The sequence below is a fragment of the Lactobacillus sp. wkB10 genome (assembly GCF_000760615.1).
Lineage (GTDB): Bacteria > Bacillota > Bacilli > Lactobacillales > Lactobacillaceae > Lactobacillus > Lactobacillus huangpiensis.
The window spans coordinates 173015-225559 of record NZ_JRJB01000002.1; the positions used below are offsets into that span (position 1 = coordinate 173015).

The 52545-nt window shown below is 35.7% G+C and carries 49 protein-coding genes and 1 pseudogene (1 of these 50 running past the window's edge); 20 read left to right on the plus strand and 30 right to left on the minus strand.

Annotated elements, in window-relative coordinates:
- Window positions 1-894, minus strand: partial view of an FAD-binding protein gene (locus LACWKB10_RS02130; protein WP_034978176.1) — the 5' portion only. The gene continues 909 nt to the left of window position 1, outside the view; only the first 894 of its 1803 coding nucleotides appear in the window; its start codon is at window positions 892-894; the stop codon falls past the left edge of the window.
- A gap of 202 nt (window positions 895-1096) precedes the next feature.
- Here LACWKB10_RS02130 and LACWKB10_RS02135 point away from each other — a divergent pair, with 202 nt between their 5' ends.
- The 5 genes from LACWKB10_RS02135 (at window position 1097) to lepA (ending at window position 5534) form a co-directional block, all read left to right on the plus strand.
- Entirely contained in the window at window positions 1097-1510 is a 414-nt protein-coding gene (locus tag LACWKB10_RS02135; protein WP_034978179.1) for a cupin domain-containing protein, read from the plus strand.
- Window positions 1511-1512: 2 nt separating this feature from the next.
- A complete protein-coding gene (locus LACWKB10_RS02140) occupies window positions 1513-1830 on the plus strand; it encodes a carboxymuconolactone decarboxylase family protein (RefSeq protein WP_034978182.1) in 318 nt (105 codons plus the stop codon).
- A gap of 144 nt (window positions 1831-1974) precedes the next feature.
- Entirely contained in the window at window positions 1975-2943 is a 969-nt protein-coding gene (locus LACWKB10_RS02145) for an asparaginase (RefSeq protein WP_034978185.1), read from the plus strand.
- A 112-nt stretch (window positions 2944-3055) separates the two neighbouring features.
- On the plus strand, window positions 3056-3733 hold the full coding sequence (locus LACWKB10_RS02150) for a TetR/AcrR family transcriptional regulator (protein WP_034978187.1): 678 nt from the start codon (window positions 3056-3058) through the stop codon (window positions 3731-3733).
- The gene (gene lepA / locus LACWKB10_RS02155; RefSeq protein ID WP_034978188.1) at window positions 3720-5534 is read left to right on the plus strand and encodes a translation elongation factor 4; all 1815 of its coding nucleotides are present in this window, start codon (window positions 3720-3722) and stop codon (window positions 5532-5534) included. The genes LACWKB10_RS02150 and lepA overlap by 14 nt, the downstream gene beginning before the upstream one ends.
- A 187-nt stretch (window positions 5535-5721) precedes the next feature.
- Here lepA and LACWKB10_RS02160 read toward each other — a convergent pair whose 3' ends face one another.
- Complete coding sequence (locus tag LACWKB10_RS02160; protein ID WP_034978190.1) at window positions 5722-6414, minus strand: 2,3-diphosphoglycerate-dependent phosphoglycerate mutase; 693 nt, start codon at window positions 6412-6414, stop codon at window positions 5722-5724.
- Window positions 6415-6572: 158 nt separating this feature from the next.
- On the opposite strand from LACWKB10_RS02160, the gene LACWKB10_RS02165 reads away from it, so the two are divergent.
- From LACWKB10_RS02165 to LACWKB10_RS10370, 4 genes are all read left to right on the plus strand, one after another.
- Window positions 6573-7370 carry a DUF6612 family protein gene (locus LACWKB10_RS02165; protein ID WP_034978193.1) on the plus strand — a complete coding sequence of 266 codons (798 nt, stop codon included), beginning with the start codon at window positions 6573-6575 and terminating at the stop codon, window positions 7368-7370.
- A gap of 301 nt (window positions 7371-7671) precedes the next feature.
- Window positions 7672-8442 carry a hypothetical protein gene (locus LACWKB10_RS02170; protein ID WP_034978196.1) on the plus strand — a complete coding sequence of 257 codons (771 nt, stop codon included), beginning with the start codon at window positions 7672-7674 and terminating at the stop codon, window positions 8440-8442.
- 149 nt (window positions 8443-8591) lie between these two features.
- Window positions 8592-9563 (plus strand): Gfo/Idh/MocA family protein, encoded by a 972-nt coding sequence (locus tag LACWKB10_RS02175; protein WP_034978199.1) that lies wholly within the window; start codon window positions 8592-8594, stop codon window positions 9561-9563.
- Window positions 9564-9745: 182 nt separating this feature from the next.
- Window positions 9746-10105, plus strand: a complete 360-nt coding sequence (locus LACWKB10_RS10370) for a DUF4573 domain-containing protein (protein ID WP_369792470.1) — start codon at window positions 9746-9748, stop codon at window positions 10103-10105.
- Here the strand turns inward: LACWKB10_RS10370 and LACWKB10_RS10375 are convergent.
- From LACWKB10_RS10375 to LACWKB10_RS02220, 9 genes and pseudogenes are all read right to left on the minus strand, one after another.
- Window positions 10084-10557: pseudogene (locus LACWKB10_RS10375) on the minus strand (SLAP domain-containing protein); the annotation flags it as partial. The gene LACWKB10_RS10370 and the pseudogene LACWKB10_RS10375 overlap by 22 nt on opposite strands.
- Window positions 10558-10939: 382 nt before the next feature.
- On the minus strand, window positions 10940-12769 hold the full coding sequence (locus LACWKB10_RS02185; RefSeq protein ID WP_034978202.1) for a cation:proton antiporter family protein: 1830 nt from the start codon (window positions 12767-12769) through the stop codon (window positions 10940-10942).
- A 161-nt stretch (window positions 12770-12930) separates the two neighbouring features.
- The gene (locus tag LACWKB10_RS02190; RefSeq protein WP_034978205.1) at window positions 12931-14097 is read right to left on the minus strand and encodes an SLAP domain-containing protein; all 1167 of its coding nucleotides are present in this window, start codon (window positions 14095-14097) and stop codon (window positions 12931-12933) included.
- A gap of 44 nt (window positions 14098-14141) precedes the next feature.
- Window positions 14142-15359 carry a glucosaminidase domain-containing protein gene (locus LACWKB10_RS02195; RefSeq protein ID WP_034978208.1) on the minus strand — a complete coding sequence of 406 codons (1218 nt, stop codon included), beginning with the start codon at window positions 15357-15359 and terminating at the stop codon, window positions 14142-14144.
- Between the two features lie 122 nt (window positions 15360-15481).
- Window positions 15482-15973, minus strand: a complete 492-nt coding sequence (locus LACWKB10_RS02200) for a sigma-70 family RNA polymerase sigma factor (protein WP_034978212.1) — start codon at window positions 15971-15973, stop codon at window positions 15482-15484.
- 232 nt (window positions 15974-16205) lie between these two features.
- Window positions 16206-17048 (minus strand): hypothetical protein, encoded by an 843-nt coding sequence (locus LACWKB10_RS02205; protein WP_034978214.1) that lies wholly within the window; start codon window positions 17046-17048, stop codon window positions 16206-16208.
- 149 nt (window positions 17049-17197) lie between these two features.
- Window positions 17198-18994, minus strand: coding sequence for an SLAP domain-containing protein (locus LACWKB10_RS02210; protein ID WP_034978216.1), 1797 nt, complete (start codon window positions 18992-18994; stop codon window positions 17198-17200).
- Between the two features lie 538 nt (window positions 18995-19532).
- The gene (locus LACWKB10_RS02215; protein WP_235191484.1) at window positions 19533-19823 is read right to left on the minus strand and encodes a DUF2922 domain-containing protein; all 291 of its coding nucleotides are present in this window, start codon (window positions 19821-19823) and stop codon (window positions 19533-19535) included.
- Entirely contained in the window at window positions 19816-20034 is a 219-nt protein-coding gene (locus tag LACWKB10_RS02220; protein WP_034978218.1) for a hypothetical protein, read from the minus strand. Before LACWKB10_RS02220 ends, LACWKB10_RS02215 begins: the two co-directional genes overlap by 8 nt.
- Before the next feature lie 205 nt (window positions 20035-20239).
- Between LACWKB10_RS02220 and LACWKB10_RS02225 the strand changes: the two genes are divergently transcribed.
- The 3 genes from LACWKB10_RS02225 (at window position 20240) to LACWKB10_RS02235 (ending at window position 23942) form a co-directional block, all read left to right on the plus strand.
- On the plus strand, window positions 20240-21103 hold the full coding sequence (locus LACWKB10_RS02225; protein WP_034978219.1) for a hypothetical protein: 864 nt from the start codon (window positions 20240-20242) through the stop codon (window positions 21101-21103).
- Window positions 21104-21343: 240 nt separating this feature from the next.
- A complete protein-coding gene (locus LACWKB10_RS02230) occupies window positions 21344-21790 on the plus strand; it encodes a hypothetical protein (protein WP_034978221.1) in 447 nt (148 codons plus the stop codon).
- 121 nt (window positions 21791-21911) lie between these two features.
- Window positions 21912-23942, plus strand: a complete 2031-nt coding sequence (locus LACWKB10_RS02235; protein ID WP_034978223.1) for a KUP/HAK/KT family potassium transporter — start codon at window positions 21912-21914, stop codon at window positions 23940-23942.
- Between the two features lie 275 nt (window positions 23943-24217).
- Here the strand turns inward: LACWKB10_RS02235 and LACWKB10_RS02240 are convergent, their stop codons facing one another.
- From LACWKB10_RS02240 to LACWKB10_RS02270, 7 genes are all read right to left on the minus strand, one after another.
- On the minus strand, window positions 24218-25492 hold the full coding sequence (locus tag LACWKB10_RS02240; protein WP_034978225.1) for a CPBP family intramembrane glutamic endopeptidase: 1275 nt from the start codon (window positions 25490-25492) through the stop codon (window positions 24218-24220).
- A 260-nt stretch (window positions 25493-25752) separates the two neighbouring features.
- Entirely contained in the window at window positions 25753-27702 is a 1950-nt protein-coding gene (locus LACWKB10_RS02245; RefSeq protein ID WP_034978227.1) for a M13 family metallopeptidase, read from the minus strand.
- 95 nt (window positions 27703-27797) lie between these two features.
- Complete coding sequence (locus LACWKB10_RS02250) at window positions 27798-29018, minus strand: MFS transporter (RefSeq protein WP_034978230.1); 1221 nt, start codon at window positions 29016-29018, stop codon at window positions 27798-27800.
- Window positions 29019-29204: 186 nt separating this feature from the next.
- Window positions 29205-30461, minus strand: a complete 1257-nt coding sequence (locus tag LACWKB10_RS02255; protein WP_034978233.1) for a carboxylate--amine ligase — start codon at window positions 30459-30461, stop codon at window positions 29205-29207.
- A gap of 19 nt (window positions 30462-30480) precedes the next feature.
- Window positions 30481-32430: an asparagine synthase (glutamine-hydrolyzing) gene (asnB, locus tag LACWKB10_RS02260; protein WP_034978235.1), complete on the minus strand. Its 1950-nt coding sequence runs from the start codon at window positions 32428-32430 to the stop codon at window positions 30481-30483.
- A gap of 109 nt (window positions 32431-32539) precedes the next feature.
- Window positions 32540-33937, minus strand: coding sequence for a metallophosphoesterase (locus tag LACWKB10_RS02265; protein WP_034978238.1), 1398 nt, complete (start codon window positions 33935-33937; stop codon window positions 32540-32542).
- Window positions 33938-33989: 52 nt separating this feature from the next.
- Entirely contained in the window at window positions 33990-34475 is a 486-nt protein-coding gene (locus LACWKB10_RS02270) for a hypothetical protein (RefSeq protein ID WP_034978240.1), read from the minus strand.
- 199 nt (window positions 34476-34674) lie between these two features.
- Between LACWKB10_RS02270 and LACWKB10_RS02275 the strand changes: the two genes are divergently transcribed.
- The gene (locus LACWKB10_RS02275) at window positions 34675-35241 is read left to right on the plus strand and encodes a DNA-3-methyladenine glycosylase I (RefSeq protein ID WP_034978243.1); all 567 of its coding nucleotides are present in this window, start codon (window positions 34675-34677) and stop codon (window positions 35239-35241) included.
- Between the two features lie 65 nt (window positions 35242-35306).
- On the opposite strand, the gene phnE (LACWKB10_RS02280) is transcribed toward LACWKB10_RS02275, so the two are convergent.
- The 6 genes from phnE (LACWKB10_RS02280) to LACWKB10_RS02305 all read right to left on the minus strand — a co-directional run bounded on the left by phnE (LACWKB10_RS02280) (window position 35307) and on the right by LACWKB10_RS02305 (window position 40909).
- Window positions 35307-36119 (minus strand): phosphonate ABC transporter, permease protein PhnE, encoded by an 813-nt coding sequence (gene phnE, locus LACWKB10_RS02280; protein WP_034978244.1) that lies wholly within the window; start codon window positions 36117-36119, stop codon window positions 35307-35309.
- A complete protein-coding gene (gene phnE, locus LACWKB10_RS02285) occupies window positions 36119-36922 on the minus strand; it encodes a phosphonate ABC transporter, permease protein PhnE (RefSeq protein WP_034978247.1) in 804 nt (267 codons plus the stop codon). Before phnE (LACWKB10_RS02285) ends, phnE (LACWKB10_RS02280) begins: the two co-directional genes overlap by 1 nt.
- Window positions 36915-37688 carry a phosphonate ABC transporter ATP-binding protein gene (gene phnC / locus LACWKB10_RS02290; protein WP_034978249.1) on the minus strand — a complete coding sequence of 258 codons (774 nt, stop codon included), beginning with the start codon at window positions 37686-37688 and terminating at the stop codon, window positions 36915-36917. Before phnC ends, phnE (LACWKB10_RS02285) begins: the two co-directional genes overlap by 8 nt.
- A 21-nt stretch (window positions 37689-37709) precedes the next feature.
- Window positions 37710-38636: a phosphate/phosphite/phosphonate ABC transporter substrate-binding protein gene (locus LACWKB10_RS02295; protein ID WP_034978251.1), complete on the minus strand. Its 927-nt coding sequence runs from the start codon at window positions 38634-38636 to the stop codon at window positions 37710-37712.
- A 331-nt stretch (window positions 38637-38967) separates the two neighbouring features.
- Window positions 38968-39900, minus strand: coding sequence for a phosphate/phosphite/phosphonate ABC transporter substrate-binding protein (locus LACWKB10_RS02300; RefSeq protein ID WP_034978253.1), 933 nt, complete (start codon window positions 39898-39900; stop codon window positions 38968-38970).
- A gap of 517 nt (window positions 39901-40417) precedes the next feature.
- The gene (locus LACWKB10_RS02305; RefSeq protein WP_034978255.1) at window positions 40418-40909 is read right to left on the minus strand and encodes a universal stress protein; all 492 of its coding nucleotides are present in this window, start codon (window positions 40907-40909) and stop codon (window positions 40418-40420) included.
- A 141-nt stretch (window positions 40910-41050) separates the two neighbouring features.
- Between LACWKB10_RS02305 and LACWKB10_RS02310 the strand changes: the two genes are divergently transcribed.
- Together LACWKB10_RS02310 and LACWKB10_RS02315 are read left to right on the plus strand one after the other, a co-directional pair.
- A complete protein-coding gene (locus LACWKB10_RS02310; RefSeq protein WP_034978257.1) occupies window positions 41051-41851 on the plus strand; it encodes a tyrosine-protein phosphatase in 801 nt (266 codons plus the stop codon).
- Between the two features lie 23 nt (window positions 41852-41874).
- Window positions 41875-42351 (plus strand): nucleoside 2-deoxyribosyltransferase, encoded by a 477-nt coding sequence (locus LACWKB10_RS02315; protein ID WP_034978259.1) that lies wholly within the window; start codon window positions 41875-41877, stop codon window positions 42349-42351.
- Between the two features lie 374 nt (window positions 42352-42725).
- Here the strand turns inward: LACWKB10_RS02315 and LACWKB10_RS09955 are convergent, their stop codons facing one another.
- Together LACWKB10_RS09955 and LACWKB10_RS02320 are read right to left on the minus strand one after the other, a co-directional pair.
- On the minus strand, window positions 42726-42818 hold the full coding sequence (locus LACWKB10_RS09955) for a putative holin-like toxin (RefSeq protein WP_081945322.1): 93 nt from the start codon (window positions 42816-42818) through the stop codon (window positions 42726-42728).
- Window positions 42819-43229: 411 nt separating this feature from the next.
- A complete protein-coding gene (locus LACWKB10_RS02320; RefSeq protein ID WP_034978261.1) occupies window positions 43230-43895 on the minus strand; it encodes a type 1 glutamine amidotransferase in 666 nt (221 codons plus the stop codon).
- A 172-nt stretch (window positions 43896-44067) separates the two neighbouring features.
- Here LACWKB10_RS02320 and LACWKB10_RS02325 point away from each other — a divergent pair, with 172 nt between their 5' ends.
- Window positions 44068-44406, plus strand: a complete 339-nt coding sequence (locus LACWKB10_RS02325; protein ID WP_034978264.1) for a hypothetical protein — start codon at window positions 44068-44070, stop codon at window positions 44404-44406.
- A gap of 46 nt (window positions 44407-44452) precedes the next feature.
- Here LACWKB10_RS02325 and LACWKB10_RS02330 read toward each other — a convergent pair whose 3' ends face one another.
- The gene (locus LACWKB10_RS02330; RefSeq protein ID WP_034978268.1) at window positions 44453-44815 is read right to left on the minus strand and encodes a hypothetical protein; all 363 of its coding nucleotides are present in this window, start codon (window positions 44813-44815) and stop codon (window positions 44453-44455) included.
- A 1158-nt stretch (window positions 44816-45973) separates the two neighbouring features.
- Here LACWKB10_RS02330 and LACWKB10_RS02335 point away from each other — a divergent pair.
- Both LACWKB10_RS02335 and LACWKB10_RS02340 read left to right on the plus strand, forming a co-directional pair.
- Window positions 45974-48007, plus strand: coding sequence for a hypothetical protein (locus tag LACWKB10_RS02335; protein ID WP_034978271.1), 2034 nt, complete (start codon window positions 45974-45976; stop codon window positions 48005-48007).
- A gap of 10 nt (window positions 48008-48017) precedes the next feature.
- Window positions 48018-48671, plus strand: coding sequence for a putative bacteriocin export ABC transporter (locus LACWKB10_RS02340; RefSeq protein ID WP_034978274.1), 654 nt, complete (start codon window positions 48018-48020; stop codon window positions 48669-48671).
- 251 nt (window positions 48672-48922) lie between these two features.
- Here LACWKB10_RS02340 and LACWKB10_RS02345 read toward each other — a convergent pair whose 3' ends face one another.
- A complete protein-coding gene (locus LACWKB10_RS02345; RefSeq protein WP_034978277.1) occupies window positions 48923-49177 on the minus strand; it encodes a hypothetical protein in 255 nt (84 codons plus the stop codon).
- Between the two features lie 27 nt (window positions 49178-49204).
- Window positions 49205-49468 (minus strand): hypothetical protein, encoded by a 264-nt coding sequence (locus tag LACWKB10_RS02350; protein ID WP_034978280.1) that lies wholly within the window; start codon window positions 49466-49468, stop codon window positions 49205-49207.
- A gap of 202 nt (window positions 49469-49670) precedes the next feature.
- On the opposite strand from LACWKB10_RS02350, the gene LACWKB10_RS02355 reads away from it, so the two are divergent.
- Together LACWKB10_RS02355 and LACWKB10_RS02360 are read left to right on the plus strand one after the other, a co-directional pair.
- The gene (locus LACWKB10_RS02355) at window positions 49671-50498 is read left to right on the plus strand and encodes a helix-turn-helix domain-containing protein (RefSeq protein WP_034978282.1); all 828 of its coding nucleotides are present in this window, start codon (window positions 49671-49673) and stop codon (window positions 50496-50498) included.
- A 127-nt stretch (window positions 50499-50625) separates the two neighbouring features.
- Complete coding sequence (locus LACWKB10_RS02360; protein WP_034978285.1) at window positions 50626-50937, plus strand: MazG-like family protein; 312 nt, start codon at window positions 50626-50628, stop codon at window positions 50935-50937.
- Window positions 50938-51308: 371 nt separating this feature from the next.
- Here the strand turns inward: LACWKB10_RS02360 and LACWKB10_RS02365 are convergent, their stop codons facing one another.
- Window positions 51309-52418: an SLAP domain-containing protein gene (locus LACWKB10_RS02365; RefSeq protein ID WP_034978288.1), complete on the minus strand. Its 1110-nt coding sequence runs from the start codon at window positions 52416-52418 to the stop codon at window positions 51309-51311.
- Between the last annotated feature and the right edge of the window lie 127 nt (window positions 52419-52545).

The window sequence follows — 52545 nt, forward strand, 5'->3', positions numbered from 1 at the left end:
ACCGTCATCACCTATAACAAAAACACTACCAGTAGAAACAGCTTCATTTTGAGCTCCCAGCATTAAACGGCCACGTTGGCCTTTCGGCACTGCAAAAGCCATGCCATGAAGCAAACCCAAAGACTCAAAGTTGTGCAAATGCCAAAAGTCAGCACCAACTTCTTGAGCCATTCGCAAGCCATCACCTTTGTTATAAAGGGTACCTAACGGTGCGAGTCTTTTTGCCCCGATAAAGTCTTCAATCATTCTTTGGTTATTTTCAAAGCCACCAGTCGTCATGACAACACCATTTTTAGCTTGCACCTTTAATAGTTTGCCGTCGCGTTTAATGACCATACCATAGATCTTTTTGCTTTCCGGATCCTGAATTAGCTCTACAGCAGGTGTGCCATATAAAACATCAATTTGGTCTTGCCGCTTAATTACCTGCTCCTTCAAAATTTGCCATAAAGAAGCGTCAAACCAATGTTTAGTGACAGTGGTAAAGTCATAAGACTCTGAACCCTCAAACTCAGGAAATTCTCTGAAAGCATAACTTTTATCCGGCGCATATTCTTTAGCACTGTTAGGTTTGACTCCTAAATATTGGGAAACATATTGCGGTGTATTAACCATCCCCTCAACGTAGGTATCGATCATGTCTTCATCAAGTTCCATTGGTGCAGTTAGTTTCTGATAATACTTTTTCAATTCATTAAAGTCATTTCCAGTACCAATTAATTGAGCTGAATAACGAGTATTACCGCCTTCATGACCCTCTGGAGCCGAATCAACCAGCAATACTTTAGCATCATGGTCAGCTGCAAACCGCGCTGCAGTAGCGCCAGCACCGCCAAAGCCTAAGACAACAACATCATAATTTGCATCCCATTCAAAGTTTTTATGATAAATCATATTAATCTCCTCATTAATTAAATCGTTTTCATTTAACAAGTTAATTTTATCACGTTATTTTTTAACAAAATAACAAATTCACAAAACAATAACTAATTATTAATAAATGTAATTTAACTCATAATTACTGTTAAAATAACTTGACTTAAAGTACACATTAAGTACTAAAGTAATCGTATAAATCAGGTAAAGGAGAATCAATATGGACGATCACAAAGATGATGTGCAAAATGGTATTTTTGCTTTGGGTGAAAAGAATACTGCTTATCAAAAATATTTTATTGGCCAGAGTTACCTGCAAAGCTTGGTCAATGATCCTAAGATTAACGTAAGCGTCTCAAACGTTAGTTTTGAACCGGGTTGTCGCAACAACTGGCACCAACATATGGGCGGCTTTCAAATTTTATTAGCTACAGCTGGCGAAGGCTGGTATCAAGAAGAAGGAAAGAGTGCACGTAAATTACATCCGGGAGATGTAGTAGTTGTTCACGACGGTGTTAAGCACTGGCATGGTGCTACCAAAAAAAGTTGGTTTGCGCATATTGCAATCACTGCGGGAACACCAAAATGGCTGGAGCCAGTCACAGATGAAGAATATGAAAAATTGGAGGATTAAAAATGAAAAAGCAAACAGCCGGTAGAGATAATTTAGGTGATTTTGCACCTAAGTTTGCGGAATTGAATGATGATGTTTTGTTTGGTGAAGTCTGGTCAAGAGAGGACAAGTTGTCTGCACGTGACCGTAGTTTAATTACTTGTGCCGCATTAATGGCACAAGGAGCTTTTCCTCAACTTAAATCACATATGATTATTGGAAAAAAGAACGGCATTACGAAAGACGAAATGGTCGAACTGATTACTCATTTGGCATTTTATTGCGGCTGGCCGAAGGCTTGGTCTGCTTTTGATTTGGCAAAAGAAATTTTCACTGATTAAAATCTTAATTTAAAGCAGCTGGCCCTTTTGCTTGGCTGCTTTTTTATGTCTAAAATCTATGGTCTTTAACGGTTTCTGCATCCCTAATTTTATGCTAACCTGTAGAAGTATTAATTAAAGAAATCACAGGAGCAAAAACCTATTATGAGTAAAAAAATTCTGATCTTACATACTGGTGGCACCATTTCAATGTCAGAAGATGAAAATGGAAAAATTAAGCCTAACAGTCAAAATCCCTTGGCTGACCTCTCTTTAAACATTAATGACGATGTCCAGATAGTTACTGAAGAAATTTTCAACTTGCCTTCTCCTCATATGACACCAGAGCACATGTTGCAACTTTCTTTGCGTATCCGCCAAGCAGAAGCCGAAGGTTTTTTCGGGGCAGTCGTGACTCACGGCACAGACACCCTGGAAGAAACAGCTTTATTTTTAGATTTAACCATTTCCAGTAAAATGCCTGTGGTAGTAACCGGAGCTATGCGCTCTTCTAATGAAATTGGCAGCGACGGACTGTACAATTTCAGAACCGCAATCATGGTAGCCAGTTCTGATGTTTCTATTGGCAAAGGTGTTGTAGTTGTGATGAATGATGAAATTCATCCAGCCCGTTATGTTACGAAGACCCATACTACAAATGTTGCTACTTTTCGCACAGCCACATTTGGTCCTATAGGAGTTGTATCCGAAGGTCACGTTAATTACGTGCAAACCATCAATCCCCAGCAACACTTACCAATTGACCACATTATTTCAAATGTTTATTTAGTAAAGGCCTATGCAGGAATGGGACCAGAGATCTTTCAAGCTCTAAACAAGCCATCAACAAACGGGTTAGTAATTGAAGCTTTAGGTGCCGGTAACATGCCACCCCAAACATTACCTGAATTGCAAAAACTGCTTGATAATGGAATTCCCCTGGTATTGGTTTCCCGTTGTTTTAACGGTATTGCTGAACCAGTTTATGATTATCAAGGTGGCGGTGTCGGATTAGCCAAAATGGGCATTATCTTCTGCCGCGGCCTCAATGGACAAAAAGCCAGAATTAAGCTCTTAGTTGGTTTAAGTGCTGGTCTGAAAAATGAGCAATTAAAGAAATACATTAATAATTAAATCAGCAATGAAAACCATCTTCATATAAAGATGGTTTTTTCTTGCAAAAATTAGTAATTATTTGTAAAATGACCATTGGTCATTATTGAATGAAAGGAGTATATCTGCCATTATGTATGTCTTGACTCCCAAAGAAAAAGAAGCAAAAAAACAGCTAATTGCAGCTGCTGCCAGCAAGCTATTTCAAAAAAATGATTTTAACCAAATATCTATGGCGCAAATTGCCCATGAATCTGGCGTTGCCAAAGGCACACTATTTAATTATTTTAAAACTAAAGAAAATATCTTTATGTACTTATTGCTTTCTGGTTACCAAGATTACCTCACGGAAGTTCTTCAGCGTTTTCAAAAAACTGAAAATATCACTTCTTGGGCTGATTTTTCCTCTTTTATACTAGAGCAAAACCACTTGTTAATTAGTCAGAGGACAGATTTATTACGTCTTAACGCGTTACGTGGTCCAATTTTAGAAACTGCCGCTGACAGAGAACAGACATTGGCTGGTCGCGAAAAACTCTATGAAATAAACAGGAAACTGGGACAAGCAATAGCCGAGAAAATTTCACTGCTTAGCGTTAAGCAAGCCAGTCACCTTTTCATCATTCAAAGTGCAATTATTAGCGGACTAATGAATATGATGAACCTGGATGAGTTTCACCATGATCAATTACCCGTTGATTTTAAAGTTTTTCAAATCGACCTCGAACAAGAAGCAAATCAATTAATGCTCTTTTATTTACAAGGCTTAGAGCAAAAACTGGAAGGAGCAAAACAAAATGAAACTTGCTAATATTAGAAATTTTGCCATAATTGCTCATATTGATCATGGTAAATCAACATTAGCTGACAGAATTATGGAACAAACTGATACTGTCAGCAAAAGGCAGTTAAGTGACCAACTTTTGGACAGCATGGAAGTTGAACAGGCTCATGGTGTAACAGTCAAATCAAGATCAGTGCGTAACTTTTATCAAGCGGATAACGGTCAGGAATACGAATACAATTTAATCGATACCCCAGGGCACGTTGATTTTTCTTACGAAGTTTCTAAAAGTCTGGCTGCCAGTGATGGCGCTATTTTACTAGTCGATGCAACTCAGGGTGTACAAGCACAAACCGTAGCCAATTTGCGTTTAGCTTTAAAACATAATCTGACTATCATTCCGGTGATTAACAAAATTGACAATGCAGCGGCAGACGTAGAGGCAACGGAGGCACAAATACGTGCGCTGCGTCCCGAATTTGCTGATGTGGATATTTTAAAAATTTCTGCTAAAACAGGAGAAAATGTTCATCAAGTATTAGAAGCAATTTACCAAAAAATACCGGCTCCTCAGGGAAAACCCGATGCAGCACTTAAGGCACTGATTTTTGACTCACAGTATGATTCCTACCAGGGAATTATCGCGGATGTCAGACTAATTGATGGTCAATTAAAGAACCAGCAAAAATTGCAACTAATGCAGGGCGGCAACACATTTAATGCGCAAGCAATAGGGATTTTCACACCAAACATGCAGCCAGTAAAAGAATTAAATGCGGGAGAAGTCGGCTATATTGTGACTGGAATTAAAGATGTCGCCAGTGTCCAGGTTGGCGATACCTTAACCACTGCAGAAAATCCTACTAAAAATGCCATTCCCCATTTTAAACCAGCGCAATCAATGGTTTACGCCGGTTTTTATCCTAAAGGAGATACCAGTTATGAAGCTTTAAAACAAGCTATTAGTAAGCTAGCTCTCAATGATTCCGCTTTTCATTATGCGCCGGAACAGTCTGAAGCTCTTGATGCTGGCTTTCGCTGCGGTTTCTTAGGCATTTTTCACTTGCAAATAATCCAGGAACGACTGCGGGATGAATATCACGTGGAAGTATTAACCACTGCACCGAATGCAACCTATCACGTTTATCTCAAGCAGCCTCAGCCTAAGCAGGAATACCTCACTATCACCAATCCGGCTAAATTTCCTGACTTTTCTGAAATTGATTACGTCACTGAATCTTATGTCAAAGCAGTCATTACTACGCCCAATGAATATTTAGGAGCAGTCATGAAATTATGTGACCAGCATTTTGGGGAAATGGTTGACTTGGACAATCAACAAGATTTAGTCACATTAACATACAAACTACCTGTTTCCGAAATTGCCTATGACTTTTTCAACAGCTTAAAATCAATTACTCATGGGTTTGCGACGCTTGATACCGAATTTCTGGATTACGAACTGGTTGATGTAGTCAAAATTCAAATTCAGATCAACTATGCCGCTGTTGATGCTCTCGATATTATTGTGCCACGCCAAAAAGCCGATTTGATCGCCCATAAGTTGGTCAAAAAATTAAAATATACGGTTCCACGTCGTCTATACCCGATGCCGGTGCAAGCAATGGTGGAAAACAAATCAATTGCGAGAGTTGACGTGCCGCCTTTACGCAAAAATGCAGCTGTGAACGGTGAAAAAAGAAGCATCTCGAAAAAACAACAACTTTTACGCAGACAAAGTTTAAATAAAAGACAAGCTGTTAAAAGCGATATTAAGTTGCCCCAAAGCGTCTTCGATGCAATTTTAAACATTAATGAACCAGATTAAAAATTCTAGGCAAATAAAAGGGTGAGAAGATTATATCCCTCTAGTTTCCTTTAGATTAAAGTTTAATCAAAAATATACTGAGTTATAGTGACAGCACTTAACATTTTTGTAACAAGTAACAACTTCGTTGCAGGTACTAAAAAATTCCTAACCTTCGCGGTTAGGAATTTTGTTTTTTAACTTAAAATTAGTCGTCTAATTTTTCTTTGTTAGTGACATTCAACTTGTCATCAAAGGTGTAAACTACTGGTTCACCGGTCTTCATTTCCAAGTTCATAATATCAGCATCAGAAATGTTTTCGATGTACTTAGTCAAGGCACGAAGTGAATTACCGTGAGCTGCAATAATAACGTTCTTGCCAGCTAACAAGTCTGGAGCAATGTGGTCTTCCCAGAAAGGCATAACTCTTTCCAAACAAACCTTTAAGTTTTCAGTCCGAGGAATGATGTGTGGATCAAGATCGGCATAACGACGATCATGAACTTGGCTGTATTTAGAGTCATCCTCAATCTTTGGTGGCAAAACATCATATGAACGACGCCAAATGTGAACTTGCTCATCACCATATTTGTCAGCAGTAGCTTTCTTGTTTAAGCCTTGCAAGCCACCGTAATGACGTTCGTTTAATCTCCAGCTCTTAGTTTCCGGAACCCAAAGTTGGCCACTTTCTTCCAAAGCATAGTGTAGAGTCTTAATGGCACGAGTTAAAACAGATGTATAAGCTTGATCGAACTGCAGACCATGTTCCTTAATTAACTTACCTGCGTTCTTTGCTTCTTCAACGCCTTTTTCTGATAAATCTACATCAATCCAGCCAGTAAATTTATTTTCAAGGTTCCATTCACTTTGTCCGTGACGGATCAAAACTAATTTTGACATGAAATATCTCCTTTGCAAATTAAATGTTTCACTTACTATTTTACACATTTACATTTTGTTTTCATAGGGTTTAGGACTAAAAATCATTTTTAAAATCCAAGTTTTACGATACAATAGATATAATGATGATTATAAGAAAAGAGAATACCTAACTCGCTATGAAATTCAAAAAATTATTAATGGGCTTGAGCTTAGTTGCAGCGCTTGCTGCAGGCGGATGCTCCAAGCAGAAAAAGCAAAGCGAACCCATTCTAACTAAAAGCCAAGTAATCAAATGTTCACAGAAATCATTTAAGAGTGGACAAGCCAAGCAGGTCGTAACCTTAGGAACCGATACTTCCAAGCAAATTGTTACTACAACTGCTGTTTTTGGTGGCAACCCTACTGTATTTCAACTTAACTACCAAACTCAAGCCAAAGGTAAAACACAATCTTCGCAAGAGTGGGTTGATAATTCCAATCACGTTTATATTAACGGCTCAAGTGACTGGTATAAAGCGGATTTTAACAAATTAACCGGGCACTCTTACGCTGATTTACTCGATTCTATAGTTAATAATTCAATGTTAATGGATCCACCTAAGGCTCTTACTAACGCTTATAAAATGACTAGAAAAGGTCACACTTATACTTTAAAAGCGAACATCACAGACCAGAAAACGATGAAAGAAGCATTAGATCCGATATTTACCACCAATACTCAAAGCCCTAAGCAAAAAACCATCTATCATAAATTAGTCAAAATGGGCAAAATTAAAGGTATGACTGCAAAACTTGTGGTTAAAAATAAAAAGATGTATAGCTTTCAATATCTAGTTAAAATTAGAGTAAATAAATTAATGCAATTCAGCGCTGGACAAAGTTATGGCAACATGGGCAGCAAAGACTTCTTAAAGATACCTACCAATGCCCTTAATGCTAAACCACTGCCTAAAACAAACAAAAAGAAAAAATAATTTTTAAATCACAACCTCGAAACTAAAACTTTCGGGGTTTTTATTATACAAAACACTTAATATAGTTGGTAACTCAGAAGTAAGACTGTGATTTACAAATTTAAGGTCATATCACAATCAAAAGTTGAATGTTTTTAAAATCAATCTATTTTTGTGAGATAGTTTTTAATATCAAAAGTAAGCATTCAACTGCTTGCACATTTAGTGATTCTGATTTATTTTTATTTAAACTTAAATTAAAATACTATACAGTCACTTTTTAATATAAAATAAAGGTATTATAAAAAAGGAGACATTAATAATGAAATTGAAGAAATTTTTCACGGCCATGTTATTGTCTACTGCTTTAGTTGGCGGTGGTCTAACTCATGCAAAAACAGTCGATGCAGCATTATCAAAAAAACAGGCTATCGCAATTGTTGAAAAGAAACAGAGTAAACAAAGTAGTGGCCAATTTACTTTTAATACAAAGATTAAAAGTGGTAAGCAAAAAATAAATTTCGCTTCTCAAGGCGCATTTACTACCAAACCTGAACTAGTTCAAACCATTACAAAAGTAAAATTAGGCAATCACACCGAAAAAGTAGAGCAATGGATTGATATGGATAAAAAACGTGTCTACACCAAAGCAGATGGTAAATGGCAATATACACCGATTGAAGACACTGAGACTGCCAAAGCTGATATAAAAAAATATAGTGGCGATCTGAAGAAATTTACTAAAAGCATCAATACCGATTTGAATAAAAATGCCAAACTTAGTCATAAAGGTGGAGTTTATACCCTCAAAAGTAATGTCAATATTACTAAGGCAAGTAAATTTCTGAACAAAATTTTTAAAGACTATAAGGTAGATTTCAAGTCGTTCAAAAAGCACGTTAAACTCAGCAAGTGTAATGTTACTTTTAAAATCAAAGATAAAAAAGTAACAAGTACTGCTACTTCTTTTAAAATGAACTACGACCAAAAAACCCCAGCTTCATTCAACTTTAGAATCTTTGATTTTGGTAATTTCGACTCTTTGAAGTTACCGGATGAAGTCAAGAACGCCACTCCAGCATCTGCAAACTAATTTGAGCAATAAAGTAAAGGTCTTTATATGAAAACAACTATTTTAGTAAATATTTAACTATCTTAATTATGGTGCTTTTAGGTTACTTAATGAGATAAAATGACTATAGAGTTGTTTAAATATTTTCATTAGTAATCGGAGGTCCAAAAATGAAATTAGGAATTATTGGTAGTGGTAAAATTGTTCACGATTTTTTAACAACTGCTGCTAAAATTAAAGGCCTTGAACTTGCAGCAATATCCACTACTAAACGTAGTCAGCCTATTGCCAAAAGCTTAGCTAAACAATACAACATTAAAGAGGTATTTGCTGATAACGGGCAGTTGTGTCATGATGAAAATGTTGACACAGTTTATGTAGCCGTACCTAATTCTTTACATTATGAAATCGTAAAAGAAGCGCTTCTTGCTGGCAAAAATGTTATTTGTGAAAAACCATATGTAGAAACTGTTGCTCAAGCTGAAGAACTTAAAGAAATAGCTGACAAAAAGGATTTAATCATTGTTGAGGCTATCACAAATATTCACTTGCCAAATTTCAAAGCGATTAAACAACAATTAGCTGAAATTGCACCTATTCACATTATTTCTTTAAACTATACGCAGTATTCCAGTCGCTATGATGATTTTTTGCAAGGCAAAATTGCGCCTGTATTCGATCCTGCTAAAGATGGCGGAACCCTAACGGATTTGAACATTTACAATATTCACTTAGCTGTTGGTTTGTTTGGTGAGCCGGAAAAAGTGCAATATTATCCAGTAATACAAAAACAAGTTGATACTTCGGGCATACTTAATTTAGCTTATCCTGATAAACAAGCAGTTTTAATTGCCGCAAAAGACAGTTATACTACTCCAAGATCGTTTATCGAAGGTGAAAAAGGAACTATCTATTTTGATGGTTCAACTGGTGTTATTAAAAGTTTCACGGTTGAACACAGAAACGGTGATGACAGTGAGTTCAACTTTAACGAGTTTGACCACCGAATGGCAAGTGAGTTTACGGATTTTGTGAAAATTATTGATACCCACGATACACAGAAAGCTAATGATTTATACGAGCATAGCATAGCTGTCATGGATGTATTAGCCAAAGCAAAGCAGTCTGTTTCTAATAATTAATATTATTGACTAAAAAACGCAATCAATTCTCCAGTTGAGAAAGTTGCGTTTTTTTGTATCAAAAAAGAGGTCAGAGAATTTTTTAAAAAAACCTGTAAAAACAAGTTTGTCAAAAAAACATCAAAGACCTCTTTATCTGTGATATTAAATTTACTCAATAATTTAATATAAAAAGCAAATTAATGATTATTCTTTACTTTGAAGGGGTTGAGCTAGTTGAACCATTAGAACCTGTTGAGCCAGTAGAACCGTTTGAGCTAGTCGAACCATTAGAACCAGCTGAACCGTTTGAGCTAGTCGAACCATTAGAACCAGTGGAACCGTTTGAGCTAGTTGAACCATTAGAACCATTAGAACCAGTGGAACCGTTTGAGCTAGTTGAACCATTAGAACCAGCTGAACTGCCATTTGAGCCATTTGACCCAGTAGAACTATTTGAGCCGTTAGAACCAGTTGAACTAGTTGATGGGGTTGAAGCTGGTGTTGAGGTCTTCTTCTTAGCTAAAGCACTTGCCTTAATGTATCCTGCTGAAGTTGAGTAGTACTTCTTGCCCTTAATGGTAACAGCTGCTCCAAATACAGTTACTTTTTGGCCCTTACGAACTTTACCATTCTTCAAAGCTTTGCCACTTCTGGTAACCAAAACAGTATTCTTAGCTACTTTAGCAGCCTTACCAGTAACATTTACAGCCTTGACATATTGGTTCTTGCCAACTTTGTAGTAAACCTTGCCCTTAACAGTCTTTTTGCCAAGAACAGTTACTTTTTGACCAACCTTAAGTGTCTTCTTAGTCTTAACTAATTTCTTGCCCTTTAGCTTGTAAACAGCAGAATTAGCACCGACTTTCTTGGTCTTAGCAGCCTTCTTAGCTGCACTAACTTCAGTTGGGGCACTACTTAGAGCGTTGGTTGGTAACTGATTAACACCAACAGCTAATAATGATGCACCAGCTACTGAAACTATCATTTTTTTATAAAAACTATTTTTACTCATTTTTTTGAGCCTTCCTTTTTCATTGACAAATTCGACGCCCCTAGCTAAACAGACTTAAGAACGCTATAACTCTTACTGAGTTACATAGGATTCATTTTAGCACTATAAACACCTAAAAAAAAGACTACAGTTTTAATAAATTATTATTTTTTGTCATACGCGCTCGCAAAAACTATTCTAATTTTTGCTATTTTTACAGCAAACATTTTGTATACTGCAATTAAACGGTCTGCTTTTTAATAATATTAAATTATCTCCTATACTTTTACAATTTATCAAAATGTGACATGCAAAAAGGACTAACTTCTATCGTAAGAAAGTTAGTCCTTGGTTAAATTCTAATAAAGTGTCATATCGGCAAATTACTTTTTTATTAACAAAATTACTTATTGCCTACAACCCTGCGAATCCGGTCAGCAACCTGATATTTAGAAGTAAATATCAATTCGTCTCCCATTTCAATAACTGTATGCCCATGTGGAACCAGCCATTCTTGTCCACGACGAATGCGGCTGACTGTAATATCACTTGCTATATCCCAATCCATCAATTGACGACCTGAATACTGCCTATTGCGGACAACAACAGAATAGACAGCATTTTTGGTATCGCTCATCACATTATAAACAGCAGGCGATTCTATCAGTGCTCGCAGCAGTGATGAAGTAACATTGCTTAAATCAAAAACTTCCATGCCACTGCTGCGCAATTGCTCAACCTTGGCAATGTCAGCACGTTTTTGACAAATAATAATCCGTTTGAAATTGCCCTTAGCTTTTGCCAATTTCCCCAGTCGTAAGTTGGTTTCGTCAGATCTCATAGCCGCAACAAAAATATTCCCAGCAAAAGCGTCAGATTGTCTCAAATTTTCTTCATCCAGCTTAGGTAATAATTTTAAATCTGGAACACGGCTCTTATAAATATTATAGTGTTCACTACTGGTAGTATACATTTGAACCGAATACCAATTATCATGCAAATCAAGCATGACTGGAACTGTTAAAGCATTTGTTCCTATAATTATGACTTTTTCCTTGATACGATCCTCTGATTTTAGCTTAAATATTGCATTAAAAAGTATCGGACAAAAAATGCAAACTATTACAGCGGCCAGAATAAAAACATCAGATTGCAAACGTGTAATAACATTTAATTTTCTGGCTACCGCTAAAGTTGGTAAAACAATGGTGATCGTAGTTGCGGTCAAAAAACCACCTGCAAAACCATTTCTTAAACCAAACTTTCTGGTATAAACTAACGCAACAGGCAATTTTGCAAGAAATAAAAACAGAACTAATATTGGTAACAGAATTAAAGAGTTAGGATGTGCCAAAAGCGATCTTAAATTGAGTTTAACTCCCGTCATAATAAAGAAAATAGGAATAAAGAAGCCGTAGCCAATTGAAGTTAGCTTATCAGCAGTTTCCTGACTAGGCTCCAGCAATTTCATGACAATGCCGGCTAAAAATGCCCCCAAAATGTTTTCAACTCCGACCCTTTCAGCAACTGTTACTAAAGCAAAAATTAGGAAAAAGGCTAAACGAACATCTAACTGCGTAGTTGACTTGGTTACTTTAACAAACCACAGATAAGGCTGCTTAAAGTGCCACAACAGTAAAATAGCTACGCCAAAAAGCAAAATAATGAGCCACAATTGTCTGGTATTACCACCATTAATCGCAGCATAAACCGTCAGCAGCATTAATGGAATTACTTCTCCCAAAACTGCAGTTAATAAAATCGTCTGACCTATCGGTCTATTTAAAATGTCTTTTTCTTTTAAGGTCGCAATTACTACTCCCAGTGCAATGGTCATGAAAATAATGGTTGCAAGCATCGTATCGCCAAATAAACCAAACAATTTTAAAACTAATGCAAGGCAGACAGATAAAAGGGCTACACCTAAAAATGCTTCTAAAGCAATTTTAAACGGAGATATCTGATCTGGCTTTTGTTCTTGTTTATGCTTTGGTTTCAGCAAATCAAAGTTGATTTCCATCCCTGATAAAAACAATAGCAAAATGACGCCCAAATTTGATAAAAACGAAAGGTCATGCGTTGGCTGTACAATATTAAAACCACTTGCACCAAGAATAATACCAATGATAATTTCTGCAACGGCCGTAGGAACAGCATTTACCTTTAATCGTGCCATTAAAATAGGAACAATTAAGGCAAACAAAACAACTAGGAATAAAGACAACTGTGCCACCAGGATTACCTCCTCATTTATTCTTAGTCGATTATACAAAATATTGACGAGCAGAGAAAATAAAAAGGGTAGCAAGTATTCATAGCTTTCAAAAATCAATTAATTAAAATTTTTCTGCACATAAAACAGGTCACGACAATTATCATGACCTGTTTCTTTAATTAAAAATTGGCTGCTTTAACAAAGCGATTAGTGTCAATTGGATAGTACTTATTACCATTAATATTAACACGACCGCCATATGTCTTAACGGATTTGCCCTTCAAAAGCTTGCTAGTGCCGATACGAATTCCAGTAGTATCGTAAATATAGGCATTATGGGTTAATACACGCTTGGAACCAATGATGTTGCTGGCTACAACGTATTCATTTTTACCAATTTGCAAATATTTTTTACCATTTATTACCTTTTCTTGTGCAACGGTTACGACCGTCCCGGCGATTTTTAATGCCGCATTAGTACGTTTACCTTGAGCATCATATGTATAAGCATCATGCATCAAAGTTTTCTTACCAGTAGGCGCTTGGGAAACAGGATCAGAATCTGTTGCAGGAGTATTGGTCGAATCTGCTGCATTTGATGAATCGTCGGTAACTGTGCTGTCATCGGGAACAGGAGTAGTTACGGTTTCTGCTGCCTGCAAATCGTAATAGTACTTCAAAAGTGAGTAAAAGTCATTCATCGAATAACCCCATTTTTTGAAGTAGCCGTCAGGATCGGTATGGTTAGTACCTCCTAAAAAGCGCGATACTGCATGATGGGACCAGATCGTTCCTTTACCAGTATTAGAGGCATTAGAGGGTTCAATGTTATACCGGTGCAACAACTTTGCCGCATAAATGGCATCATTATTGACACTTTTGGCAAATTTATTTCTGGTAGTTTCTTGACAAAGTTCAATTTGAATAAAACGGTTGTTGGCTATTGCTCCAGCACCCCAGACACCATATCCTGGAGTCATCATCTGGATAACCTGCTTGTGATCAACAAAAGCGTGGACATAAGAGTACATATTTTTCCATTCACGGTTAAAGTAAATAGCTTCATTATATGCGGATGCCCCGGGAGTTGCAGTTTCATGAATTACAATGCCTTCCGGTTTTCCTTTTCTGTACTTAATCTTATTGCCTTTGGCGTAAAATTTGTTATACTTAATGTTCTGTGTCTGGAGCATTTTATATAAAAAAGTAACGTCAACATAGCTGTTTTGTTTAGCAATCGAGTTAATTGAGGCAGCCTCTACCGCCTGAGATTGACTGACGTTAAAAATAGGTGCAACTAAACCTACTCCGATAGCAACAGTAGTTATTAGTTTCTTTATCTTCATCTAAATTTTCATTCCTTATTTCGTTTTTGAGAAATTATCTTTGTCTAAAAATTGCCTTTCTTAATATACTGGTGAATACCTACCCGATAATATTTAAGTCCGTATATTGAAATTGCTCCACCGTAGGTTGCAATGGATTGACCCTTCTTTATCACTTTTTTATTATCACGATTGCCATAATCGTTGTAAACAAAAGCATTTTTCTTGAGAAGTCTCATAGTGCCGTCAATATTGCCACTGGCAATGTACTGATTTTCACCAATGCGATAGTACTTTTTACCGTTAATAGTTTTAGTGCCATAGGTAGCAATCACCTTGCCAGTATTGCCTACTTTAATTGCCTTGACCTTTTTTACTCGTTTGCCTTTGGAATTATAAACATAAGCGTTATGCATCAAAGTCTTGTTAACTTTTTTCTCACCCTTTGGAGCTTGAGAAGCTGGTGGAAGAGCACTGCCCATATTTAAAATAGTATCGTTAACCCAGCCTTTACCGGCAATGTACAAGCGCTTTTTGCCGTTATAAAAAGTAATGGTCTTAGTTACAGTAACTGCATCACCTTTTGCAACTGAATCGGTTTTGGCAGATACTGAGTGGTCAGTTGGCCAAGCGTAAGTGGCACCGGCTTTTTTAACAACATAAGATTTACTGGTGTTCGAAATCTTAGGATCGTATTGCGTTAAGTTTGAAGTTGTTATCCTAGTGTTTAAAATAGTATTGTAATTATTAGCAGTAGCGTATGTACCAGTTAGGGCCTTAGTGGCATCTGCATAAGAAGCAGCATTTTCAAGCCATGCTCCCTTGTAGCGTTCTGGCTGCCAGGTAACACCTAAACGAAGTTTTTGACCATTATCATCAAAAGAGTCCTGATAGGAATCGTATTTTCTAAACTTAGCTGTAACGTAGTAGCTCTTGCCATTTTTATCTTCTTCTCGTGTTTTAGAAGAATAGGTTGCTCCTTGCCAGCTGTCATCAGCCTTCATTCCGAATAAATTATTGGCATTAACGGCCAAACCTGATTTGCCCCAGTTAGATTCCACAATTGCCTGTGCAATCATAACTGAAGGGTATAACCCATATTTTTTAGAAACTTTTTGTGCCTGCTTAACAGCAGTATTTAAAAATGTTGTTTCATCTGCATTAGTTGCAGATACTGTCTCAGCTTTTGCTGGAGAAGTGGCAATTAAGTTGTTGGTAACCGGTATCAAGAGCGATGCACCAAGCACCGCTGCTGAAAAACCAGTGATTAGTTTTTTCTTCATAAATAAAATTTCCTCCTTAACCGACATCTTTATTGTATCGAGCAATTAAAGTATTAACAATAGAATCCGCTTATTTGTAGTCAAAAAGTAATATTGTCAATTTTAATATTACAAATAGTAATTTATTTGTCTAAGACTTCCCGTAAATGATACAAAAGATCTCGTTTCAATCTTTGAAGCTGTACTCGATTAATACCAGTCTTTTCAGCTAAAGCACTGATTGTCTGTCCACTCAGCAAATGATCTATGAACAAAATACGTTCTACCTTTGTCATTTGCGCTAACTCTTTTTCAAGTGCCAAATGATTATTCCAGTTATCCAGCAACCCTACCTGTTCAGCAGAGTCAAAACTAATTTCTTTCTCAGTTATTCGCTTTTGCTTACGCAATAAGTCCAAAGTATGCCAGATAATTTTGCGAAAACTAAGCCGATCAACTTCAGTTCTTGTTCTGCCTGCTAACCTCGTTAACATTTCTGCGTAAATTATTATACCTTCCTGCAAAAAGTCTTCGTAATTAGTATAGTCCATTCTGACGTGGGCGTACTTCAATGCGCCTCTGACTAATTTCTGATTCTCCCATGCTGTTATAAATGCTTCTCTACTAATCTTCATTTGTGACATTCCTCTGTTTCAAATATGTCACAAGCGCTTGTGCTCTTATAGATTAGCAATTTTGCTTAAAATTTAAAAAACATAATATTAAGCTTTTAGCCTTTAGATTAATAAACATTTAACTTTTGCTTTAAGTTTCCTTAGGCTTGTCTCATATATCATAATTACAATAAATTTACGGGTGAAAAAAGAGCAAAAAAATACACGAACTTCATAAAGAACGTGCATTTTCTTAAAAAAGAGTATCTGGTCGTTTACTGTTTAAATAAGCGGATTTGTGGGCATCAGAAATTAACGGTAACTCATAATAATCAGCTAACAAATTGCCATATCGAGCATGCTTTTTATCTAATAATTCAGTTATTACTTTTTTTAACGATATTTCTTCCAGAGATTGGTGTGGATGAAAGTAAGAAGACTGATCAATAAGAGAATCTCCGACAGAACTTTTGACCCGCCAGCCTAAATTGCTTTTTAAATGTACCGTACCCAGAAGGTAAAGTGCGTGATTAAAAAATAAACTATCACTTACTTTGCGGGGAATGTGGCGGCTGCAGTTATCATACGTGAAGATATAGCTAAAGCGATTAGTTGTTAAAGATTCAAAAGCAGTTACATTATTTCGCAGTGACGAAAAGCTTGCCATATTATGCAAAGCAATCCAGTCAATATTACCTGTATTATAACTGCGCAGGGAAAAATAAGCTAAGCGACCTGTGGCAATCACGTTGTGTCCGACTAGATTTATCTTACGTGCAAATTCTCTTTGAAATTCAAGGCCTGCCAATAGACAATTCTGAGCAAAAGATGTTAGGTGTGCTTGAGTACTACGACAACTTAAAATAATTCCTTGATCACAGTCAAAAATTACACTTTTGTACTTACCTAAAAGTGGTTGCTTCTGAAATTGATATAAAGCAATAGTTGCAGGATTTACACAATAAAGTTCATCTTCAATCAAGTATTTATCTATTTCTCGATCTATCCCAATTCTTTGACGCAAAAGCTTTTGCGACCAAAAACGATATTTATGTCCGCCAGGCAGGTTCCAGATATCATTTTCTTTTTTGGACAATTCATTCCTCTCCTTTAATTAAAGTAGACGAATACTATTATACTGGAAATGTTATCGCTTGCATAGATCAATCTAAGGTAAACATATTTAAAAGCAAAAAAACAAGAGCGATATAATCGCTCCTGTTTCTAAATTAGCTATAAGACTAATTAGTTAGCAAAGTTTGCAACCTTAACGTATTGCTTAGCAGGTCCACCAACTCTGTAGTAAGCCTTACCATTCTTGAATGTGTAAGGTGAACCATAAGTAGTAACCTTTGAACCAGCCTTCAATACTTTTCTGTTTGCACGCTTCTTGCTGGTCTTGTATACATAAGCGTTGTGGCTTAATGTACGTGAAGTACCATCAATGTTGTCAGCCATTACGTATTGGTTGTCACCGATTTGGTAAACCAAGCTACCATCAGCAAGCTTAGTAGCTGCACCGATTACTTCAACAGTGGAGTAAGCACGTAATGTGCTAGTACCAACACGCTTGTGATCCTTGTCATAGATGTATGAATTATGCATAACAGTCTTCTTAACCTTGTCTGCAGGCTTGAATGAACCGTCAACATATTTACTTTCTACGTAAAGGTCTGAGTCAGCACTGTTAATACGAGCATATGTCTTGTCACCAACCTTGATTGGTTCACCAAAGATAGCAATTTGATCACCGTTCTTAACAGTAGTCTTAGAATCAGTTACAGTGTTACCATCAATCTTGTAAACTGTAACATCACCATCAGATTGAACAGTCTTGTAAGTAGCACCCTTAACACCAACAGTTAAGTAGAAGGTAACCTTAGTAGTCTTACCATCTGCATTAGTTGCACTTACAGTAACTGGGTATTTACCAGCAACCTTAGTGTTAACTTTGCTTGCATCAACTGTAGGAATCATAACAGTTTTATCATTCTTACTTACTTGAGTCTTAAAGGCATTTTGGATAGCTTTTGTATCAACTACACCATTAACTGGAACATAGTTGAAGTTAACATCACCAATAGAATCAATGGTAGCTGTACCTTTGTATGCCTTATCTAAATCAGTTTCACCGTTGAACAACATTTGAGGGAATGAATCATCACCATCAGTTGCTGTTGGGTTAACACGTACATTAAATGTAGCTGTTTTACCATTAGTTGCATATAAGTGTGCAGTAAATGTAAATGGAGCAGCTGGCTTGTCAAAACTGCCATCAGCCTTTACAGTAACACCAGCAGCCTTAAGTCCGTCTCTAATATCTTGCTCAAGATTTAAGAAACTAGCTTTAGCGGCTTGAGGATCGGTACCAGCAGTAGTTTTAGCTGTGTACTTACCACTCTTACCTCTTGAAGCGTCAATCTTATCAGCTACAGCAGAAACTGTGTAACTATTTGCATCAAGATCTACAGAACCAGAGTCAGCAATTACTTCTTTGCTGTCTTGTGTAAATGTAACATATGGAGCACCCTTCAAAGCTGTATCAGCAACACTAAATACTTTACTTTGAACTTGAACGCCTGAAATTACACCAGTACCATCTGAAGTCTTCTTATCACCATTAACAGTGAAATCTGTATTAGCCTTCAAACCACTAATAGTAACTGGAACAATAGCTACATAGGATTTGCCTTTTTCAAGCTTATCAGCTGCTTTTGCACCGCTAACTACAGTACCAGTGCCATCAGCATTTGCTGTAGCTTCATAAATAGAAGCTTTACCAGGAATTACATTGGCACCTGTTGGTAAAGTTGGGGTAGAAAGTGAAGCAGCAACTTTGGATGCTACATCGCCATCTACTAAACTGGCAGCGTTAGTTACACTTAATTCCAATTTAGCAGTAGTAACGCCATCAGTTGTGGTTCCACCAACAACTGGAATAGTGGTATCAGCAAATACTGTTGATACACCGGCTGCAGCGACTGGAGCAACAGCTAATAAAGCAGCTGCAGCAGCGCTAACAATTCTTAAATTTTTCTTCATGTGGTCTTTCCTCCTTGTGTATATACAAAATAGTAATAGGCTATAGGTTCAGTCGTGATGAGCCTACATTGTTACAACACCCTTCAAGCCGAATTCATAAGTTTATAACTCTTATGAGGTAGCTTTCGAGCTGAAGAACGCGCATGCGTACAGGCATTCGAACCTGAAGCATAGCTATTACTTACCACATTTCTTATTGTACCTACCTTTTGCTCAAATTGCAAGACATGTAGTTATTTAACATACTTTTGTAACAAACGCTTACAGCTTTACAGCTTATTTTTTATTTTTCAAAAATTATTTAAACCCTTAACAGCACTACATTCAATGTTTTTTGTCGCTATTAAAGTTAATAAAGTTATTTTATTTTCTATTAAATTTTACAAAATAATAACAAAATAATTTGGAATAAAGTAAAAACCACGCCCAACTTGCCTTGACGTGATTTCCTATATTTACTAATTATTTTTACCGCAAAAATTGTTTAATTTTAATTATCGTTTCTTTAATTGTCTCCAAGAACTGCAGGTTACATTGACTAACCCTGAGTATTATCGAACAAACTAGTAACAGTTCGTTCAACATATGAAGCAGATTGTGGAGTTTTATACAGATCCACCCCTTCTTGCGCAAACGCTTTTGCATTTGTTATTGTTTCCATTGCATTCTTTACTTCTGTGCCTGCCAAATTAGCGGCAGCATCTGGTAAAGACAAATTAACCTTTTTGTTTGCACCGTTTAAAAATACTAATTGTAAAGTTTTGGTCTTCGTTACCATATTATTTGCTCCTGTCTTAATCATTTTTAATTTCAAAATTTTATTATTCATCACCAATAGGTATTCCCTGTCTTTGAATTAAAGTCGCTGCGCCCAGATCATCACCTTGAAGCTGTGCTAAAGCTGCACCCACTTTAGCCAAACTGCCAGCTGTTGCTCCTTCTCTAACGTTCTTTAAAATTCGTGATTTAGTACCGTCTTTGCTGTATTTAGAATTTAAAAATGTATATTGGACTGATTGTTCTAATAATGCAAAATTCATATTATTTTTTCTTCCTTTTCTTAATAATGTAATCAACCCGCGCGCCAGATGTCTTACACTATTACTAACGAAAATAGGCGGCAAAATGTAACATTTTTTCTTAAAAAATGGTCACGTAAAGGTGAAAAAACACCATTGAGTAGTCAAATCTGCTTAAACCATCTATAATTAAACTAAGTATTAGTAAGGAGGATAAATTCCTATTATGAAAAAAACGACAATTGGTACGATTGTAGCAGTAGTAATTATCGCTATTGGTGGTGGCGTTTTTTACGCAACACAAAAATCCAATAATGATAAAGTTGAAGCTTCCTATAATAGTGCAATGACTACTGGTAAAAATGCGGTGGCTGATAAGGACTATTCAGAAGCAAGCTCTGCATTTGCCAAAGCTTTCAGTATCAAGAAGACTGACCAGGCTAAAGCTTATAAAAACCAGTCGGACAATATGATTTCCGCAATTAACGCAACTAAAAAAGGCAAGTATAATGATGCGTTAAACGAAACTGCCAATGTAATTCAAAGAAAAAACGGCTATGCAGTTTTAGTAAAACAAGGTAAAAAATTAAAAACTACTATCGAAGATGTTCAAGATAATTATGACCATGAAATTCAACCAATCTTCCTCGCTGCATCCCAAGCGGAATTAGCTAAGCAATATCTTAAAGCAGCTGACCAATACCAAAAAGTGCTGGATCTGCCTTATATTGATGAACAATATTACAGTCAGTACAAGATAAAAGCAGAAAAGGGTCTCAAAGATAACCAAAAAGCTGCTAAAGAAAATAATAATGGTTCTTCAAGTCAAAGCTACAATTCAATTTCAGGTAAAGAACCAGATACTGGCAATGCTGGTAAAACCGGTGAGGGTTCCATGGGCAACCACAAGGTACATGGCAAAACAGTTACTAATAAGCAAATAGCACAGCTGCGTAAACGTGTAGGCAAGTTTGGCTATGACTCAATGTCTTGGAGTCCGCAGGATTTGATCGATCTTTACAGAAAGTCTGGCCGAACTAAACCAAGCAAAATTACCAAACAAGATATTCAAAACTATCTTAAGCCGTAACAAACAGTAATAGGCTAAACTTAATATACTGAACCGTCCCGATTGCTACATGGGACGGTTTTCATTTAGCCGGCTTATCTATTTTATTGCAGTTGTGCAAAATGCTATAATTTTATTAATATTATTAAAAACTACCATATATAGAGGTTAAATTGCTCCAATAGTTGCTTTTATAGCCTAAACTCTGTAAAATGACTATTGACTTTCACGTTTCCTATTTTTATTAAAGGAGTGTCTGCTTTGACTGAAAAAGAAAATAATAGCAAAGAAAAAGATAACGAAAAAGAACAAGAAAAAAAGGATAAAGAAGAAGAAATCAAGGTTGTGATGCCTGACGCTGAATGGACAACCATGCCAGAAGAAGAGTTTACAGAACAACCGGATTACCTTAAAGTTTTCGCTGACTTTTACATTGCTCAGTTTAACCAACGCGATTTGGAAATCATGAACTTATATGATACCAATTCCAACATGGTTGACATCAACCACTATCTGCTTAATAACATTAAATTCACTCGCAAAGAATTAGTTAAACACGTTTTGCAATACCATGCTCAGAATTTCCAAAGCATAATTGACGAAATTGCTGCTAAAGATGGTGTTGATGCAGAAAAAATGACAACATATAAAGATTGGGATAACTGGTACGAAGAACGTCGCAGTAAAATTTCAACTTCTTTATCATAATTTACTTGTACTAAAGCAAAAAAAAGAACAAAATAGATACTTGAATGAGAATGCCACACTGACATTCTTTTTTACTTAAGAATGAATATTTCAATATTGTCTATGGGAGTACATAATTACTATGGATAAAAAGACGAAGCGGATTTCAGCTGCCGGTCTATTAATTACCATCGGTATCGTTTATGGTGATATCGGAACTAGTCCGCTCTATGTAATGAAGTCAATCGTTACAGGCAACGGTGGCATTGCCAATGTTGATCGTGAACTGATTTTAGGATCAATTTCGCTCATTTTTTGGACAGTTACACTGCTAACCACCGTTAAATACGTCATGATTGCACTCAGAGCTACCAACCGTGGTGAAGGTGGTATTTTTGCATTATATGCTTTGGTACGTAAGCGAGCCAAATGGCTTGTTATGCCGGCACTGATTGGTGGAGCAGCCCTATTAGCTGATGGGACATTGACGCCGGCCGTGACTGTCACAACCTCAATCGAGGGACTGAAGAACATGCACTTTGGTTCAAGCGTACCGGTGCCTAACCAAAATGCTGTAATCATAATTACAATTGCGATATTGCTGGTACTTTTTTCAATTCAAATGCTTGGCACTAGCAGCATTGGTAAAGCATTTGGTCCTATAATGTTTGTCTGGTTTACATTTTTAGGCATTATCGGTATCTATAATATGGCTAATGACTGGTCAATTTTAGAAGCACTGAATCCCGTTTGGGCTATTAAAGTTCTTTTTAGTCCATCTAATAAAGCCGGCATCTTCATTTTAGGTTCAATCTTTCTGGCCACTACTGGTGCAGAAGCACTATATTCTGATGTCGGTCATGTTGGTAAAGAAAACATTCGCGGATCATGGCCTTATGTTTTTCTCTGCTTGTCCTTAAATTATCTTGGTCAGGGAGTTTGGATTCTGCAAAATCCACATTACCAAACAAATGGTGGTGAACTGAATCCATTCTTTGAAGCTGTACCAGGAGATTTACGACTTTTTGCCATCATTTTGGCTACGGTTGCCGCAATTATTGCATCTCAGGCACTGATTACCGGTTCATTTACATTAGTATCTGAAGCAAGCGGTCTGAAATTTTTGCCACGGATGAATATTAATTATCCTACTACTAAGCATGGACAAATTTACATTCCTTCCGTAAACAAAATGATTTGCGTGGCAACTATTGCTATCGTAATTTTCTTCCGGACTTCAGAACATATGGAAGCAGCCTATGGTCTGTCAATCACAGTCACAATGTTAATGACTACCCTGCTGCTCTTTGAATACTTAGGTTCAAAGCATCACCCACTAATTTTACGCCTTTGCTTTTTACTAGCCTTTGGCTTTATTGAAGGCATGTTCTTGATTTCCAGTTTGACCAAGTTTATGCATGGTGGTTACGTCACCGTTTTAATTGCCGGTTTCATTGGCGTCATTATGTTCATCTGGTACTTTGGCAATAAAGTTCGTGACAAGCATGAAGGTGCTCATACCTATGTCCGTTTGGACGAATACACTGATATGCTGACGGATCTAAGCCATGATGATGATTATCCCACTTATGCTACTAACTTAGTTTACATGGCTAAAGTTAAATACAATAAATTTATCAAACGTGAAATTATGTACTCCATCTTGGATAAAAGACCTAAACGTGCACAGGCCTATTGGTTTGTAACTGTCAACATTACGAATGAACCGTTTACTGCCAGATATGCTGTTAATACTTTTGGTACTAAGAATGTCATTAACGTGCAACTCTATCTTGGTTTCAAGAAACAAACCAGTGTTAATGTTTACCTGCGCCAAATTGTCCATGATTTAATTAAAGATGGTACTATCGAAGCGCAACCGCAGGAGTACACTACAACTCCCGGTCGTAAAGTGGGTGACTTCTCATTTGTAATTGTTAATGAAGTCGTCAGTCCTTTAACTAGACTTAAAGGCTTTGAAAAAGTTATGTTAAAAGCAAGGGTTTGGTTACAAAACCTGTCTTCTAATCCAGCTTCATGGTTTGGGTTGGAATACACTGACACTGTGGTCGAGGAAGTACCACTCATTTTAGGTAAACCAAGACATAACCTGCACATTAAGAGAGTTGCACCGCGCGACTATTCCAATCTAAAGAATAAAGAATTTGAATAATATAAAATGTGTCTGGAGAAACTATTCTTCCAGTACAACAAAAAGGCATTGGTTTTTATTGTGATATGACCCCAAAATTTGTCCTAAATTTGGGGGTCATATCATTGTTCAATGCCTTTTTATACACTATTTTTAGTCTTTTTATTATATAAAGAGAGTAGGAATAATTCGGATCAAAGACTAATTATCTTTTTATAAAATCTACTTGCCTTTAACTGGTAAGCAAAATTATTTTTATACAGCTAAAAAGATATTATTTGCTGTTATTTAAAATATTAGATTTGAGTCAAATTTTTTGCAATCACATTTTTTTGCTTAACCTCGTCATATCTAATAATAATAAAGGCCAATCCTGCACACAAAAACATATAAGCAACGATACAGCTATCTATACTAAATTGTAATGAAAATCCAACATGAGCACTATATTTGGTAATACTACTTTGAAACAAAAAATTAATAAAATCATATAAACTATGATGAATCATAGTTAATAATATTGAATGTGTATATAAGTAAATAGCAGCATATAAAAACCCCCAACCAGTTGCATGAATTATTTGATTAATAGTAACTGATAAGGTTTGAGAACAAACGTTCGTGATATGCCAAAGGCCAAATATTAGCCCATCAATTAAAACAATTAAATATATACCGTCTTTATTACTTCGAAAAATTTGCGCAAGTAGCGCAATAATAATAAAACGCATCAACCATTCTTCAGCAATACCTGCTCGTAGGGCTGAACAAATAATGACAGGATTTATTCGACTAAAATAGAGACTCGAAGTATTAGTATGATTAATAACACTATTCAAAATGGGCTGAGCTTTCCAACATAAGTTTCCAAATAGAAACAAAGTTATTACGCTAGAAAAAGAAATTGAGCAATTTCTACTAAAAACTTTGTGTGGTTTTTGTATTTTCCAACTGGACATCACAAAGTAAGTGATACTAATTAAAATGGGAATACCAAGAACGCCCGAATTATTTATTTGCATAAAACATTTATTATAAAGTAAATGCCCAGCAATTGTTTTTGCTGGCCAAATCATATGACGATAGATAATAAATGCAAATAACAAAATTCTGCCCCAATTATTGTTCACCCGAATTAAGGCTAATTTAGCCATTGGAATATACATGATAAAGGAATAAAAAATAACCAAAAGCATCCAGAAAGTGCCATTTATCAAATGATAGTAATTCAGTAATTTCGTTAGCAAAGCTAAACATTGAGGCAAAGTGCAACAAATTGTAATGGTTTCAAAGTAATGGTTAAACAATTGCGGTCCGTTTGGCTTTTCAGCTTCAGTCTGTAATAAAGAAAATTGTAAACAAACTAAAATAAAAAAACAAACTAAAATAAAAGAAGATAAAATAGTATTACATTCCTTTGGAGCAAAAAGTTTTGCATTACGTAAACCAAAATAAAAGCAAATCACTAATATCCCGAGCTGTCCCACAGTTTGAGCTAAATGAAATATTCTTATTGTTTTATTTGTTTTTAATGAACCTGCTGTTTCAGCATTTTGATTTAAACACTTCATAATAACTATATTATATAATATATAAAATTATTTTCAATATATATTTATAGTGTGTTTAAAATTTGGCAGATTATACTATTCGAATGACCAAGAACCTAATTGCATAGTTAACTCTTGAGCCTCTTTTCACTCAGAAAAGATATAATCTTTTTTTGTTATCACAAAACAATCAAGATTTTTTGTATTTAATGACTAATATCTATCTTTTCCAACAAAAAACATTGTTCTGATTGGAACAATGTTTTTATTTTTAATATTAATTACCAAATATGTACTCGTTTTTCTGGATCGAGCCACATGCCGTCTTCCGGTTTAACATCGAAGACTTTGTAAAAGTCATCTTGGCATTGACTTTGAACGTTAGCCCGCAGTGGACCAGGCGCATGAACATCAACAGCAGTTTGACTCTTAATTGATTCAGTCAATTGCTTATTAGCCCAAATGCGTGCAAAGTTTTCAAACAGTTTCTTCAAATCATCATTTTCGTTCTTGGCAGCTTCAACAGCAGCAGTCAAGCCACCCTGATCAGCAATATTCTCAGAAACTATTTGCTTACCATTGAGTTTAACTGGTCCATATGCTATACCGTCAAACAAGTCAATTTCAGCTTGTGTCCGTTTCTTGAATTCAGCATAATCCTCATCAGTCCACCAATTAGTCATATTGCCTAATTCATCAAACTGAGCACCATTGTTATCAAAGGCATGGGAAACTTCATGAGCAATTACGGAACCGATGCCACCAAAGTTGGCTGCTCTGTCTTGTTTCAAATCATAAAATGGCTTCTGCAAAATTGCTGCAGGAAAAGTCAGATCATTTCTTTGTGGGTCATAGCAGGCGTTGACTAAGTTACCTGGCATTGCCCAAACATTTCTATCTACTTCTTTATGTAATTGTTCAAAATTATATTTTTGTTCAGCAATAGCAAAGGCACGTTCATTAGAATAAAGACTGCCACCTTGACTAGCTGGGATAACCTTTAAACGATTGTAAATCTCTTCAATTTTATCTGGATAACCAATCTTTAATACCAAAGCATCAAGTTTAATAATTGCACGTTTCTTGGTTCGTTCAGAAAGCCAATCGTTATTCTGGAGACGTTCCTTGTAAACATCAAGCATACGGTGAATCATGTCCTCAACGTCTTCTTTGGCTTCTTTACCAAAGTAGGTTTGACCATAATAAACGCCAACTACTTCGCTAAATGAATCATTTGCAATGTGATAAGCTTGTTTTTCACCAGTTGTCAATTGTGGTTGACCACTAAGCGCCTGAGCAAATGGAAATGATGCTTCACGGAAATCTTGTGACAAAACATCGGCAACACTATTAATAAAGTTAACCAACATCCAGCCTTTGATTTCAGCAAAGTTTTCTTTATTGATAATTTCGTTAATATGATCCAAATAACGCGGTTCTTGAACTATAATTCTGCTTGGTTCCTCACCGATTACTTCTCTAAGAAAATAAGAAATTTGGAAATCAGCAAACTTAGCTTCAAAATCAGCAATCTTCATTGGATTATAAGTAGCAGGATAATCAGCCCACTCTTCACTTGACTTAACTATTTTGGCCAGCTTTTTGTCAAACTTAATTGCATCTTCAGCATATTTTTCTGCTCTTTCTTCAGCTATACCTGCCATAGTTAACAGTTTAACTGATTGCTTTTGCAAAATACCTAACAATTTTGGTGCATCAAGTGTTTTATAAGTAGTTGTATCTGGTAAAAATGTCCCAGGACCTGCAAAATTCAACGCATTGACTTTGGTGTTCTTCATGTCAGGTTCAACATCAAGACCAAAAGGAATTGCGGCAAAAGTTACTAAATCTGGTGCATTTAAATTAAAGTCAGAAAAATCTTTTAAACCATCAAGAAGTTCCAAGTCTGACTTAATTGGTTCAGCTCCATCAGAGTTTCTTTTATCAAAATCTTTAGCCAATTTGTACAACTTAACGGCTTCATCAAAGTTAGGCACACTTGGTACTTCTTTTTTTCCAGCCGCAAAATCAGCAAAATCCTGCATCAAATGCTTTTCAACGTCAACATCAATACCATCAAACGAGGCCATTCGTGACCGGTCTTCCGGAATCTTGGTTTTTTCAATCCATTCTGAGTTAACAGCCAGATATAGGTTGTCCTGCGGGCGTGCATCAAGCTTAGGTTCGATGATATTACCACTACCGCCTCGAACTGCGAAGTTTTTATTCATTCAGAGAGTCCTCCCTTTTTTATCTAAATTAAAAATAGACTAAATTAATATTATCATTCTAATTATACCCTTAACATTAAAAAGTCTTTACAAAATTACTTATAAAGAGTGATATGCTTGTGCAATTTTGTGTGCAATGGCAATAAGAGCAGTACCATCAGAAAAATACCACAGGCAGCAATAATGAAGAATGGAATGTAACCCGCACGATCAATTATCATGCCGCCAAATAATGGACCAAAAGCCTGACCAATGCCACGGGCAACATTAATTTCACCCTGATATTTGCCCTTGCTGTTTGCCGGAGATAAATCGTTAATGTATGCCGGAACAGCTGGAAATGCAGTCGCTTCACCCATAGTCAGGATAAACATTGATAGTGCAAAGTGGGCAAAATCTTTAGCAAAAATCAACGTGGCAAAAGAAATTGCAAACATGAGCGTGCCAAAAATAATTTGCTGAAACAAGTTCTTAAACAAATTAGGATAGCGTGCCAAAATCACTTGAATAATGACTATTACGGCACCATTTAAAGTCCATAACAAGCTATATAAATGGAAAGGTATTCCCAATGAAACCATGTAAACTGACAGGTTAGACTCCCAATTCATGTACATTAGCCATGTCACAGCTAAAGAAATCAAGAATCCTACCATTAACATCACGTTGTACTTGGGCATAGGATCAACTTTTTGCTTCGCGCCCTTTTTAATACCGTTCTTTTTACGATTTTGGTGAAAAGTATTAATTGGACGGTAATGAATCGCTGCATTAACGCAGGCAATGGCAAATAGTGAAGCTGCTAAAATAAATAAGAACTCAATTGAAAAGTCGTAAAGATATCCTACCAGCAGCGTTCCTGTGACAGTACCGACATTTTGGGCAAAATAAATTAGATTAAAAACATAACGCCCTGAATATTTACGCAAACTTGTTGCTATTGAGTTAATTAAGGTACCATTCCAACCACTGATGCAACCGGTAAGAATAAGCCAAAACCAATATTGCGGCCAGCCATGGAAAAAAGCCATCATGAACAAAACAAAGGCATCCAGTCCTAATCCTGTAACAATTAGTGGGTATGGGTTCAGACGGTCATATAAACGTCCAGCTAAAAGCGAACCTAATACATTGCTGGCACAATTGCAAAATAAAACAACCCCTATTACAGAAAGGCTGATGTGTAATTGCTTGTTTAAATAAACCGAAGTCAAGGGCCAAACAAAACTCGACCCGATCCACGTGGCCAGCTCCCCCAGTAATAGCCAGCGTAACTTAATTTCAGTTTCTTCATGAGATCCATGTTTAAGTTTCATTTATTCAGTCCTTTCTTTTTTAGTTTCCATTTACCAGTTTAGCAAGAAGTATTAAAAAAGAACACCCCCAATAAATAGCTGAACTGGTATTTTGCATACAAAATAATATTTTTACTCTTAGAGAAAAAAGATGACCACCAGCGATTTGCTGCAATCATCTTTATTGCTTTTTAATTAATCCATAGCCTAGAAGAATTGACCCTTATTTTCCTGATAATACTTTTGGTAGCGTCCTTTATAATTATGGAACATATATTTCAACAGTAGCCACCGCTTAAAATTGCGGTCCTGATCATAAAAGACTGTTGTACCATAACGTCCTTCATGGATTAGCTCTTCTGCCATTCTTTTGGCTTCATTATCAACAGCGTATTGCTTAAACACATTTACAGGTATGCCCAGCCACAATTTATGCTTTGACTTTAACTTATTGCAGTAAACCGGCTCCTTATCGTTTAAGCTGTCATAAACATAGTCATCCACATACCATTTCGCCAGGTTATAACCATTAAGTGTTACATAAAAGCTTGAACGTCCTTGGCGCAGATTGATTTCAAAGAATTTATATTTACCATCTCGCGTATCATACTTGATGTCAAAGTTGGCCATCCCCGTATAATTGATTTTTTCCAAGAATGATTCAACTTGCTCGTATAGCTTTTCGTCATAATCAGGCAAAATTGCCATATAATTGCCAATTGATTGAGGTGTCGGATCCTCCAGCAATGGGTGACCCATACACATCATCTTGATATGATGTTCCTTATCAACATAAGCATTTAATACACGCATGTTGGAATCATCGCCAGGAATAAAATCTTGCAAGATCAAGTCTTCATGATAGCCATTTTCATAAATTTTGGTGACAATATCACGCAATTCAGTTTCATTATGAATGGTAAAAGCTTTTTTACGACCCTCAAACTGCACATCAAGCCAGGAAACAGGATCTTCCGGCTTGAGTTCCATAGGATAGCCAAAGGGAAGTTCCAGATAATTTTCTGCCTTGTAATCAGCCATCGTCACAATCTTGGTTTTAGGATATGGCAGACCACATTCTTCAGCTATCTGGTAAAAGTTTTCTTTTGAAATTAGTTTTTGTAATAAATCGTAGTCAACATAGGGAACTACAAAAACATGTTCTAATTCTTCCTTATGCTTTGCCAGCAATTCAGAATAGCCGTCTCCACACGAAATCAAAATTACCGGTTCTTCATGATCCTGGTAAATTTTCATTTGCTCACGCATAACTTCAATAAAAGTGGGATCTTCGCTGAAGCCATGATGTAACTCCACCCTGACAATTTTAGAATAACGTGTTGCCGCCAGCTGACTGTCAGCCAGCGCCTTTACGCTAATACCGTATGCCTCGTTAAACGATCGGGCCATGCCGTAAACATTAATGTCACTGCCAAGTAAAATTGGCGTAAAGTTTCGTTTCATTAATAAATTGTTCTCCTCATTAAACCAGCTTGCCCTGCTTAATCAAGTTGGCAACTTCTGGTTGAACATGCTGGTATTTGGCAACTGTGCCGTCGTAATCAACAAAGAATAATTTATACCATACTAAAAATGTATAAATAGTCCAAATTTGTCGACGATGGGATCCGTCACCCTTGTAGTTTTCATCAAGCAGAGCCAAAATTTTATCCTGCTCGAAAACATCTTGTACAAAGTCTTCACTGAATAATTCGCGCACTTGTTTATAAAAACGAGGTTCTTGCAACCATTCTTTGATTGGGGTTGGGAAGCCTAATTTTGGTCGTTTAGCCCATTCATCCGGCAAAACCTTTTCTGAAGCCTTGCGCAAAGCATACTTAGTGTCATGCTTGTTCACTAAGTAATCAGTTGGAATTGAATTGGCTCTTTCTGCAACCTTTTTATCAAGGTATGGCACCCTTAACTCCAGAGAATGAGCCATAGAAATTTTATCCGCTTTTTGTTCAATATCATTTAGCATAAAGTGGTGCAGATCAATGTACTGCATCTGCCGGACATTATCGAGATCTTTTACTTTTTTAAAGTCACTTTGGTAAATACCGTTGACAGTTAATTTATTCCGATAAGAAGGCTTTAAAACACTGTTAGCATCTTCAGATGTAAAGATAGTCGGATAATCCATGTCATAGATTACTGATTGACCAACGTAAAATTCACTTGGTTCAGCTAAATTGGTATATAAATGAACCTTACCGGGGAAGTTCGGCATTTTTTTAATTCTATGTGCCAGTTTAACCCTTGTCTTCTTCGGCAACTTTTTGCATTGGGAAGTAAAAACTTTAATAATGCTGTTGTGCGTGTGCATTCCGTAGTTAACGTAACCTGCAAATAATTCATCCGCACCTTCGCCGGACAAAGCAACAGTCACATGTTTACGTGCCATCTTGCATAAATACCATAATGGAATTATTGACGGGTTAGCATCCGGCTCATCCATATGGTATTGCATTTCCGGGAAGTCATGCATGGCCTCATCTGCTTTAACCTTGTCAGAAAAGAAATGCCAGCCTTTCATATCAGCTAAAGCCCTGGCCTTTGAAGCCTCATCATAAGTTGCATCATCAAAAGAAATTGAGAATACATCATCCGGATTTAATATACTAGTGATGTAACTTGAATCCACTCCTTCTGATAAGAAGGCACCAACCGGAACATCGGCAATATGGTGCAATTTAACTGACTCGTGTAAATCTTCGTCAATTTTATTGACAGTTTCTTCAAAACTTAAAGTGTTGGCCTTATATTCTGCATCCCAGTACTGATGGATTTTCATTTCACCATCTTTATATTCGAACCAGTGACCGGCAGGAAATCTATAAATTCCCTTGAAAAAAGTTTCATGCAAATCATTATACTGGTTCATCAAGTATGGTTTAACAGCTTCAATATTTAAACGTCTTTTAAAGCCAGGCATTGCCAAAAAACTTTTGATTTCTGAGCCTATCGTTAAATGACCATTCTCATCACTGTAATAAAGTGGCTTAATGCCAAAGAAATCGCGTGCACCATACAACGTCTGGGTATTGTCATCCCAAATTGCAAAAGCAAACATGCCACGAACACGCTTGAGCAAGCCATCCATGCCCCACTCTTCAAAGCCATGCAGAAGAACTTCTGTATCGGACTTAGTGGTAAAAGTATGACCCGCAGCAATTAATTCATCTCTCAATGGCTGGAAGTTGTAGATTTCACCATTGAAGATAATGGCCATTGTTTTGTCTTCGTTGTAAATTGGTTGACTGCCGCCACGCAAATCAATGATTGATAATCTTCTAAACCCTAAAGCAACTTTATCGTTGGTATAAAAACCATCTGAATCAGGACCACGATGCATAATTGCCGCCATCATTTTACCGATAGCGGCTTGTTTATCATTTATTTCTGGATTATAAAATGCAACAATTCCGCACATTGCTTATCTTCCCTTAATTTATGTTACTTTGTATATTTTTGTCTTTAATTTAACTTTTCTATTATATGCTAAAAGCCGGGCAATTTCCAAATTGCCCGTCGCGATTTTACTAAATATAAAAAATTCTGCGTTTGCTGGCAGCACCATAACCAAAAGCCTGAATATAATGCCTCTGAATGTCAATATTTACAATATAACCCGCAAATTCGGTTTGGTGATCAATTTGTCTTTTCCAATTCTTGTTATATTTAGTAGTTAAAGCATGGTTAGGCCCCATTAGTGCCGAACAGTTAAACAAGATATACTGAATTCCGTTAATGCGGTATTGGTCTTCGTTATGTCTGTGACCACAAAAGTAGGCAATAATGCGCGCATTTTTCACATTAGTAAAATCAAAGTCATTAGCTAAACGAAACTCTGGTGGAATTCCGTGGCTGGAATGCATCTGTCCTTTTTCACCTTGATTGAAGGCAACCAGTAACTCGTGCAGAGAACGACCATTATACTTTAAAGCATTTGAACCCTTACGATTAATCGGATTAGCGTGGCTCATAAAGATAATTTGCTTATTTGATGACTGCTCCAGTATTTCAATAATTTCTTCAATTTGATCTTCTCTCACAGCCAAAGTAAGTTTCACATCATATTTTTTTCTGCCTTGTGCATCCAAATAGTAAGGCAAATCAGAAGTATTAACGGAAATAAAGCGTAAATCATCCACATCATAGTAACAAACTCCATGTTGCCGGGAAATATAATGGACACCTTTTTGCTTATACAAGGCGGGCCACATAATCCCTTCAAACTCATTCTCAGGAAAAGAGGCTCTTAAATCATGATGTTCATCAAATTTATCATTTTCATCATGATTTCCCTTAATAAGCATATAAGGCACTTTGTCTGAAACAAATGAATCACGCAATTTAGTTAATTCACTTTCACCCAAAAAGCCGGTATCAGAGCCATCAATCCAGTCACCCAAATGAACTTTTAAACTTAAAAGTCCTGAGTCATCAAGGTAAGAAAATTCGTTAACGTGAGTTAAGCCGTTCCAGCCATAAAAGTCCATACTATTACGGTCTTTATAATGGGTATCAGTAATAATGCTGACATTAACAGAATTTTTCCCTGTGCGAATGTGGCCTTTGACTCTTTCAACAAAGCGATCCAAGTATTCTTCTACAACGTATCGTCTGCCAGTTTTGCGGTTGACAAAAGCGCGGTAGCGCTGCAGTTCAGGACTAAATCGGCGGACATATTCAGGCTCTAATTTATCTGTACTTTCCAAGCTGAGAGCTTGATGCAAAATTTTTTCTTCATCTTGGTAAACTGTCAGAGTATACGGCTGATCATTAGGTGTACCCTGTTCACCATCAACATGATACTCTCCTACCGTTAAATAATTTTGCATAGGATCAAGCTGTGCATCATTTTTCTTAAATAAAGAACGTAATTTAGCACCATTTATCTTATCAGCAAGTCCTTTAGTATACTTTAAAACACCCATATTTTGCCTCAAGCAGAAAGAAAAAGAGCTGAACACACATTCAGCTCTAAAATTATAAACTTTTTTCTAAAGCGTGTGCCGCTAAACCAATTGACAGAAGTGCATCTTTAGACAAAACTCCTTGTAATGTTTTTGGCGCTACTTCTTCAACGGCTCCAATTACTTTTAAACTGTAACTAACGACATGAAAATCTACCAGGTTGTTGTAAAACCCGTCTTCATATGGATTCTCATGATTATAAGTTAGATTAATTTCATTTTTATCAACAAAACCATCAACATGGTTAGTCAAAATCCGATCCTGCAAATCGGTTAATTGCTCCGATAACTTAATTAAAGTCAGTTTATGATCACTTTCAGTGTCATAATACTGCTCTTGACTCATGCCGAAGTATTCTTTTATTGGCTTATGCAAAACGTGCAAATTATCAATCACACGATAAACTGCCTCGGCATCAAAATCTGTTTCTTTATTTAAAATACTTTCTTGATTTGCGGCCAAGTCATCGGCCAAAGTTATTATTTCTAACTTCTCCATGGTATCCTCCTAAAGTTCATTATATATTATACCAAAAAAACAGCTATTGCACTTTTTGAAGGAAAAGTTTCTGATATTTTAGGAAAAAGAAAACAATTAAAAAATTCCAATCAATAATCTACCAAATTGTTTTTAAAAGAATAAAAATATTTTGGCGTATTTATTTATGAACGTTAATATATATTTAAGGAGAATAAAAATGAATAATATTACTCGCTGTCCTTGGAGTGACCATGATGATTCCTTAATTAGAGATTACCACGACCACGAATGGGGCAAATTAAACTTAGATGAACGTTACTTATTTGAAATGCTGGTGCTGGAACTGTTTCAGTCTGGTCTCAGTTGGTCTACAGTTTTGCATAAACGGCAAAATTTTCGCCAGGCTTTTTGCAATTTTGTTCCCGAAGAAGTTGCGCAAATGACCGAACAGGATCAGGCGCGCTTATTGCAAGACAAAGGAATCATTCGCAATCAAAGAAAAATTGCCGCTGCAATTACCAACGCACGCGCACTATTAATTATTGATGCCAAATACGGCAATTTTGCACATTATTTACAAAAATTTATTCCCACTCCTATTATTCATCATCCTCAGACAAGTGATGAAGTACCAACGACAAACAAGATTGCCCAAAAACTAGCAAGGCAGATGAAACAAGACGGTTTTACTTTTGTTGGTCCTGTAATTCTATATTCATTCCTTCAAGGCGTTGGTTTAGTCAATGATCATTTAGAAAATTGTCCCTTTAAATTTCACGGATAAAAAAAGTGAATCAAGCTGATACTTACATACTTGATTCACCATCCCATATTCAGATATTTTCGTTTTTAGACTAATTTTTTACGGATCCAGCCTGAAATCCAGTCAATGATCACAACCATAATGATGATACCCAGTAAAATGATACCAACTCGGTTCCATTGACGGTATTGCAGTGCAATGATTAACGGGTAGCCGATACCACCGGCTCCAACTAAACCTAAGATAGAAGCAGACCGAATCGAAACATCAAACCGATATAACGTGTTTGAAATTAAAGCCGGCATTAAGTTAGGCAAAGTAGAAAACATAATAATATTTGTCTTTGAACCACCGACAGCAGTAACTGCTTCGTTAGGACCATCATCCAGATTTTCAATTGCTTCAGAAAAGAGCTTGGCGAGCATCCCCACTGAGTGAAAGCCTAGTGCCAAAACACCGGCAGCAGAACCTGGTCCGACAGCTTTAATAAACATTAAGGCTAAAACAATTTCTGGAAATGATCTGATTATTGCCAGCACAATCTTGCCTGACCGTGAGACATACCAGTGCTTGTGCTTAGTATTTGCGGCCCAAAAAGCAAAGGGCAGTGAAATAATGGCAGAAATGAATGTTCCTAAAAAGGCAATGCAGACAGTTTCCCATAATTGCGACAGCAGGTCTTCACCTGAGCCGTTATAGACATAAGACCAATCAGGATGAAAAATGCCAGAAAAGATCGCACCGGCAATTTGTCCGGCTGTTTCTTTGATTCCACCAAAATCGATTCCTGTGCATGACCAAATAATTAAGACTGCTGTAACAATTGCTATGAGCCAGTGCAAAACACGTTTTTTGACATCTATGGGCCTAGGAGGCAATTTTTTCATACTTGTATCCATTATTGCATCAACGCCTCCCGTGATTTAGATGAAACATAATCAATCAGTACCACTACTATAATGATCACGATAATAATTGTACCTGTCTTAGGATAATCAAAGATTTGCAGTGTCTGTTGCAGATACAAACCAATACCACCGGCACCGATATAACCTAAAACAGTTGAAGCACGCACGTTAATTTCAAATGCATACAAACAATAGGAAATAAAATAGGTAATAACCTGAGGCAAAACCGCAAAGACAATGATTTGCAGCTTATTAGCACCAACAGCCGTTAGGGCTTCAATTGGACCCGGATCAATAGTTTCAATTGCTTCATAAAACAGTTTGACCACAATCCCGAACGTACAGATAGCCAAGGCTAAAACACCGGCTACTGGCCCTATACCGACAATAGCTACGAAGATAGCACCTAAAAGCAAGTCAGGAACTGTTCTAATGATATTCATAATAATCCGCAATATCCCAGTAAGTGCTTTATTTTTCACAATATTGCGGGCAATAAGCAAAGAGTAAACAAAAGCAATTACAGAACCGATTGCTGTACCCAAGATAGCCATCTTAATAGTTTCCAGCAAAAGTGGCACTACTGTACCCAGATAAGACCAGTCAGGATGCAGCATTTGCAAGAAAATGTCGGCAAATTGCCCAAAGTTGGCAAACAAGGCACCTAAGTCAGTTTTGGTTTCATTAGTAGAAATGAATAATCCAGCAATAAAAAGCAGTACCCAAAGCAAATTTAAGATTTTAAATTTTTTCTTAGGCAAAGCCTTCAGCTTTTCTTGTTCTGAGCTACTCATCTTCATCACCACCGGAATAGATCTGATCAAACGTTGCTGCTGGAGTATCAGACATTTTGCCGTCATAGATAATTTCACCATTACGAACTCCAATAACCCGCTTGCCGAATTCCTGTGCCAGTTGCACGCTGTGCAGGTTAATGACAACAGTCATGCCATGCTTTTCATTAAGCATCTGCAAGTCTTTCATCACCCGACGTGAAGTCTGCGGGTCAAGTGAAGCTGTTGGCTCATCCGCCAGAATAATATCCGGGTTTTGAGTCAAGACACGCGCAATAGCTACCCGTTGCTGCTGTCCACCGGACAATTCATCAGCCCGAGAGTAAACTTTGTCTTCAAGATCAACTTGTTGCAAAGCATCATAGGCTCGTTGTTTATCTTCTTTAGTAAAAAGGTTTAGAGTGGATTTCCAAGTTGGATAATATCCCACTCTGCCAGTTAAAACGTTACGCATCACACTTGAGCGCTTTACCAAGTTAAAACTTTGGAAAATCATCCCAATATGACGACGCAAGGTTCTTAACTTTTTACCTTTGGCCTTAGTAATAGATTCACCATTAATTAAAATATCACCCTCGGTAATATCAATTAAACGGTTAATCGACCGTAAAAGCGTTGATTTGCCGGCGCCAGATAGACCAACAATAACGACAAATTCACCTTTATTGATAGTTAAATTGACGTCTTTTAAACCAACAACATCTTTGCCATAAACTTTTTTAACGTTTTTTAATTCGATTATTGGCTTAACTGCAGAATCTGCCATTATATACTTCCTTTGTATTCCCTATTTTTTGGTCGATTCAATAACTTTTTCATATTTACGCACAACGTTAAAGTCACTGTCTTTAGTGTGAACGTATCCTTCATGGGTGTAAATACTCTCTATGACTTTTTTACCCTTCTTAGACTTGCCAATATCGATAAATGCCTTGGCCAGCTTCTTTCTGAATGAATCAGACATGCTGGGAACAACGGAAATTGTATCGTTTGGAATAGGCTTAGTAAAGTAGATTGGTACTACTTGACTCATGATTTTAGGATTGTCGTCTTTCACAATTGTCCGCGCATCTTCAAATACAAATGCGGCATCTGTGTCACCATTGAGGACATTCAAAACAGCTTGATCCTGACCAGTCACAGTGACTAATTTGCAACTCTTGCGTACATCAAGACCCTTTTCCTTTAATTCAGCAATCGGGAAAACGTAGCCGGCTGAAGATGTTGGGCTTTGAATAGAAATTGACTTGCCTTTTAAATCTTTCCAACTCTTAATTTTAGAATTTTTCTTAGCTACAATCTCAGCACGATAGAAGTTAACCAGTTCCTTTGTTGGACGTCCGTTTGGTTGTTTAACTCCATATCTTTGTGCTTGAAGCAATACATCTGCTGCTCCTTGCTTATGAGCTAAAATGTAACCATTTGGCGGTAAGAAACCTACATCAACTTTTTTGGACTTCATTGCTTCTACCACGGTGTTATAGTCGGTAGACATTGAAACGTGAACTGGAATACCTAAACGGTCTGACAGCATCTTTTCCAGTGGCTTTGCACGAGACTCCAACTTAGTGGCTGCCTGACTTGGAACGAATTGGACGTTCAATGATTTGGGCGTGCCGCTATCCTTGCTCTTTTCCTTATTTGAGCAGGCAGTTGCCATTAATGCCACTAAAAAAACAGCAGCACAAGCTAATATTTTTCTAAATTTTTTCATCATGCCCTCCCAGACATAAAAAAAGACTTTAGCTAAAAACACAAATGTGAATTAAACTAAGTCTTTCAATAACACTTTTACTAAAAAAGCGAACAATACCTTTTTGAAAGGAACGAAAAGGCTTTTTTGCAAAAACTTCAATGAACGCTAGGCGCCGTTGATATTTTTGCATTACCTTCACTCTCCTTTCGACATACTGTATTTATTCTATCAAATAATAGCAGAAATGTTTTATTTAGAAAAGAGAATTGACTATAAATCTTATTTTGTTTAAGAAAGTTTATTTAATTCCTATTATGCAGCTTTTTTAGATTTTTGAAATATCAGCAAACTATTTCTTAGTAGAAGCAATTACTTTATTGTATTGACGAATAATGTCGTAGTCGCTGTCTTTTGCGTAAGTATAACCTTCTTGGTTATAAACATTTTCAATAATCTTCTTACCTTCTTTAGACTTGCCGATAGCAATAAATGCTTTAGCCAGCTTCTTTTTAAAGGATTTTGGCAAACTTGGGATAACTGAAATAGTATCGTTAGGAATACGCTTGGTGAAGTAGATTGGTACTACCTTGCTCATAATCTTCGGATCATCATTCTTAACATTATTACGTGCGTCTTCAAATACGAAAGCAGCATCAGTATCACCGTTTAAAACGTTTAAGACACCTTGATCGGCACCCTTAACAGATACAGTCTTGCAACTCTTGGTTACATCTAATCCCTTTTGCTTTAATTCAGCAACTGGGAATACATAGCCAGAGTCGGAAGTGATATCCTGAACCGAAATTGACTTACCTTTTAAGTCCTTCCAGCTCTTAATTTTTGAACCCTTCTTAACCAGGATTTCGCCTCGATATGAGTTAACTAATTTTTTGGTTAGAACGCCATTTGGTTGTTTAATGCCATAACGAACTGATTGTAAAAGCAGGTCAGCTGCTTTTTGCTTGTGAGCCATAATGTATGCGTCTGAAGGCAAAAAACCGACATCAACTTTCTTTGACTTCATAGCTTCAACTAAGCCATTGTAGTCAGTTGACATTGAAACATGTACTGGAATACCAAGGCGTTTGGACAATAGTTTTTCCATCGGTTTAGCCCTTGCTTCCAACTTATTGGCAGCTACACTTGGTACGAACTGAACGTTGAGTGATTTTGGCGTATTACTACTTGAACTAGACTTCTTACTTGAATTGGAACATGCTGTAGCACCAACTGTTAATAACAGTACGAAACATGCTATCAGAAACTTTTTGATTTTGGTCATTTGTTTTTTACACTCCTAATAAATACATTTACCATAACTTCATTTTGCTTAAGCATAAACATTGTTGTCACTTTCATGGCAATACATTCATGTAAATATCCAAATAAAATCGATCTGAATTAACTTCTGCTTCTATTTTCCATTAACATCCTCCCGAAATTAAGCAAATAAAAAAGGCAAAATATGCCTACTGCATATCATGCCTAAGTAGTTATTCTGAAAGAAAAACGAACGGTTAACGAAGATAATTGTAAAGTATTTAAATAGGAAAATAAATTATAGGTTTTCCCTGTTACTTTCATTGCCCTCAACCTTCCAAACAGTATAATTACGTTCATTTCATACAGATAATACCATAAATATTCGCAATCACGCAAGGAAATATCGGATTTTATTTCGTTATTGTATTATGAAACTGAACTTTCCGAACATCAATAGCATGATACTTTTTAAGGTTCCTTATTTTGCATAAAAAAGACACACGAATTATTTATCGTATGTCTTTCATTTTAGAACTCTATTTATTTTTACGTTCTGGCTTAATTGGATTATTGTCAATATCCGTTCTGACAATTAGGACATCAGCCAAAGCATGTTGATTAACGTATTCTGTAACAGAACCCATCAACATTCTTTCAACTGCATTTAAACCAGTTGCACCCATAATAATCAAATCATTATGATGGTCTTTAATAAAGTCATAGGAAATAATTGCTTTCGGGCTGCCATAACGAATGTGGTAATCAATATCATCAAAACCCAAATTGTCATGAGCCCATTCCTTTAAACTCTTAAGATATTTTTCTGAATCTTGCGTCATCTGATAAACGGTATCGCCTGTAATCAGCGTATCTTGCATCTCACCTAAAAACTGTCTGGTATCAATTACGCTTAAAACATCAATGTGAGCATTTTCCGTCATTGCAATTTTAACTGCTTTATCAAAGGATCTTTCTGCCGACTCTGACCCGTCGACTGGAACTAAAATACTAGCTTTTTTCGTTTCCATGTTCTCACCCTTTTGAAATATATTGTTCTTTTGTTTATTTTACCATAATTTCGATATACTCTTGGCTTTTTTTATAATTGTTTATATACTTGTTTATTGCTAAAATTAGGTGTAATTGTCAAACGTAAAGGTGGAGGTATCATGACCCAAAAACTAAAAAATCAATTAATTGGCGTAAAAAGTGGCCGTAATTTTCGTGAGCTTGGTGGCTATCAAACTAGCAGCGGCAAAACCGTCAAAATGCACAAATTGCTTAGAACCGCTAATTTGGCAACGCTTGATAAGACAGATCTGAAGTTTTTACAAGATTATGGCGTAAAATACGTTGTTGACTTTAGGAGCAAGGACGAAGTTGACCGAGAACCTGATCGTGTACCTGAAGGTGCTGTTTACAACTTCGATCCGGTATTTAGCGAAGATTTGACTGAATCTTCAAAGGGAATTGATGAGATTCTCAGCGAAAAGCATCAGGATCCTAAAGCTGGATTTGATCATATGTTTTTAGCCTATGATGACATGATTAAAAGTGAGTCTGCCCAAAGAGCCTACCGCCACTTTTTTGACGTGTTGCTGGCTAATGATCAGGAAAATCAAAGTGTAATTTTTCATTGTACTGCTGGCAAAGATCGGACTGGTTTTGCGGCATTATTAATTTTATCGGTTCTTGGCGTACCATTTGAAACAATCAAAAAAGATTATCTTTTAACAAACGTTGCCACCAAAGACTTTGTTCATAATTTTTTACAAAAAGCTAAAGATGAAGGAGCAAATGACGCAACCCTAAACATCTTAAAAGACTTGCAAACTGTACATTCTGAATACATTGACTTTGTACTTACAACTATAAATAAAAATTATGGTAGCGTTGAAAACTACTTACGTGATATTATGAGATTAACTGATGATGAAATCAGTAAGTTGCGTGAAATTTATTTAAATTAGGTTTAATGGTAAGGAGAAATTTTATGACTAAAACAAAAACTGTTTATTTTGGTGCAGGTTGGTTTAATGATAAGCAAAACGATGCTTACAAAAAGGCAATGAAAGCTTTAGAAGAAAACCCAACCATTGACCTTGGAAACAGTTATGTTCCTTTGGATCATCAATATAAAAACATCAGCGTTGAGGAGCATCCCGAATATCTGCGTGATCGTGAATGGGAAACTGCAACTTACCGTGGCGATTTAACCGGTATTAAAGCCAGTGATGTTATGATCGGGGTATATCTACCTGATGAAGAAGACGTAGGTCTTGGTATGGAACTAGGCTATGCTTTATCACAAGGAAAATACATTGTGTTGGTCATCCCTGATGAAGACTACGGCAAACCAATTAATCTAATGAGTTGGGGCGTTTGCGACATTGCCCTTAAAGTGAGTGAATTAAAAGATTTTGATTTTAATAAGCCTCGCTTTGGCTTTTATGATGGTGCTGTTTATTAAAAATACCATTTTCTTGAAGTAAAACTAAATAAGACGAATAAAAACCGTTTCTAGCGAAACGGTTTTGTGTGAGCAAGATATGATTGTTCAAGGCATTTTAGCTTAGTGCATAAAATTAACTGCATATTATTAAATTAGCTCTATCTTTGCAATTTAAAATACCTTGTAGTTCTTTTACGCTATGAATTCTGCTCTAATACTTAATTGCACCATAAAGGTATCCATGCTAAAATACATATGTAAGAAAAAGGAAGACTTACGCCATAAGTCTTCCTCACGTAGAGCCGCCACAAAGGACGGTAACTGCGCTTATAGTTATAATTTTTTAAATTTATAAACCGCCCAGCTAGTATCTAGGACGGTTTTTGATTTGCTCATTTATCATGATGCTTGTCAATAAACATTAACAAGGTCAAGATAAACATGCCAAAGTTAAGCATTAAACTTAACGCTTCGGCAGTGCTCATCAACTGCTGCTCCTTTCTTTTGGGAGACTGAAGTATGAATAAAAATTGTTCATAGGCCTCACTTCCTTCATGAAAGCGGCAGCTACCGTCCTTTTAACTTTTCTACGCTAATTAAATTATAACAAACCAATCTCAAATATTAACCGGATTTTAGGAAAATTACCTATAATCATATACACCAAGCCATTAAAATGGCTTGGTTTTTATTTTGAAGGTTATTTCAGTAGTTACAATACCTATATTAATGTACGCCCCAAATGCTAATCATGCCTCTGCCATGGTATCTGCCGTTTATAATTTTGAAGTAAGGTCTGCCCCAGCAGATAGTTCGTTTCTCGTAGTATAGCAATTAAAGTTATGGGAACAAATAAAGCGACACTCTTTAAAACAAATTTTCTATATCTAAATTATTTATTCTGTCAAATAATCTAAAATGCGAAACATTGCCCTTTTATTTTCCTTAGGAACAGGATGCTGAATAATTTGTTTAGCTGTTTGTTTAAACACAGAACCAGATAGATATTGCGCGTCGTTGACCACAATTTCTTTGATATTATCTGTTTCTGGTTCTAAGTGAAACTGCAAACCAACGGCTTGTTTACCCAAGACAAAACCCTGATTTTGTAAATTATCATTGGCAAATAAGACCTCAGCTTCTTCTGGTATTTCAAACATCTCTTCATGCCAATGTAATACTTCTAAACTTTCAGGCAAACCGCTAATTAATTTGGACTGCAACTTGACCGGACTCCAGCCCACTTCTTTAACGGGGGCCTTTTTAACCAAATAGCCTAAAGTTTTAACAATTTGTTGTGCGCCAAAGCATACTCCTAAAACAGGCTTTTTTTCTTGAAGTAGTTGCTTAATTAGCTGGCGCTCCTGCTTAATCCATGGCAGATCATCATTTGGACTCATAGGACCGCCTAAAATAACTAGTAAATCTGTTGTGGCAGCAGCAGGCAAAATACCGAATTGGTAGGGATGATATACATAAAAGTCATGATGATGCAGATCAGACCATTCCTGAATTGAACCAGGGCCTTCGTTTGGCGTGTGTTGTAATACATTAATTCTCATTATTTTGCTCCTTTTAAAATAATTTAGCATCATAATGTTTTTAATAAAATATTATAATAATGTTTTAATATTATTATAATTTAATGATAAAATAAAATTTAAGTCTATACAGTAAAAAGATTAATTTTTTTATTGCGTAGCCTTATTAAATTTAATTTGAAAGGTTCAAATGATGCTGAAGTATAAACTTAATCCGAAAATCGCCTTATTCTTAATGGGCATTTTACAATTTTTAATTGGTATTCTTTTTATTTATTATCACAAAGATAAGATAGCTATATATACTTACTTTTTCTTTGGTTTAATATTAGTGCTAGGCACTATTTTCATTAAAACCACCCACCCTGTAAAAATTATTCAAAAAGCTAATCTGGATGGCGGAGAAAAGTTTTGCAAATACTTAATTTTAGCAGCTTTGGCATTTTCGCTTCTAGTATTAATTTTTGATAGGAATAATCTAACTTCGTATATTCCACAGATTGATGCATACTTATTTTTTATCCTATTTTAACCTATTGGTTCCAGGAAAAGTAGTAAATAAAAAGTACTGCAACAGCTCAATCAAAACATGCGATACTTTTTAATTTCCAATTCCAAAACGAATTGGATTTTTTTTGCATATAAATCCCAACAGCTTTATTTTTGATACTTACAACATAATAGCCCCGTTCTTTAGTTCCACCTTGAAACTCGCTAATTTTCTGGCAGCGATCACTTGTTTTAAGAGAATGTAAAAATTTCGCTGTTTTTCTATTAGTTGCTACTTGGTTAATTTCTCGTGTATCGTGATTCCTTATTATGTGATTAACCTGGTACTGTGCTACGTCAGGTACATAGTCATTTGATGACCAATAGTAAAATAAAAAAAGACCAACGGCAACAATGCACGCGAATATAACAAATTTTACTTTTCTAGTCATAGGCGATCCCTCACTGATAAAATTAACTATATAATAACTCAATATATTTAAAAAGTGTTACAGTTTTAATATTTTAGTAGTAACTAGGTCTGATCCCAGTAGATTATAACTTCTCGAACTTATTACATAGCAAGTTGATAAGGATTGAATGATGCCTTTGCCTGATAATGCTCTCTCTTCTGATGTGATTTTTATAATTTTAGATTACTACGGTTTTCAGTTAGTCTTTTTCCAAAAAACAAAAGCAGGATAACTATTTTATTAAACTCTTATAAATTTATGGATAACATTATCGTACTTTCTGCAAGTTTAAATAAAAAAGTTAAAAATGAAAAAGCTTCAGTTCTACTATTACAATTGGAAGGAGTTTAAAATTTTTTTAGATTCCTTACCAGATAAAGATGTTGCCAAAAAGATACACATCGCAGTAATTAATTAATATAAACTTTCATGATCACATAACACTAGATTATAAAAGTAAGAGGGGTTGAGGATAATGTTTCCACCATTTGTAACACCATACTGAAAATTCTGTAATTTGTGCTAATTATACTGGTAGTTATTAGCGCAATATTATGTCAAAAGACACGAAAAAGAAGTCTTTAACAGACTTTGAACTCATCTTAAAAGCTTTGATATGTGTTTAACCTTTGGTATTATACTTGTCTTTAGGTTCCGGTACTCTGGTACATAATTTTTACGCTTAAAGCTAACTTTTCAATTTATATTCAAAGAATAGTAGATGTATGGTCAATAATTGCACTATGGGTTTCTGGACATTAATTATGCTTTTGGCAACATACTATGACCTAAAGCTGCGCAAAAAATATGGTGCTGATCCGCAAAATTTAAAATACTTCCTGTATTAAATTATTCTCTACTGGGAGTATTTTTAGTTACAAAAATCATAGTTCATATTATTAATTCAAACTGACTAAATAGCAGAGCTATTCGTTTAAATAACTAGCGACTTAAATAAATACCTACAAAATTATTTTCAACAATCTTTCCAACGTCAAAAGCAAAGCACAGTTGAAAGAACATGATATCTTGTTTAGACTCATAGTAGCGGTTTAGTTAAAATTACATATATATGATAAAAGATACAGAATACCAATTCGATTTTGACAGAGCTATTTTCGGATAAGAGGTTTAAAGGTGCTACGAAAAATAAAAGTCTTGCTTTACTTGCTAGTTACAATTGCTACTATCGCCCTGTTCACTAACATTTTTCATTCCTATGATGACAGTTCTTTACCTGATAATCCCACCATTGTGGAAATTCATGGTTCAAAAAAACTTAATAATTCGCAAATTAGGAAATGGCAAAAAACTGATAGTAAAGAATGGAACAAAAAATATAATAAAAAAAGGTTTTTTGTCATATTACAAAAGTTTGCTCATTCTAAGAATATTTCTTTAGTTAAGCTAAGAATTAATAATTTTAATGGCCATAAAAGCAAAATAGTTTATAGTTTTGGCAATGATAATAAAGATTATTCGCTTTATAAAGATAAATCTGTTAAAAAATTATCAAATAAAAAGCTACAGTTAGAAGATCTTTATGGAGTATATTGTACTAATGCCAAAAATGAAGCTTTGGGCGATTTGCTTTCATTACTCCATTCACACAGATTAAAAGCACGAACTGAAGATAACTCCCTATCATTTAATTATATTTTGCATTTACTTCTAACGGAATTAAGTAGTACCAATGTGGTCATATTTTTGGGTGTTATCAGCATTTTGTTCATTGTAATGGTGCTCGAAAAATTATATCGCTTCAAAGCTTATGGCATAATGAAAATTAACGGCTTAAATAACTGGCAGCTTTTTATGAACGACTTAAAAAGAGAAGTACCTTTATTAGTTACAACTCTCGGCTTAATTGTAATATTCATAGTCGTTTGGGGGTCTTATTCATTTACTGCTAAAGGTTGGACAACTTTTTTACCCTACCTGCTACTCGTATTATTGATTTTATTTTTAAGTTTCTTCTTCTTAAACGTCTTATCCTATCTAGTTCTGGTGTTATTAAAGCCTTATGCCGCAATCAAAGGCGAAGAACATTCAGGAGCGTTTTTATTAATTGGCTATCTTTTAAAAATAGTGCTGCTGGCCTTAATAATGCTTAATGCGATAGCTTTATATAAGAATTACCAGATTTATACAAGAGACACGAGTATCATCAAAAAGCTTTCCGCTAAAGAAAATGGCTATTCACTAGATCTTAGTTGGCATATTTCGGACAAGGCTGAAGATATGAAAGTAGCGCGAAAGGTTCATAAATTGGTGGTAGAGTCTCCACAAGCAATTGTTTCAAAAAATTCACAGGTATTCAGACCAGCAATACGGGATGTTCAGCCTGAAAATGGCAATGTGATTACTGCCAATAAAAACTTCCTGGCAAAGAGTGGTCTCACTTCTAAACATATTAAAGTTTCTGAAAATAATGTCTTGCTCTTAATACCAAAGAATCGCTTAGATCAACTGGGAGAAGCTAAAAAGGAGCTGAAGACCTTTCTTAAGTTTCAAAATAAGTTACCTAACCGCTATCGCAAGCAAAAAAAGATACCAACGATTCAGGTCATTCCGATTGCAAGTGACCAAAAGGTCCTTAATTATACCGTTCGTGACGAGATACTATCGTCTATTTCATTTAATCCGCTAATTATCGTGGTGAATGATAAGCTGTTATCGGATGATTTCTATTTGTCAACCAACAGCCAAGGAATGATTCGCTTTCCCAATCTTAAAGCCATGCAACGATTAGTGCAGCGTTTAGGTTTAGCCTCCTATACTATTGGAATTACAAGCCAGCAGGCATTGCTTTCAGATTATGTCGCAAAAGCGAATAAAGAGCTGCTCCTGTTAACTATGACGACGATCATATCACTGCTGCAATTAATTTTTATTATCTTGTTTGTCAGTTCAACCTTCTTACAAAGCCAGAGACATAAAATGGCGGTTTATCAGGTATTTGGAAAATCTAACGCTAAACTAATCTGCGCGTTTTTAATTGTTAATTTGGGGTTCGATTTCTTAATGATTAACTTGGTTTTAGCTAAAAGAGGATATTTAAACTTAATGCCGCTTACTTTAGGTTACCTTTTAATAGAAGCAATTATGATTTTATTAACTTATATTCACGCACAGCACAATTTATTAATTACCCTTAATCACGGAAATTAGGAGCGAAAAATTGATTAAAGTAGAACATCTTACTAAAAAGTTTCAAGAAAAAGTTATCTTCGAAGATATTAATTGTACTTTAGAAACAGGTAAAACATATGCTATTGTGGGCAAAAGTGGTGCTGGTAAAACAACTTTTCTTAATATTTTAAGCGGACTTGAGCAACCTTCATCCGGAAAAGTAATTATTACTGACTTAACTGTTAATGGTAAAAATCGCAAAAAACTATTTCGCACGTTTTTTGGCTTTATTTTTCAAAATTTTGGGTTAATTGACACGGAGACCGTCAAGCAAAACCTGGAATTAGGCTTAGCTAATCAGAAATTAACTAGAGGGCAAAAAAGCGAACGAATGCATGCGGCTTTAAAGCAAGTGGGACTGGAAAAAATGCCGTTTAATCAAAAAGTATATACTCTCAGCGGAGGTGAGCAGCAACGGATAGCGCTAGCCCGCATACTTTTAAAAACCCCCAAAGTGATATTCGCGGATGAACCAACCGGTTCGCTAGATTCAGAAAATAGCCAAGTAGTGCTAAAAACCTTGTTAAATAATTTTGATCCCGCTGCCACAATTGTGATAGCAACTCATGATCCGAGTGTTTGGCAAGAATGTGATTACCTAATTAAAATTGAAGATAAAAAGATTAAAATAATTTCCAACTAATAACATCCGTAAAATTAAGATTAAACACAAAGAACTAACACACGATTCATTCGCATGTTAGTTCTTTTAATTTTATTGCAAATTCTAATTCAAACTATGACAATAATTTTCCGAGCCAATTGTTTTTAACTTGAAAAGCTCCAAGCTATCTATAGCTTGGAGTCAAAATATTAGCAAAAGTATTTTTAAAAAATCCCTAATCTATTTTTAATAAAAATTTTATCATATATCACTGTGCTTGCTTTTAATAACTAATCGTTCAAAGCAACTTTTCTGAATATAAAATATACTGCTGCTAGTGCACATACCTGAACTACTCCAAGAAGAATGCTGACACTGTTTAAAGCAGTGAAATTCTTAAATAGCAAGTAAGATACAACTGGGGGTATAACAATAATTGCAACCGCTACACCCGCAAAAATTTTGTTAAGAGCTTGCAGTTGCTCTCTTCCTGTATATTCCATTCCAGCAAATAATACAAGAAGTAAAACCATAATCCACAACATTTTTTTACCTCATAAATACTTTATCGTTTATTTTGTTGATCGACGATCTTTAAACATATAAAAGAAGCCTAACAGAATAAGCAAAACTATTAGAGAATAAAAAGACGGTATAATTTGGCCAAATTGAAAATTATGTATTACTAAGTCATAGGCTAATAAGGCAATGGAGGTTAATATCAACACCATTCCGCGATTAGTTCTAAGAAATTTGATTATTGGTTTATCTTCATAAATTTTACCCAAACACCAACATGAAATGATCAAAGCTGTAGTTGCTATAATTTCAGTCATGAATTATCCTCCTTTCCAAACAAATGTATAAAAGACATATTTTTACGTCGTTATATGTAAGATAACGACTTTTTAATCAGCGAAATAAACCAAATATAATTATTGATTTATTTCTAAACTAAGAATAACATTAAATCATTATTAATAATGTGCAAAATCAGCACATTGTTTTAAGAGTAATAAACTTAAAAAGAGTGCAACCATGAGTAATTTTGGCAAAACAATTCATAAACTTAGAACTACACGTAAAATGACCCAGCAAGAATTAGCACAGGATTTGTTTGACCGCAGCACAATTTCTAAAATTGAGAATGCTGAATTATCAACGACTTACGAAAATGAACTTAAATTAATAGAACGATTGGGTCTAAACCCTAATGAGTTTGAATATATTAGTAATGGTTATCATATCAGTACCAAAAATCAGCTATTGCATCGGTTTTTAAACCTTGACGGCAGCATTGATCAAGACGAAATAAAAAATTTGCTAGAGGATTGCCTTTGGGTCAAAAACGATAATGATATTAAACGTATTGCCATTATCCTTAAATCCCTATTATTAGTTGATAAACCAAAGGGATATACTCATGCACAAGAACTTGTTCAACCAATCTGGTTCGACTCCCTTAGTGATCTCCAAGTTTTCACAGTTACAGATATTACAATCCTTAATTCCATCTTATTTGCTTTTGATTATCGAACAGCAAACGAAATTATTGCCAAGATTATTGCAAATATAGACAATCATTATCCGTTTATGAAAACTCTGAAAACTAATACGCTAATTAATCAGGCAATAATACAAATGACGCATCACAAATTTAAGTTAGCTGTCACTACTTTAAATAGTTTAAAGCCTTTATTAAAGAGTCTAAGACAGTATGATAAATTGCTTGTTGTTAATGCTCGAATTGCAATTTGTCAAAAGCACAAATTAGAAGCACTAGAACAGATTAGTTTATTAGAAAAAATTGGTGCTGATAATTTAGCAAGGCATTTAAAACAGGAAATCGAAGAATTTTTTAAATAGCAATTATTTTTAATTAGAGTTATCAAAAATACACAATAAAAGTTCTATAACTTGACCAGATATTGATATTGCACCTATTTACAAACTAAATATAAAATAGAATAAAATCATTATTTAGGAGTCCAAATTGATCATAGACACTAAGAAACTGCAAAAAGCAGTCATGGAAAATAAGAAAAAACACGGTTTCACTACCACAGATATTGAGTTTGAATTATTGCGATTACATGGAGAAGCTAATGAGTTATTTGAAGCTTGGCGCAAGAATAATAAGGAAAATATCAATGAAGAATTAGCCGATGTAGGGATATTCTTACTAGGCATTGCAGAAATGCTTGGCAGTGATTTGGGTGAAGACATTGTTAATAAAATGAAAATAAACGAAAAAAGAATATACAAAAATGGCGTTAAACTTGGTCCTGCTGATACAGATAAATAGACCGATAGCTTTAGTTTAATAACAGCATGGTCAAGCTATCAGCTATTTATTCAATTCTTACAAAAGTTTAGGAATAGGCAGATATTTTTGACCTGCATAGGTTTTGTTATGCTTTTTATGACTTTAATGGAACTTATATATTAGCCTAAAAACTGTTTAGATCTTATTTCTCTGGAAGCTGGTCTGGTATTCTTACTATTTACCGAATGAAATACTCAAAAATAGCTATTTTGGAAAAATACAATCTTGACTTGATAAAGGTTCCGAAATTTTCTCAATTTCGGAACCTTTTTATGATACAAAAATGCACCCAATAGCTGACTTTTACTATTAGGTGCATTTTATTGTAAATTTAATTTCTAAAAAATTATTTATTTGACAGTTTTTTGCTTGGCGTTTTGCTGTGCTTCTTCAGCTGTATTGATAGGACTTAGTCTAACACCGGCAATAAATCTAACATCACTCGCTTTGACATAGCTATCACCAAAATCTACTTGATCACCGCCTCTTCCGTCTGGCTTATCAGTGGCATAAAACCTATGACCCTTCATATGGTAAAACAGGTCGGCTTTATTTTCGGCTGGCACCCAAATATAAATCAATTTATCTACCTTTATATTACCTCCCTGTTTCCTGATTCTTTGTCCATCATTATCTTGCTTGGTGCCATCGGCATTATAGACGTCTGTATCTTGATAAAATCTAATATAAGAATAATGCTCAAGGTCATAATAATGATGCGGAAGTTCTTTTTGAACTTTAACGTCCAGGCAATAGAGCCAATTATTCGTTCCTTTAATACGATAAATAGTAGGATTAGGGATAGCCGAATGACCAATTTCTTCTGCATATTTATCTTCTTCAGCACGGTCGACTACGAAGGTAGTACCTTTTTTAGCCTTTTTAACAGTTTTGACCCCATTATCGATCTTATAAATTGGTGCACCGCCGTCGCTTGTCACTGTTGCAATAGTTTCTTCAGTGTTTGAAGCAGTGATTTTGCCCAAGTTGCTGGCTCTCACATATTGCTTTGCGGGACCACCAATACGGTAATAGCGCAAACCATTCTTAAACTTAACGGTACCGCCATAGGTTGTAATGGAAGTTCCTTTTCTTATTAAACGATAGTCAGCCCTGCGTGAGCTGGTAGCATAAACATAGGAATTATGCTTAACTTCACGTTTAACACCGTCAATGTTATTAGCTTTGATATATTGCTTTTTCCCGCTAATTTTATAGTATGGGGCATAGGGCTTGAAATCTAGGATTAATGGCTTTTTATCAACTTCAATCCGGCGAAAAGCTGGATATTTAGCATCTACCTTTTGTCCATCTTCATCGTATGCTTGTGACGTATACATAACAGTTCTTATAGCACTGGGAATCTTTGCTTGAACAGTATGGGCTTGATGATTAAATGTCCAAATGGCTGTTAAGCCTAAAAAACCAGCTGCTAAATAATGAGTAATTTTTTTATTCATATGTTTTAACCTCTCTTCTCCAAAAAATGCTATCTTTATTTTTGATTGTCTAATTTCTGCAATCAAAACAAGGAATCATATAATTTTATTCTGTGCCTTTCTTGATAATTAATGAAGGTAAAAAATG

Bases quoted from the DNA above. Each gene is read 5' to 3' on its own strand.
- LACWKB10_RS02135 (WP_034978179.1), top strand. From the start codon at position 1,097: ATGGACGATCACAAAGATGATGTGCAAAATGGTATTTTTGCTTTGGGT.
- LACWKB10_RS02140 (WP_034978182.1), top strand. From the start codon at position 1,513: ATGAAAAAGCAAACAGCCGGTAGAGATAATTTAGGTGATTTTGCACCT.
- LACWKB10_RS02145 (WP_034978185.1), top strand. From the start codon at position 1,975: ATGAGTAAAAAAATTCTGATCTTACATACTGGTGGCACCATTTCAATG.
- LACWKB10_RS02150 (WP_034978187.1), top strand. From the start codon at position 3,056: ATGTATGTCTTGACTCCCAAAGAAAAAGAAGCAAAAAAACAGCTAATT.
- lepA (WP_034978188.1), top strand. From the start codon at position 3,720: ATGAAACTTGCTAATATTAGAAATTTTGCCATAATTGCTCATATTGAT.
- LACWKB10_RS02160 (WP_034978190.1), bottom strand. From the start codon at position 6,414: ATGTCAAAATTAGTTTTGATCCGTCACGGACAAAGTGAATGGAACCTT.
- LACWKB10_RS02165 (WP_034978193.1), top strand. From the start codon at position 6,573: ATGAAATTCAAAAAATTATTAATGGGCTTGAGCTTAGTTGCAGCGCTT.
- LACWKB10_RS02170 (WP_034978196.1), top strand. From the start codon at position 7,672: ATGAAATTGAAGAAATTTTTCACGGCCATGTTATTGTCTACTGCTTTA.
- LACWKB10_RS02175 (WP_034978199.1), top strand. From the start codon at position 8,592: ATGAAATTAGGAATTATTGGTAGTGGTAAAATTGTTCACGATTTTTTA.
- LACWKB10_RS10370 (WP_369792470.1), top strand. From the start codon at position 9,746: ATGATTATTCTTTACTTTGAAGGGGTTGAGCTAGTTGAACCATTAGAA.
- LACWKB10_RS02190 (WP_034978205.1), bottom strand. From the start codon at position 14,097: ATGAAGATAAAGAAACTAATAACTACTGTTGCTATCGGAGTAGGTTTA.
- LACWKB10_RS02195 (WP_034978208.1), bottom strand. From the start codon at position 15,359: ATGAAGAAAAAACTAATCACTGGTTTTTCAGCAGCGGTGCTTGGTGCA.
- LACWKB10_RS02200 (WP_034978212.1), bottom strand. From the start codon at position 15,973: ATGAAGATTAGTAGAGAAGCATTTATAACAGCATGGGAGAATCAGAAA.
- LACWKB10_RS02210 (WP_034978216.1), bottom strand. From the start codon at position 18,994: ATGAAGAAAAATTTAAGAATTGTTAGCGCTGCTGCAGCTGCTTTATTA.
- LACWKB10_RS02215 (WP_235191484.1), bottom strand. From the start codon at position 19,823: ATGAATAATAAAATTTTGAAATTAAAAATGATTAAGACAGGAGCAAAT.
- LACWKB10_RS02220 (WP_034978218.1), bottom strand. From the start codon at position 20,034: ATGAATTTTGCATTATTAGAACAATCAGTCCAATATACATTTTTAAAT.
- LACWKB10_RS02225 (WP_034978219.1), top strand. From the start codon at position 20,240: ATGAAAAAAACGACAATTGGTACGATTGTAGCAGTAGTAATTATCGCT.
- LACWKB10_RS02235 (WP_034978223.1), top strand. From the start codon at position 21,912: ATGGATAAAAAGACGAAGCGGATTTCAGCTGCCGGTCTATTAATTACC.
- LACWKB10_RS02240 (WP_034978225.1), bottom strand. From the start codon at position 25,492: ATGAAGTGTTTAAATCAAAATGCTGAAACAGCAGGTTCATTAAAAACA.
- LACWKB10_RS02245 (WP_034978227.1), bottom strand. From the start codon at position 27,702: ATGAATAAAAACTTCGCAGTTCGAGGCGGTAGTGGTAATATCATCGAA.
- LACWKB10_RS02250 (WP_034978230.1), bottom strand. From the start codon at position 29,018: ATGAAACTTAAACATGGATCTCATGAAGAAACTGAAATTAAGTTACGC.
- LACWKB10_RS02255 (WP_034978233.1), bottom strand. From the start codon at position 30,461: ATGAAACGAAACTTTACGCCAATTTTACTTGGCAGTGACATTAATGTT.
- asnB (WP_034978235.1), bottom strand. From the start codon at position 32,430: ATGTGCGGAATTGTTGCATTTTATAATCCAGAAATAAATGATAAACAA.
- LACWKB10_RS02265 (WP_034978238.1), bottom strand. From the start codon at position 33,937: ATGGGTGTTTTAAAGTATACTAAAGGACTTGCTGATAAGATAAATGGT.
- LACWKB10_RS02270 (WP_034978240.1), bottom strand. From the start codon at position 34,475: ATGGAGAAGTTAGAAATAATAACTTTGGCCGATGACTTGGCCGCAAAT.
- LACWKB10_RS02275 (WP_034978243.1), top strand. From the start codon at position 34,675: ATGAATAATATTACTCGCTGTCCTTGGAGTGACCATGATGATTCCTTA.
- phnE (WP_034978244.1), bottom strand. From the start codon at position 36,119: ATGGATACAAGTATGAAAAAATTGCCTCCTAGGCCCATAGATGTCAAA.
- phnE (WP_034978247.1), bottom strand. From the start codon at position 36,922: ATGAGTAGCTCAGAACAAGAAAAGCTGAAGGCTTTGCCTAAGAAAAAA.
- phnC (WP_034978249.1), bottom strand. From the start codon at position 37,688: ATGGCAGATTCTGCAGTTAAGCCAATAATCGAATTAAAAAACGTTAAA.
- LACWKB10_RS02295 (WP_034978251.1), bottom strand. From the start codon at position 38,636: ATGAAAAAATTTAGAAAAATATTAGCTTGTGCTGCTGTTTTTTTAGTG.
- LACWKB10_RS02300 (WP_034978253.1), bottom strand. From the start codon at position 39,900: ATGACCAAAATCAAAAAGTTTCTGATAGCATGTTTCGTACTGTTATTA.
- LACWKB10_RS02305 (WP_034978255.1), bottom strand. From the start codon at position 40,909: ATGGAAACGAAAAAAGCTAGTATTTTAGTTCCAGTCGACGGGTCAGAG.
- LACWKB10_RS02310 (WP_034978257.1), top strand. From the start codon at position 41,051: ATGACCCAAAAACTAAAAAATCAATTAATTGGCGTAAAAAGTGGCCGT.
- LACWKB10_RS02315 (WP_034978259.1), top strand. From the start codon at position 41,875: ATGACTAAAACAAAAACTGTTTATTTTGGTGCAGGTTGGTTTAATGAT.
- LACWKB10_RS09955 (WP_081945322.1), bottom strand. From the start codon at position 42,818: ATGAGCACTGCCGAAGCGTTAAGTTTAATGCTTAACTTTGGCATGTTT.
- LACWKB10_RS02320 (WP_034978261.1), bottom strand. From the start codon at position 43,895: ATGAGAATTAATGTATTACAACACACGCCAAACGAAGGCCCTGGTTCA.
- LACWKB10_RS02325 (WP_034978264.1), top strand. From the start codon at position 44,068: ATGCTGAAGTATAAACTTAATCCGAAAATCGCCTTATTCTTAATGGGC.
- LACWKB10_RS02330 (WP_034978268.1), bottom strand. From the start codon at position 44,815: ATGACTAGAAAAGTAAAATTTGTTATATTCGCGTGCATTGTTGCCGTT.
- LACWKB10_RS02345 (WP_034978277.1), bottom strand. From the start codon at position 49,177: ATGTTGTGGATTATGGTTTTACTTCTTGTATTATTTGCTGGAATGGAA.
- LACWKB10_RS02350 (WP_034978280.1), bottom strand. From the start codon at position 49,468: ATGACTGAAATTATAGCAACTACAGCTTTGATCATTTCATGTTGGTGT.
- LACWKB10_RS02355 (WP_034978282.1), top strand. From the start codon at position 49,671: ATGAGTAATTTTGGCAAAACAATTCATAAACTTAGAACTACACGTAAA.
- LACWKB10_RS02365 (WP_034978288.1), bottom strand. From the start codon at position 52,418: ATGAATAAAAAAATTACTCATTATTTAGCAGCTGGTTTTTTAGGCTTA.